We start from the raw sequence: 56,237 nt of genomic DNA on the forward strand, positions 1-56,237 counted from the left end.
GATCGGATGGGGGGCCAAGCCGCTTGTCCTCGAAGCGGCAGAGGTCGGCCAGCGGACAGCGGTCGCAGTGCGGCTTGCGGGCGGTGCAGAGGTAGCGTCCATGCAGGATCAGCCAGTGGTGGGCGTCGTGCAGAAACGGCTTGGGCACCCGCTTCATCAATCCCTGCTCGACCTGCTGGACACTCTTGCCCGGCGCCAGACCGGTGCGGTTGGCGACGCGAAACAGGTGGGTGTCGACCGCAATCACCGGCTCGCCGAAGGCGGTGTTGAGCACCACGTTCGCAGTCTTGCGGCCGACGCCGGGCAGTGCCTCCAGTGCCGCGCGCGAATCGGGCACCTCGCCGCCATGGCGCTCGACCAGCAGCCTGCAGGTGGCGCTGATGTGTTCGGCCTTGCTGTTGAAGAGGCCGAGGGTGCGGATATGGCCCTTGATCGCCTCGCTGCCAAGCCGGGCCATCTCCTGCGCGGTGGGCGCGGCGGCGAACAGCGCCGGGGTGACCCGGTTGACGCTGACATCGGTCGCCTGGGCCGAGAGCATCACCGCAATCAGCAGCTCGAACGGGTTGCGGTAGTGCAGCTCGGTGGTCGGCTTGGGGTTGGCCGCCTGCAGGCGGCGAAAGAGTTCGTGACACTCGGCGGCACTGAGCAGGGCGCTCCTTCGCTTCGCCACCGGTTGCGACCCGTCAGCTCTTTTCGCCACCGCCATGGCGGATCATGTCGAGCAGCACCTTGTGGCAGCGCGGCGCGGCCGCGACGATGTCGCCACCGTCGAGAAAGTTCTGTCCGCCGGCATGGTCGCTGACCAGTCCGCCCGCCTCCTGTACCAGCAGCGCACCGGCGGCCAGATCCCAGGCTTGCAGATCGAGCTCCCAGTAGCCGTCATAGCGGCCAGCGGCCACATAGGCCAGATCGAGCGCGGCCGAACCGGCGCGGCGGATGCCGGACGTGACGCCGGCCAACTGCTCCAGCGTGCGAAAATAGTGGCTCACCTTGCCCTGCGTCTGCGCGGTGACCGGCTTGAACGGAAAGCCGGTGGCCAGCAGGGAGCCCGGAAAACTCTTGCGGTCGCTGACCCGTATCCGCCGTCCATTGAGCTGGGCGCCGGCGCCGCGGCTGGCCGTGAACTCCTCCTGCCGGAAGGGGTCGAGCACGATCGCCTGGTCGAGCTGGCCGCGATGGCGCAATCCGATCGAGACTGCGCAGTGCGGCACGCCATGCAGAAAATTGGTGGTGCCATCGAGCGGGTCGATCACCCACAGGTAGTCGCGGCCGGCACCGCGCCCCTCGATCAGCCCGCTCTCCTCGCCCAGAATGCCATGCTCCGGATAGCTGCGTTGCAGCGTCTCGATGATCAGCGCCTCGGCGGCCTTGTCGATCTCGGAGACATAGTCATGACGCCCCTTCTCCTCGACCTTGATCTGGCTGAGGCGGTCAATGGAGTAGGCGATCTTTTCGCCGGCCCGGCGCGCGGCGCGCTGGGCAATGGTCAGCATCGGGTGCATGGCGGGGCTTCGGCAGAGGGTGGTGCGGCATGATAGCAAAGAAGGCGGCCGACCCCGAGGTTCACGTCGGAATCAGCCGCGACACTGCGCAGTGCAAGGCGCTACTCTTCGAGGTACTTGCGCTTGCCGGTGACCCCTTTCCAGTCGTCGGCGTCGGCCGGCGCATCCTTTTTGTGGGTGATGTTGGGCCAGCTCTCGGCCAGACGGGCATTGATCTCGACGAACTCCTCCTGCCCGGCCGGCAGCTCGTCTTCGTCAAAGATCGCCTCCACCGGACATTCGGGCTCGCACAGACCGCAATCGATGCACTCGTCAGGGTGGATCACCAGAAAGTTGGGGCCTTCGTAGAAGCAGTCCACCGGGCAAACCTCGACGCAATCGGTGTACTTGCATTTGATGCAGTTCTCAGTGACCACGAATGTCATGCATATCTCCCTGACGCTGGGATGAAAAGGTGGATGAACAGCCAATGCGGCCTCGATGGGGGCAAAATTCTAGCAGAAGTTGACCCTGCGGGCAGTTCTGTCGCGGTGATCAGCGCGATGTCTCGGTCAGCGCCTTGAGCTGATAGAGCCACTCCAGCGCCTGCCGTGGCGTCATCCGGTCGGGATCGACCGCCTGCAACCGCTTGAGCACGCTGTGGGCCAGATCGACCGGCGCGAAGAGGTCACCCTGCAGCGGTGGTTCGGCCGAGGCCACCTGCGCCCCGCGCGACAGCGCCTCGAGCTGCATCAGCCGGGCCTCGGCGTCGGTGATCACCGCACCCGGCAGGCCGGCCAGCCGGGCGACATGGATGCCGTAGCTCTGGCTGGCCGCCCCCTCGCGCACGCCATGCAGAAAGACGATCCGCTCGCCATATTCGGTGGCGGCCAGATGCACGTTGGCCACCGCCGGCAACTGCTCGGCCAGCGCCGTCAGCTCGAAGTAGTGGGTGGCGAACAGGGTCAGGGCGCCGGCCCGTTCGGCCAGATGGCGGGCGCTGGCCCAGGCGAGCGCCAGACCGTCGAAGGTGCTGGTGCCACGGCCGATCTCATCCATCAGCACCAGGCTGTTGGCGGTGGCATGGTGCAGGATGTTGGCGGTCTCACTCATCTCCACCATGAAGGTCGAGCGCCCGCCGGCCAGGTCGTCGGCCGAACCGATGCGGGTGAAGATGCGGTCGATCGGCCCCAGAATCGCGCTGCGCGCCGGCACGAAGCTGCCGCTGTAGGCCAGCAGCGCAATCAGCGCGTTCTGCCGCATGTAGGTCGACTTGCCGCCCATGTTGGGGCCGGTGATGATCAGCATCCGCCGCTGGTCGTCGAGTTCGAGGTCGTTGGCGATGAAGGGGTCACTGCTGACCTGCTCCACCACCGGGTGGCGCCCCTGACGGATCTCGATGCGCGGCTGCGCGCAGAATTGCGGCCGCTGATAGCCGAGCGTGTGGGCGCGCTCGGCCAGGTTGGCCAGCAGGTCGAGCTCCGCCAGCGCCTCGGCGCTGGCCCGAAGCGGACCCAAGGAAAGGTTGAGGCTGTCGAGCAGCCCTTCGTAAAGCATTTTCTCCAGCGCCAGCGCCCGGCTCTGGCTGCTGAGCGCCTGCTCCTCGAACTGCTTCAGCTCCGGAATCATGAAGCGCTCGGCATGCTTGACGCTCTGCCGGCGCTGATACTCCGGCGGCGCCAGATCGGCCTGACTGCGGCTGATCTCGATGTAGTAGCCATGCACCCGGTTGTAGCGCACCTTGAGGCTGGAGAGCCCGGTGCGCTCCCGCTCGCGCAGTTCGATCTGCATCAAAAAGGCGCCGGCATCCTGACCCATGGCGCGCAACTGATCGAGCTCGGCGCTGAAGCCGGGAGCAATGACGCCGCCATCGCGCAGCAGCACCGGCGGCTCCGGCAGCAGCGCCGCCTCCAGCAGTTCGACCAGTTCAGGGAACAGCCCGACCGCCGCATCGAGCGCCAGCAGCCGCGGCGCGTCGACGCCATGCAGCAGCCGATGCAGATCCGGCAGCAGCCGCAACGCCTGCCCCAACCGGGTCAGATCCCGTGGGCGCGCCGAACGCAATGCCACCCGGCCCAGAATCCGCTCCAGATCATCCACCCGGCGCAGCAGGGCATGGATCTCTTCATGCCGGCGCCCATCGATCAACTGCTCGATGGCGAGATGGCGATGGCCCAACTGCTGCTGATCCCGCAGTGGCCGATGCAGCCAGCGGCTCAGCAGCCGGCTGCCCATCGGGGTCGCCGTCCGGTCGAGCACCGACAGCAGCGTGTTGCTGCGTCCACCGGCGAGATTGCGGTCGATCTCCAGGTTGCGGCGGGTGGCGCTGTCGAGCAGCACGCTGTCGTCGCGGTGCTCCACCTCCAGCCGCTCCAGATGGGGCAGCTCGCTGCGCTGGGTGGCGCGGGCATAGTGCAGCAGCGCCCCGGCAGCGCCGATGGCCAGCCGCAACCCTTCGCAGCCGAAACCGGCCAGGCTCCGGGTGCGGAACTGGCGCGTCAATGCGGCCTGGGCACTGTCATGGTCGAACTCCCAGTTCGGACGCTGCCGCAGCAGCGGCTGGTACGGCTTGGGCAACGTGAGGCTCAACGACTCATCGATCAGCAGCTCGGCCGGCTGCAACCGCCCCAGCTCTTCGATCAGCGCCGTCGGCGACTCGGGCTCGCAGAGGCGAAAGCGGCCACTGCTCAGCTCCAGGCTGGCGATGCCGAAGCGCTGGCCATCGCCGCTGATCGCCACCAGCAGGTTCTCGCGGTCCGACTCCAGCAGTGCTTCATCACTGATGGTCCCGGGCGTCACCACCCGCACCACCTTGCGCTCCACCGGCCCCTTGCTGCTGGCGGGATCGCCGATCTGCTCGCAGATCGCCACCGACAGCCCCAGCCGGGTCAGCTTGGCCAGATAACCCTCGGCCGCATGGTGCGGCACACCCGCCATTGGAATCGGCTCCCCGGCCGACTGCCCGCGGCTGGTCAGCGTGATGCCGAGCAGTTGCGCGGCCTGCCGGGCGTCATCGTAGAACAGCTCGTAAAAGTCCCCCATGCGGTAAAACAGCAAGGCATCGGGGTGCTCCACCTTCAGCCGCAGATACTGTTGCATCATCGGCGTGTGCTTCTCCACGGCACCCGCAGCGGGCAAAGGGCTGTGCTGCTGCTTCAACTGACCTGCATCCTGAACCTGTTGCGGGGGTGAAATTGTAGCCGGTTCGGGGCGGCGGCAGGGCCTCTTCCACCGATCAGACAGATTGCCTGCCTCACTCAAAAGGGAAAACGGAAAAACGGGCTCAGTCTGAGCCATCCCGGGATTGATGGACGGTTGCAGGTTCAAGTCCTGCAAGGCCCACCAAATCACCACCGTAAAACTGTTTGCCGAAGTGAGAATTGGCGGCCACGGTTTTCTGCCAAAGCGGAGCAGAAACCAGAAAACCGTGGTCTGTCCCCAATTCCACCGGGACGAGGTGATGCGGTGTTTGAAGCGGTACCTTCCCGACTACGAAGGGGGCGAGCAGCGTGTTTGCGATGACCCGCGATCGTTTGGCAACCGCCACGCAGCGCGCACAAGCGCTGGCCGACAGGTTTTCAGCCCATGACGGGCGCGAGCCCTACACCGCCATCGGCGAGCTGGTGACGCTGCTCACCGGGCTGCAGAGTTGATCGGCACCACGCCCCATCATTGCCGTTCTGTCGCTCACGAGAGCAGGTTGAACAGCGACAGGCGGCTCAGGGTGGCATAGCTCTGCTGTGCGGCCTGCAGCGCGGCCGTCTGCTGGCTGAGGCGGCTGATCGCCTCGGTGAAGTCGAGGTCTTCGAGGTTGGTGAGCACCTCCTTGGTCTGCAGGGTGCTCTGCTGGTGGTTGGACTCCAGCGCGTCGAGGCTGTTGAGCCGGGCACCGACCTGGGCGCGGGCCTGACTGATGCGGTCGCGCGATGCATCCATCTGCTGAATCGCATCGGCGATGGCTTCGCTGCGCTGGGCCGTGTTGAGACTGGCGTCGGTGATGCTTCGGGCCAGGGCATCGACGCTGGTGAGCAGATCCTGCCGGCCGGCGGCGGCAACGGTCAGGGTGAGCCTGTCGCCGCTTTGCGGCGCGCCGCTCAATTTGATCTGGGTGCCGGCGAATTCGAGCTCCATGCCGGCGACGTAGTCGATCGGGGTGCCGGGCAGATAGCCGGCGGGCACTCCTTTCTGGATCGCCACTGGAATGTTGGCCGGCTGCTCGGTGATGACGAACTGGCTGGCCGAGGTGAAGTCGATCGACAGGCTCTTGCCGGCCCAGCCGTCGACCTGCGCCTGGTCGGTGACGATCGGCTGCGCGGTGGTGACGGTTCCGGTATTGCTGGCGGCCGCCGTCGCCGTGACGTTGCGCGGCGCCAGCAGGTCAACGAAGAGCCAGCGGCCATCATGCCCCAGCGGCATGGTGACACCCGGAGCGACCGTCAGTTCGGCAATGCCCTCGTCGCCCTGAAACGAGAAGGCACCGCTGGCGTCGCTGGCAAAGGGCGCGGTGTTGGCCTGATAGCCGGAGAAGAGGTAGTGACCATCGCCATCGCGGCTGTTGAGCTGACCCAGAAGCTGGTCGCGCAGTGCCCGCAGTTCGCTGGCGATGCCGGCGCGGTCGGCCGTGTTCAGCGCGCCGCTTTCGCTCTGGATCGCCAGTTCGCGCACCCGTTGCAGGCTGTTGGTGATCTGATCGAGCGTGGTGTCTTCTGAAGAGATGCGCTGGCGCGCGGCGGTGATGTTGTCGAGGTAGCGCTGGGTGGACTGCTCTTCGGCCCGCAGGCGCTGGATGGCGACGAAGGCGACGACGTCGTCGCCGGCCTGGGTGACGCGCTTGCCGGTCGCCAGCTGGTCATGAGTCTCCAGCAGCTTGCTCTGGTTATCGAGAATGGCGTTGCGCGCCTGGGCGTAGAACTGCATGGTCGAGATGCGCATGGCGGATCAACTCCTCGGTCAGCGGCCCACTGAGTTGAGCAGGGTGTCGAACAGTTCGCTGGCCACCTGAATCAGCCGGGCCGAGGCGTTGTAGCTGTTCTGGAATTCGATCATCTTGGCGGCCTCCTCATCGAGGTTGACGCCCGACATCGCGTCGCGCTGGGCCTGGCTCTGCCGCAGCGAGGCATCGGCGGAGTCGAACGCCACCTTGGCACGGGCTGCGAGGGTGCCGACGCGGCCAGTCATCACCCGGTCGCTCTCGATCAGTGCCAGGGTGCCCTGCTCCAGCAGCGGCCGGTTGCCCAGCGCACCCAGCGCCAGTGCATTGCGGTTGTCACCCACTGCCTGACTGTTGAACTGCACGGTGAAGCTGTCGCCAGCAACCGGGCTGCCGCTCATCGTCACCTTGAGTCCCAGTGCCGCGGGGATCATGCCGCTGGCGCCGCTGGGGGGATAGGGCAGTCCGGCCGCCACCGTGGCGCTGTTGCCGTCGGTCACCGTGTAGGCAGTACCGCTGGTGAAGGTGATACGCAACGGCAGCGCCAGGGTGCTGGCGTCGTAGGGACCACGGTCGGTCATCTCCACCGTGGTCAGCGCCCCGCTGCCCTGATTGGTCAGGGTTGCACTGCCGCGCACCGGTTGCGCCAGGGCCAGGCTTTGTGGTCTGGAGACCGCCATGGCCATGGAGTTGGGCACGGCGCGAAACGGCGTGATCAGGTAGTGGTCGCCGGCACGGAAGGTGCCCGAGGTCAGATCGATCTGCACTCCATCGACACTGATGCTGGCCGGCAGCGTGCCAAAGTTGCCGCTGGAGATCTGCACATTGTCGCTCAGCCGGGTCAGGGTGTACTGGTCGTTGGCCGGGCCGATCAGGTCGAGCTTGTAGTCGCTGCTCTTGAACTGTGCCGGGTCGAGCAGTTGCACCGCCATCACCTGATCCTTGGGTGGCGGGTTGTTCAGGTTCGGCTGCACCCGCTGGGCGGCCAGTGTGGCGCTGTTGGGGTCGGCAAAGAACAGCCCGCCCATCCGGCCTTCCAGGTCGACACCCAGTTGATGCTGCTGGTTGACCAGCAGCGCAATGCTGCCGCCGATGCGCCCCAGTTCGGTCAGTGTCGGTGCCAGCGCCTGGTCACGGTAGTCGAGCAGTCCGCCCAGTTGCCCGCCCAGACTGCCGCTGCTGAGTGACTGCCGCTGCGTGCCCAGCTGCAGGTAGAGCAGTGAACGGGCGTTGTCGTTGGGATCAGGCCCACTGCTGACGCTGCTGGCCTGTCCGCCCACCACCAGTGCGCTGCCCTTGTCGAGCATGACGTTGATCGAGCCATCGCTCTGGCTGATGGTGTTGATCTGCACCAGCTCCGACAGTTTGCGCAGCAGTTGGTCGCGCTGATCGAGCATGTCGTTCGGCTGTGTGCCACTGCCATTGCCCGAGAGCACGGCGATGTTGATGTTGAGCCGGGCAATGGCACTGCTCAACTCGTTGATCTGGCCGCTCAAGGTATCGAGTTGCTGATTGACATCCTTGATGCGCTGGCCAAGGTCGCCCCCCAGCGTCTGAAAGCGGTTCGCCAGCCCACGCGCATCACCCAGCAGCACCTCACGCGCGGTCACCGACGATGGCGACTGGGCCACCGCCTGGAATGACAGAAAGAATCGGTTCAGGTCGGTGGTCAGCCCGGAATTTTCGCTCGACAGCATCTTGTCGAGCGCATCGAGCCCGCTCTGCATCGCCTGCGTCTGCTGCTTCTGCGAGCTGTCGAGCATGATCTGTCGGGTCAGGAACTGGTCGGCAACACGACGGACCTGGTCGATCGTCACCCCGCTGCCAACGAAAAAGGAACCATCACGCTGCGCCGGGCGGGTCGAAAGATTGGCCTCCTGCCGGCTGTAACCCTCGACATTGGCATTGCTGATGTTCTGACCCGTGACCGACAGGTTGAGCCGGTTGGCCTGAATCCCCGAAAGACTGATGTTGAGCAGATCACCCGCCATGGTTCAGGGTTCTCACTGATAGGAAGTGGTGCCAGCGGCGGACTGGTTCATGGCCAGCGGCGCCTGCTGGATCGAGTCACCGCGGTAGATCGCCATCACCTTGCGCGCATAGTCCGGGTCGGTGGCATAACCGGCCTGTTGCAGCGCCTGGATGTAACCGCGCGCGGTGCCGGCCTGGCGCAGCGCCTCCTGATAGCGCGGCTGCTCGCGAATGAAGCGGGCGTAGTCGGCAAAACTCTCTTCATAGGAGCCATAGGCGCGAAAGGCGGCCCGCTCCCTGACTGCCACGCCGTCGCGGTACTCCAGCGTGTCGACCCACACCTTCGGACCCTGCCAGCTCGCATCGGCCTTGATGCCGAACAGGTTGAAGCTGTTCTCGCCCCGGCTGCCGCTGATCATCCGCTGCCCCCAGCCGGTTTCGAGCGCCGCCTGCGACAGCAGCAGCCGCGGATCGACGCCGAGAATGGAGGCCGCCTGCCGTGCCGCCGGATAGAGCTGCTGCGAAAAGGCTTCGGACGAGCTGAAACCGGTCGCATCCTGATCCCAGAGCAGGCTCTGCACCCCGAGTCGCGGCACTTTGAACGGCGGCGCCGATGGGGCTTCCAGTGGCACGGGGTCGCGGTGGCGCATGGCCAGTTGGGCTGCGCGCAGATCGAGATTCGGGTTGCGCGCCGGCGCCGCGTAGCCCATCGACGCCAGCGCCTCGGGCGTCCCGGTCTCGCCGCCTTGCAGTTGCCGCAACACGACCTCGGCCAGCCCGATGCCGCTGCCGTTCATCACGCTCAACTGGTTGTCGAGCATCTCCTGATAGATTTCGCTCTCGTGGCTGCTGAAGGGGCTGTCGCCGATCAATGCCCGGTTCGCATCGCGCATCGCCTTGGTCATCATCTGCACGAACATCGACTCGAACTGCCGCGCCGCCGCAGCCAGCCGCTGCGGATCCTGCGGATCACCGCCCCGGCCCAGTTGCTGCACCGAGGCCAGATCGTTGTAGAGGGGGCTCTGGTCGACTTTCATGCTGGTCGCCGCACCTCAGATCACCACCAGTTCAGCCCGCAGCGCACCGGCCTCTTTCAGCGCCTCCAGAATCGCCATCAGGTCGCTCGGCGCCGCGCCGACACCATTGACCGCCCGCACGATGGTGTCGAGCGACACGCCGGCATCGAACTTGAACATGTGGCCATTGCCTTCGGAGACCTCGATCTTGCTGTCAGGCACCACCACGGTCTGTCCCGGCGAAAAGGCACCCGGCTGGCTGACCCGCGGATTTTCCGAGATGGTGACCGTCAGGCTGCCATGGGTCACCGCCGCCGGCGCCACCTGGACATGCTGACCGATGATGATGGTGCCGGTGCGGGAGTTGATCACCACCCGCGCGGCCGCGTCGCCGGGCGTGACTTCGATGTTCTCCAGCATCGACAGGAATTCGACCCGCTGCGCCATGTCGATCGGCGCCATCACCCGGATCGACGAGGCGTCGATTGCGGTGGCGGCACGCGGACCCATGAAGCTGTTGATCGCCTCGGTGACCCGTCGTGCCGTGGTGAAGTCGGCACGGTTGAGGTTGAAGACCACGCTCTCGCCCTGTCCGAAGCTGCTCTGCACCATCCGCTCCACGGTGGCGCCACTGGGAATGCGGCCGGTGCTCGGCACGTTGACGGTGATGCGTGAACCGTCATTGCCGCTGGCATCGAAGCCAGCCACCACCAGATTGCCCTGCGCCACGGCGTAGATCTGTCCATCGGTGCCACGCAACGGCGCCAGCAGCAGGCTGCCGCCACGCAGACTCTTGGCATTGCCGATCGAGGAGACGGTCACATCGATGCTCTGGCCCGGCTTGGCGAATGCCGGCAGTTGCGCATGGATCGCCACCGCCGCGACGTTCTTCAGCTTTGGATCGATACCGGGTGGCAGCGCGATGCCGAACTTGGCCATCATGTTGCTGAAGGTCTGGTCGGTGAAGGGTGCCTTGTCGCCGGTGCCATTCAGGCCGACCACCAGCCCGTAGCCCACCAGCTGATTGGTGCGCACACCGGCCACACTGGCCAGATCCTTCAGCCGGTCGGCCAGCGTGACGCTGGACAGCGCCATCAGCAGCAGTCCGCACAGGAGTCCAGGACGAATCGATCGCATCGGTTCACTCTCGCTAGAAGGGCCAGATCGGGCTGTTGAAGAAGCGCGCCAGCCAACCCATCGCCGAGGCATCGGCCACTTCGCCGGTCCCGCCGTAGGAGATGCGCGCGTTGGCCAGCTTGGTCGAGGGGATGGTGTTGCTGGTGGAGATGTCCTCGGAACGCAGCAGGCCGCGGATGCGCACATACTCATCGCCCCGGTTGAGCGAGATCCACTTCTCGCCGCGCACCTCCAGCAAGCCATTGGGCAGCACATTGACCACGGTGACGGTGATGCTGCCGCTCAGGCTGTTGCTCTGGTCGGAGCTGCCCTCGCCATCGAACTTGCGCTTCGCATCGAGCGAGGCGCTCAGGTCGTTGCCCTGGATGCTGACATCGTGGCCAAACAGCGACGGATTGGCGATGGTGGCCGACTCATCCTTCTGGGTGCTGGTCTTGGCGCTCTTCTTCGAGGCGGTGTTCTCGGTCAGCAGGATGGTGACCACATCGCCGACCCGCTGCGCCCGCCGGTCGCCGAACAGCTGCACCATCTGGCCATCCTGATAGATGGCGCCGTTCACCTGTGAGGTCGGCATCAGGCGATCGGGCGAGACCGGCGCATAGGCCGGATCATCCGGCTTGACCGGCAGCACGTCACAGCCGACCAGACTCAGCAGCGACAGCAGCAGCAGGCTCATCCGGCGGCTGTTTCGCGCTCGCTTGCGGCCGGTCGCGACAGTGGTCATCAGCGGATACCTCTCACCATCGTGCTTCACCGGTTACAGGGTCTGACCCAGGTATTGCAGCATCTGGTCGGCGGTGGAGATCACCTTCGAATTCATCTCGTAGGCGCGCTGGGTGGTGATCATGTTGACCATCTCTTCGACCACACTGACGTTGGAATTCTCCAGCGAGCCCTGCTTCAGACTGCCCAGCCCATCCAGTCCGGCGGTGCCCACCTGCGGCGTGCCGCTGGCGGTGGTTTCACGAAACAGGTTGTCGCCGATCGCTTCGAGTCCGGCCGGATTGACGAAGTTGGCCAGCTGAATGGTGCCCACTTCGGTCGGCGAGGTGGCACCGGCGGTCAGCACGCTGACCACGCCATCCTGACCGATGGTGATGTTCTTGGTGTTCTCCGGAATGGTGATGGCCGGCTCCAGCGGCAGCCCGTTGGTGGTGACGATCTGACCTTCGGAGTTGAGGCTGAACTGCCCGTCGCGGCTGTAGCTGATGCTGCCGTCGGGCATGGTGATCTGAAAGAAGCCCTGACCGTTGATCGCCATGTCGAGCGGCTGCTCGGTCACCTGCAGCGTGCCCTGGCTGAAAACTTTCTGTGTGCCGGCCGTGCGCACCCCGGTGCCGAGTTGCAGGCCCGAGGGCAACTGGTACTCCTGGGTCGAGAGCCCGCCGGGCTGCTTGTCGATCTGATAGAGCATGTCCTCGAACATCGCCCGATCGCGCTTGAAGCCCATGGTCGAGACATTGGCGAGGTTGTTGGAGATGACCCGCAGTGCGGTGTCCTGCGCACTCAATCCGGTTTTGCTGACCCAAAGCGCACCATTCATGTCGTCTTTTCCTGCTTGCCGTGTTGATCGAATCGCGCCCCCGTGAGGCGGCAGTTTTCTGGCGCCGTGGCCACCCCGTTACATCTGCAGAATCCGCGTCGATTGCGCGGCGTTCTCTTCAAAGGTCTTCATCATCTTCACCTGCATCTCGAACTGCCGCGCCAGCGTAATGATTTCGCTCATCGACTCGACCGCGTTGACATTGCTGCGCTCGATGGCGCCCGACTCGACCCGCACCGTGGCATCGGCCTCGGCGACTGCGCCAGCGGCCAGCCGGAACAGACCATCCTGCTCCTTGCGCAACTGCCGGGCGTCCGGATTGACCAACTTGATCCGGTCCACCTCGGTCAGCGTCTGTCCATCCCCGCCCTGGGGCACGATCGAGAGGGTGCCATCCGCGCCGATCTGTATCTTCTGCGCCGGCGGCACCGCGATGGCGCCGCCGTTGCCGAGCACCGGCAGACCGCTGGCGGTGGTCAACTGCCCCAGTGCATCGATGCGCAGATCGCCGGCGCGGGTGTAGGCTTCGCGCCCATCCGGGCCACTCACCGCGATCCAGCCCTCACCCGCCACGGCGATGTCGAGCGGGTTGCCGGTCTGCGTCAGCGTGCCCGACGAGAGGTCCGATCCGGGCCGTTCGGTCATCGCGTAGACCCGGCTCGGATGGTGCTCGCCAAACACCGGCATGCTGCGCGCCTGCGCCAGATCGCTGCGAAAGCCAGTGGTGTTGATGTTGGCCAGGTTGTTGGCATGGATGGTCTGCGCCCGCATGGTCTGCGCGGCACCACTCATGGCGACATACACTCCGCGGTCCATTGTCTGCTCCGGTTGAATCGCTGTTGATCTGTCAATGCAGATCGCGGGCCAACTCAATCCGTCGGTTTATTGACAGAGCCCCTTCATAAAAAGCCAATCAAAAACAATCCGTTATGAAAAAAGATTGCAGACAGCGCCGCAGCGGCACGCCGACGTGCAGATTTTTCCGCCGGGGCGGCAGAGCATGGAGAGGAGGGCGGCAACGGCTTGCCGCCGGTGCATGAAGCGGGGATGGCGACAAAATCGGGGCCACTGCGCAACGACAACGGCCCCTTCACGACTCAGTCAAGCGCGTCGCTATCGCAAATTGAGCAGCGACTGGGTGACGGCGTCATAGGTCTGAATGGTCTTGGCATTGGCCTGATAGTTGCGTTGGGCCACGATCAGCCTGACCAGTTCGTTGGAGAGATCGGCATTCGACTCCTCCAGTGCACCCGACTGCAACACGCCAAGACTCGACGAACCCGGCGTGTTGACGACCGGCGCGCCGGAGTCATAGGTCTCGACCCAGCGGGTGCCGCCGGTCGGGCTCAACCCCTGCGGATTGGAGAAGTTGGCCAGCGCCACCTGCCCCAGAATTTTCGACTGGCCGTTGGTGAAGCGCGAGAAGATCTGCCCGCCGGTGGCGATCTCGATGCCGCTCAGCCGGCCCGATGCATAGCCATCCTGACTCAGCGCATTGACCGCGAAGGGACCGCCATACTGGGTGGAGGAATCCATCTCCACCACGAAGGCCGAACTGGTCGAGGGCACCGGCAGCGGCAGTGTGGTCCCGGGTGAGCCCTGCAGTGCGCCATTGTCGGCGCCATTGGCATCCTTCGGGCTCCAGTTGGAGATCAGTATCGAATCGGAGTTGGCGCTGTCGAGGCTGCCATCGGCATTGAACACCAGCCGATAACTCGCCTGGGTCGGCAGCGACGAGTTGGGCAGCGGATCACCGACATCGCGACCATCGATCTTGACGTAGAGCGTCCAGGCGTTGTCGAGGCCGCTCTTGTAGACCGACTCCTTGACGAAATATTGACTCAGGGTGTGGGCATTGCCCAGGCTGTCATAGATGGTGGCCGAGGTGGCGTGGCTGTAGCTGTCCTGCTGGGAGGGGTCGAAGGTGTTGCTGGCAATCACCGGACCGGTCGAGGGCGTACCAGGAAAGACCGCCCCGTCACCGCTGCCGGTCACATAGCTGTAGTTCTCGCTGGTGGTCAGCGCGACCGTGCCACCGACCGTGGCAAAGCCATTGCCTGCATTCAGGGTCGATGCAGCGCTGTCACCCGGGCCACGCAGCGCGACGGAGCCGGTGCCGGTGATCGAGAAATCGATGTCCTGACCACTGTTCTGGGTGATGGTCATCGAACCGCCACCATTGTCGACCGCCGAGAAGCCACTCATCGCATTGATCTGACTGACCCAGGCCGCGACCGTGTTGCCGGTCAGCGCGGTCCCGTTCAGTGAGAACTCCCCGGTGGCCACCCCGGTGATCGCCGACAGCGTGACGCTGGTCTGCGCTGAAGCCGAGACGCCGGAGTGGTTCAGCGCATTGATTCCGGCCGCGATGGCCGCTGCACTCTGCCCGCTGCTGCTGGCAAGACTCACTGCCTGACCGGTGTCGTTGTTCTTCAACTGCAAGGATCCCGTGCCATAGCCGTTGGTCACGGCAGAAGTCGTCCCGAGCTGCACCTTGCCGATGCTGCTGCCGCTCATGGCGGCGCTGTAGCTGCGCTGCTCCGGCGGCGTCTCCCGTGCATCGAGGTTGAGCCGGGCCTTGACCTGCGCGGTCAGCTTGGGTGCCAGCTCCTGGGTCTGGATGCGCAAATCGGAAATATTGGCCGCCAGCGCACCGCTGCCTGAAGCCAGGAATCCCTGGAAACGGTCGCCGGTGCTGTTCACCAGATAACCATCCTTGTCCAGACTGGTCACGCCGGCCCGGGTGTAGGAGCGCGACCCATCCTTGGACAGAATGAAGAAGCCATCACCGTTGATCGCCAGATCGAGGCTGTTGTTGGTGAAGTTGATGTTGCCCTGCGAGAACTGCTGCGACACCTTGTTCAGGTTGACACCGTTGCCGATTGCGGTACGGCCGGAGCCGACCAGCGCCGACGCATAGACGTCACCGAATTCGGCGCGCGATGCCTTGAATCCGGTGGTGCTGGCATTGGCGATGTTGTTGCCGGCAACGCCCAGTTCGGTGTTGGCGGCCCGCAGACCCGAGACGGCTGTGTCGAATGACATGTGCTAACCCCTTATCAATCTGTTGAGCTATTGGACTTTTCTGACTTCGTTGGCCGAGACCGCTCCGACGCCGGCCACATTCAGCATCAGGCTGCCATCACGTCCCAGCGTGACGCTGTTGACGTTGGCATTGAGCAGCACCGGCACCTCTTCGGCCTTGCCGGTCACACCCTGGATGGTGGCAACGACCTGGTAACGGCCCGCCGGCAACTGCTCGCCCAGCTCGGTCGTGCCGTCGAAACTGAACGGCAGACTCCCGGCCTTCTGCGCACCCAGCGCAAACTGCCTGACCAGGGCCCCCGACTCGGTGCTGATGTTGAGCAGCAGGCTGTCGGTGTTGTTCGGCAACTCGATCTCGCCACTCAACGGCTTGCCGCCGCCCAGCTCACCCACCTTGCTCGGCACCTGCACCGTGCGCCCCACCAGCGCCGTGGCCTGCAGCGCCTGCGACGAGCGCATGCTGCCGCCATAGCCTGCGACCGTCTCATTGAGCGTGTTGATGCCCTCGACGGTGCTGAACTGCGCCAGTTGCGCCAGAAACTCACCACCGTTCTGCGGGTCGAGCGGGCTCTGGTTCTTCAACTGGGCGACCATCAGCTCCAGAAACTGGTTCTTGTCATCGCCGGCCTTTTTGACATCGGGCCTTTTGCTGATTTCGGCATAGAGATCGGTGGCCGACTGCACACCCGTGACATTGCTCATCATCCTGCTCCAACTGGTTTGCCCTGTTCCCCGTCACGCACCATGGCGCTTTACCCGCCCAGCTTCAGGGTCTGCACGATCATCTCCTTGGCCGTGTTCATCATTTCGACATTGACCTGATAGGAGCGGGAGGCCGAAATCATGTCGGCCATCTCTTCGATCGGATTGACGTTGGGGTAGTAGACATAGCCATCCTGATCGGCCATCGGATGTTCCGGCTGATAGCGCGGCTGCAACGGCGCCTGACTCTCGACGATGCCCGCCACCTCGACACCGGCCTGCGCCGCCGCTGCTTCGCCGAACAGACCCTGCTCCATCACCTGCTGCTGCACCGCCGAAAAAACCGGATGGCGCGCACGGTAGGTGCGGTCGATGCTGCTGCTGGCCGAATCGGCGTTGGCCAGGTTGCTGGAGGTGGTATTGAGGCGCACCGTCTGTGCGCTCATCGCCGAACCGGCGATGTCGAAGATCTGACCCAGTGACATCTCACTCTCCTTTGATGGCGCGGCTGAGGCCATCGAAACGTCCGCGCAGCAGCGTCAGACTGGTTTGATAGTGCAGCAGATTCTTGGCGAATTCGGCCTGCTCGGTCTGCAGATCGACACTGTTGCCATCGATCGAGGGTTGCAGCGGCTGGCGATAGGCCACCTGCTGGTCGAAGCCTTCGGCGCCACCCACCGACAGGTGGGTGTCACGGGTACGCAGCAGCCCGCTGGTCGACCTCCTCCCATCATCCTGTTGCGCCAGCAGACGGCTGAAGTCGATGTCCTGCGCCTGGTAGCCCGGGGTGTCGCTGTTGGCGATGTTGTTGGCCAGCAACTCGGCACGGCGAGCGGCCAGTTGCAGGGCCTGCGGATGAAGCCCGAGCGCGCGGTCGAAGTTGATGGCCATGACTCTGCTCCTGATGACGTCAGGTATCAGATAGCAAAGTCAATGCCAAAATATTTTGTTATTGTTTTACAAAGAATTGTAAAGAGAATTCGTGGAATGCAGGCGTGAACGGCAAACTCTTGCCAGCCTGCCGGATGCCCGGCACGGCACCTTCTTGCCGGCCGACCCGGCAAGGAGAGTTCAGCAGGCGCGATGGATCACGCCAGGATTGCAGTACTCCATCTGGTAGCAGTGCCCCAGATCGAGGGTGGTTTCGGAGGCACCCAGCAGCAGCGAGCCGCCCGGCTTGAGCCGTCCGCGCAGCCGCCGCAGAATCTCCCGCTTCAACTCCATTCGGAAGTAGATCAACACATTGCGGCAGAAGATCAGATCAAAGTTGCCCAGGGCGGTGAAATCCTCCAGCAGGTTGATCTGCCGGAAACTGATCCGCCCGCGCACTGCCGGCTTGACCTGATACCCGCCCTCGACCGGATCGAAAAAGCGCTTTCTGCGCTCCAGCGACAGACCGCGCGCCAGGGCGCTCTCGGCATAGATGCCGGACTGTGCCTGCTGCAGCACCTGCGAGGAGAGATCGGTTGCGACGATTTCGATGCCACCGGCAAAGGCAGCGAGCTGCGATGACAGATACTCCTCGACCACCATCGCGATCGAGTAGGGCTCCTGACCCGAGGAGCAGGCCGCCGACCAGATTCTGACCCGCTGCTTCGACCTGGCCAGCTCCGGCAGCAGACGTTCACGCAAGATATCGAACGGATAGCCATCGCGAAACCACATGGTTTCGTTGGTCGTCATCGCATCCAGCACCGATTTGCGCAACTGCCGCTGCTGGGTCGACTCAAGACGCCTGGCCAGCTCGCCAAGCGTCCCGATGCCCTGCTCGCGCATCAGCGTGCCAACGCGACTCTTGACCAGGTACTCCTTGCCATCGCCCAGCACGATGCCGCAGCTGCGTTCGAGGAAATCGCGAAAAAGCCGGTAATCGCCGCTTTCAATCGTCAAGGCTCACCTCGTCATCTCTCGCCACTGGCCAACCTCCACGCCTTGCAACCCCCGCTCAGGCCGCGGTGGAGTGCACGGCAGGATGGACCGCCTTCAGGCGATCGATCACCGCCTGGGTCAGCTCATCGGGCTGGAACTTGGCAATGAAGTTGTCTGCGCCCACTTTTTCAACCATCGCCTTGTTGAAGACACCGCTCAGCGAGGTGTGCAGCAGCACATGCAGATCCTTCAATCGGGCATCCGCGCGAATCTCGGTGGCGAGGGTGTAGCCATCCATCTCCGGCATCTCGATGTCCGAGATCACCATCAGAAACTTCCGCGCCGGCTCCTGACCTTCATCCGCCAGCCGTTTCAGAAACTCGAGCGCCTCCTTGCCGTTCTGGCACGAGGTCGCCTCGATGCCGACACTGGCGAGGCAGTTGAGCACCTGCTTGCGCGCGATCCTCGAATCATCGACCACCAGCACATGGGCCTGACCACCCTGGGCGATCAGCGCATCATCGATGCCGGTCAGCGTGATCGCTTCCGAGCGTGGCGCGACCTCCGACAGAATCTTCTCCACGTCGATGATCTCGACCAGTTGCCGATCGACCTCGGTCACCGCGGTCAGATAGTTCTGGTTGCCCGCGCCGCTGGGAGGCGGATGCACCTCCTCCCACATCATGTTGACGATGCGCTCCACCGCACTGACCAGAAAGGCCTGCACCTTCAGGTTGTACTCGGTGATGATGATGAACTTCTGCTCCAGCTCTTCCGCCGGCCGCTGGCCAATCGCCCGACTCAGATCGATGATTGGAATGGTGCTGCCGCGAATGTGCGCCACGCCGCGCACCAAGGGGTTGCTCCTGGGCAGCGAGCTCAGCGGCGGGCAGTTCAGCACCTCCCTGACCTTGAACACATTGATGCCATAGAGCTGCCTGCCGTCCAATCTGAACAGCAGCAGCTCCAGACGATTCTGGCCCACCAGCTGCGTGCGCCTGTTGACGCTGTCCAACACTCCAGCCATGTTCCCCTCCGCTGCGGTTGTGGCCGCGTTCAACCTTTTCGATCAAACATCGGCACGAAGTCTGCATTTATCTATCGTCATTACCCGGTTCATGCAGGGGCATCGGCAAAAAATGACGGAATTCCGACACCCAACCCGCTGCTGGAGGGTGATTTTCGTCACTGCAAAGCGCTGCATCGCCATTGATTCAAAGCGTAGTTCATGACCATGAAAAGGGAAGGAAACCACCGGCTCCTCGGCCTGACACTGGCTCTTTTCTGCAGCCTGCTCAGCATCAAATGCTGGAGCATGGCGGTCGACGACCTGACGGCCCAGGCCGAGAAATTCCTGCGTCAACGAATCGGCAGCGCCGACAGCGCCGAAACACGCTTCGAGATCACGGTCGGGCCACTCGACCGCAGAATGCGCCTGTCGGCATGTGCCGTCCCGTTGCAATTTCAGGCGCCGACCGGCGAGCTGCTTGGCAGAGTCTCGATCAAGGCCAGTTGCAACAGCAGCACCCAGGGCTGGTCGCTCTACATCCCCGCCAACGTGCGTCAGTTCCGCCCGGTGGTGGTCGCTGCCCACCCGATTTCGCGTGGCAGCGCACTCGATGCCAGCGCCATCACCCTGCGGCAGAGCGACATCTCGACACTGCCACAGGGCTACTTCACCGACCCGCGGCAATTACTGGAACAGCTGGCACGTCGCGACATTGCCCCCGGAGAGCCGCTGCGCCAGAGCCTGCTGCAGCCACAACGGCTGATCAAACGGGGAGATGAGGTGGTGATCCTGGCTGAAGTGGACGGCCTGACCGTGCGCAGCAGCGGCATCGCGCTCGCCGATGGCGCAGCCGGCGCGCAGATCGACATCAGAAACCTGCGCAGCGAGCGAATCATCCGGGCGCGCGTGCATTCGGCCGGCACGGTCATGGTCAGACTGTGAAAACGCCATCCGAAAAAGTACATTGCCGCCTAAAGCGTGGCGCAAAGCCGCCGATACAGCCCATGCAGGCAAGCGCCGCTTGCCCACCCGATTCTGACAGGAGTGCACCATGGTGATTGACTTCAAAACTCAGCCGCCCACACCGCTGCCCGTCCCGGAGCGCCCGAGTGGCACCGCCCCCGCCGAGTCGCGCACTGACAACAGGCCCGCCGCAGAGGCATCCGGCACGGCCCAGAGCGAAGCGGTGCGGATCAGCGATCAGGGCCGCTCGCTGCAGCGTCTGGAACAGCAGCTCCCGGCAGGCGAAGTGCGCGAAGGCAAGGTCGCGGAGATTCGTCGAGCCATCGATGAAGGCCGTTACCAACCGAATCCTGAGCAGACCGCCAGAAAGATGCTCAGCTTCGAACGGATGCTCGATCAATAACCATGCTGAATAGGGAACAGACACAGCAGTTCGCCGCACGGCTGCAGCAGCAGTGCCAACTGCTCGACCAGTTGCTCGACGCCCTTGAACAGGAGCGTGCGCTGATCGAGCACCGTGACGCAGAGCAGCTCTCAGCCCTGCTGCCGACCAAGCATCAGCTGTTGCAACAGCTCGATGCCCTGCATCGCGACTTCCAGCACTGGCTCAGCGCGTCCGGTCTGCCGCGCGAACCAGCCCTGATCGAGCAGCTCATCAGATCGGCTCCGCTGCTGCAGGAGAGCCCGGCCCTGACCATCCAGTGGCGCACCTTCAAACATAAAAGCAGACGCTGCCAACATGCCAACAGCGTCAACGGTCAACTGATCAAACAGGGGCATGAACGCACCCGGCGGCTCATCAACCTGCTCCTTGGCCGGGAAGAGCAGACCGCTGTCTATGACCAGGCTGGAATGACCCTGCAGCAGGAAAACAGCAGACGCTCTCTCGGCAGCGTCTGAGAAACGCCGCATATCCATCCCCCTTCGGCAACTCGATCCACGCGATCACACCCATTCTGTACTCAGTCGGCAAGCCAAAGGCGCCATAGCCATACAAAATCTGGCATCGACGTTCACAATCGGGTATCGTTCCGGCTGTCGATTCTTGAAGTGCGGATACCCTGTGCGTGCCGCTAAAACAATAAGATGAAGCCCCCAACCCAGGAGAATGAAAAATGTCCCAACGTCGACGCTTCACCGCTCGCTCTTCGATGACCCTCTCCACGCTCTGCGCGTTGACCCTGCTCGGCGCTGCGTCGATGGCGAACGCAGAAGCCAAGCAACCACCGGCCGACTACACGCAACACTGCGCCGCCTGCCACGGCGAGAGCGGCAAGGGCGATGGCATCATGGCCGAGGGCATGAAGAAAACCCCCGCCGATCTGACGCAGATCGCCAAGAAGAATGGCGGCACCTTCCCGACCGAGCGGATCAAGCAGGTCGTGAGCGGCACCCTGGATGACCGCACCATCGCCCGGGTGCATGGCCCCAAGGAGATGCCGGTCTGGGGTCGCTACTTCTATGAGGACTCCTCGTCGAGCCATGCCATTGCCGAAGCCAGAGTCGGCACCTTGGTCGAATATCTGAAGACGATCCAGCAGAAGTAAGCTCTCCCTCGGGCCGTGGACGAAGCGTACCCCGCGCGCTTCGTCCACGATTGTCGGCTTGGCTGCCGACTGGAGCAGAGACTGGGTCGTGCCGTTTGACCTTCATCTTCTGTCTGCCATGCGCAAGAACCGCACACCACCTGCTCCGGGCGAAACGCTTGCCACCGAGGAGCGCGCACTGTTCCAGCAGGCCACGGCTGATGTGATTCGCACTCCCGCTGCGGGCTGCGCCCCCATCCCCAGCAAAACCGGCCAATTCAGGCCACGTCGCTCTCCATCTCCACCATCCGACGAGGACGCCAGACAGCCCGCTGAAGCGGCGCCCCGACCCTGCAGCGGCGAAGAACCGGTGCTGTTTCAGCGTCCCGGCATCCAGCCGCGGCAACTGCTGCAACTGAAACGGGGCAAATTCCGCACCGAGGCCGTGCTCGACCTGCACGGTCTGCGGCAACGGCAGGCCGAAATCGAGTTGCGCGCGTTCATCGACCAGAGCTGGCAAGAGGGCCTGCGGACACTGCTGATCATCCATGGCAAGGGCCATGGCTCCGCCAGCGGCACTGCGGTGCTGAAGTCGTGGTTGGTCGCAGAGCTGCCAAGGTTTCCGCAACTGCTGGCCTTCTGCTCGGCACTGCCGCGTGATGGCGGCACCGGCGCACTCTATCTGCGGCTGCGCCAGCAGCCGCCAACCTTGTGAGCCCAGGGTTTTTCAGCCGTGGTCGATCACGTAACATCCCGCTGCCCCACACAGCGAACTCCGGAGCAAAACAATGAAAGAGGCCTATCAGAAGCTGCTCGAGAGCATCGGCGAGGATCTCAACCGTGACGGACTGAGAGACACCCCCGAGCGCGCCGCCCGCGCCTTTGCCTTCCTCAACCGCGGCTACCACCAGGACATCGACCAGATCATCAACAACGCCATCTTTGAATCGGAAAGCAACGAGATGGTGCTGGTGCAGGACATCGAGCTCTACTCGCTCTGCGAACATCACCTGCTGCCGTTCATCGGCAAGTGCCATGTCGCCTACATCCCCAGCGGCAAGATTCTGGGCCTGTCGAAGTTTGCCCGCATCGTCGACATGTACGCCCGGCGGTTGCAGGTGCAGGAGAACCTGACCCGGCAGATCGCCGACACCATTCAGAAGGTCACCCAGGCCCAGGGGGTGGCCGTGATCATCGAGGCGCAACACATGTGCATGATGATGCGCGGCGTCGAGAAGCAGAATTCGCGGATGAAGACCTCGGTGATGCTCGGGCAGTTCCAGAGCAACCCCAGCACCCGCAGCGAACTGCTCTCCCTGATTTCGAGCTGATACGCAGCCTTCGCCAGACACTGACACTGAAAAACGATCAAGAGGCGCTCATGCAACCATTCAAACAGGGCAAGGTCACTGCGAACGGCCTGGAGTTCACCTTTCTGGAGCAGGGCGAAGGGCCACTGGTGCTGTGCATGCACGGCTTCCCCGACACCGCACGCTCGTTCCGCCACCAGTTGCCGGCACTGGCGCAGGCCGGTTACCGTGCCGTCGCCCCCTTCATGCGCGGCTATGCGCCCACCGCAGCGGCTGCCAACGGCAACTACCAGACCGCGGCACTCGGGCAGGATGTGCTGGCGCTGATCGAGGCGCTCGGTGCGCAGCAGGCAGTCGTCATCGGCCACGACTGGGGCTCCACCGCCGCCAGCGCGGCAGCGCTGTTCGCGCCCGAGAAGGTCAGCAAGCTGATCACCCTCGCCCTGCCCTACGGCGGCATGGGCACCGCGCTACTGAACAACTGGGCACAGCAGAAGCGCTCCTGGTATATCTTCTTCTTTCAGACCGCCTTGGCCGACCTGGCCGTGCCACTGGAAGATTTCGCCTTCATCGAACGGCTGTGGCGCGACTGGTCACCCGGCTGGGATTTTCCGGCCGAAGAGATGCGCGCACTGAAACAGACCCTGGCCCAGCCCGGCGTACTGGCAGCGGCGCTCGGCTACTACCGCTGCACCATGAATCCCGAACGGCACGACCCGCTGCTGGCACCGCTGCAGGCGCGCATTGGCCGTGAACCGATCCAGGTGCCGACGCTGAACATCCATGGCGCGCTGGATGGCTGCATCGGTGCCGAGTTCAGCCAGAACATCGACGCCCTGTTCCCCGCCGGCCTGACCAACCGTGTCATCGACGATGGCGGCCACTTCCTGCATCAGGAGCAGCCCGAACAGGTCAACCGGCTGATTCTCGATTTTCTGCAAGGCACCTGACCGACCCCGGCTGACGCCGGGAGACCCCCCCAACACTTCTCAAACAACGATCGAGGAACGATCAATGACCACACCCGAACCCAAAGCACATCAGGAGTTCCGCCGCGAGGTGGCCGGCTGGCTGGAGCGCAACCGCCCGGCCAAACCCGATTTCATCCTCCCTCAATCCTTCATGGAGGTCGACACTCAGCAGCAGTTCGACTACCTGCGCGACTGGCAGCGCAAGGTGTACGAGGCCGGCTACCTGGGCATGGCCTGGCCAAAGGAATACGGTGGCGGCGGTCAGCCACAGATCTTGCAGGACATCGCCACTCAGGAGATGACCCGCGCCAACGTCCCGTTCATGGTCAACGCCATCGGCCTGTCGTGGGCCGGCCCGACCATTCTGCACCTGGGCAGCGAGGCCCATAAAAAGCAGTTCATCAAAAACATTCTCAACGCCGAGGAGATCTGGTGTCAGGGTTTCTCGGAACCGGACCATGGTTCCGACCTCGGCAACGCCCAGTGCCGTGCCGAACGTGATGGCGACCACTTCGTCGTCAATGGCGCCAAGATCTGGACCAGCCTCGGGGTCTACGCCAAGCACATGATTCTGCTGGCGCGCTCGATTCCCAACACCAGCAGCAAGTATGCCGGCCTCAGCTTCTTTCTCTGCCCGATGCAGACGCCCGGCATCGAGGTGATCCCGATCAAAAAGATCACCGGCGAGTACGGCTTCAATCAGACCGTCTTCACCAATGCCCGCATCCATGAATCGACCTTGGTCGGCGAAGAAGGCAAGGGCTGGCTGGTGGCGATGGCGGTGCTGGCCTTCGAACGTGGCGCGGCCGGCGGTCAGGCCGGCGGCAACATGTCCACCGTCTTCTCCACCCAGGATGTGATCGAGATGAGCCGGCTGATCGAGCGTGACGGCCGCCCGGCACTGGAGGATCCGCTGGTCCAGGACAAGCTGCTCAACTTTCTGATCGATCAGCGCAGCATCGCGCTGACCAGCCAGCGCGCCAGGATCGAAAAGCTGCTGACGCCGGAGCGCCCGGCCGCGACCATGATGATGGGCAAGCTGTTCGGATCGGAGTTCATGCGCCGGCTCGCCTACTTCGCCGTCGAGCTGCAGGGCGGCCGTGCCAACCTCTACATGGGCGACCCCGAGGCGGTGCAGGGTGGCGAATGGCAGCGTGCCGCGATGAACGCCTACTCGGCCACCATCGGCGGCGGCACCAGCGAAGTGCAACACAACATTCTCGGCGAGCGGGTGCTCGACCTGCCGAAGTGACACGGAACAGCTTCAGGAGCAACAGACAATGATCAAGATGGAAGGCGCGATCGAGTTCACCGAAGAGCAGGGGATGATCTCCGACTCCGCAGTCAGCTTTTTCCGCGAACAGTACCCGATGGCCACCGTGCGCCAACTGCTCGACGACGAGCGCGGTTACACCACCGATGGCTGGCGCAGCATCGGCGAGCTGGGCTGGCTCGGCATGATGATTCCCGAAGAGTTCGGCGGCGCCGGTCTCAGTGCCAAAGAGCTGGTATCGGTGGTCGAACCGATGGGCCGACACCTGGTCGGCACCCCCTTCATCGCCACCACGCTGGCCGGGCAGCTGCTGCTCAAGGCCGGCAGCGAGGCGCAAAAGAGCCGTCTGCTGCCGAAACTCGCCAGCGGCGCGGCCATCGGTTCGGTGGCCCTGTTCGAGCCCCACGGCGCATGGGAGCCCGACCAGTTGCGCGCCACCGCCCAGCGCAGCGGCAATGGTTTCGTGCTCAGCGGCAGCAAAACCTTCGTGCTCGATGCAGCCGTGGCCGATCTGCTGATCGTCGCCTGCCAACTCGACGGCGCCCCGGCGCTGTTCTGTCTCTCGGGCCCACAACTGCAAGGCCGCCTGCGGCGTGAAACCGTGATCGACGAGACCCGCCGCAGCCACCGGTTGCAGCTCGACGGCCTCGAAGTGGGAAGCGATGCACAACTGACCGGCGGCGATGCGCTGGCCGCACTGAAGTGGTGTCATGCACTGGGTGCGCTGCTGCACACCGCCGAGAGTGCCGGTGGCGCCAACAGCGCACTGCTGCTGACGGTCGACTACCTGAAGACCCGCAAACAGTTCGGCCAGCTGATCGGCAGCTATCAGGCGCTCAAGCACCCGACCGTCGATGCGATGATCGCGGTCGAGCACAGCCGCTCCCACCTCTACTACGCCGCTTCGCTCTTCAACGGCTATGACGGCGGCGAGTCGGAGGTGGCGGTGCGGATGGCCAAGGTCCACTCCAACGAGTCGTTCTACTTCGCCTCCGACCGGGCCATCCAGTTCCATGGTGGCATGGGCTTCACCCACGAATGCAACGCCGGACTCCACTTCCGCCGTGCCCAGTGGAACAAGTTCAGCTTCGGCGACACGCTGCATCACCGCCGCCATCTGCGACGGCTGCTGATGCCCTGATCGCTCAGCCCGGCCATGTCCGAGATCTTCGGCTTCGACGCCTTCTCGCCGCGGGAGATTGCCCAGCGCATCGAGAGCGTCGGCGTCGCCAAGGCCCGGCTGCCGCTGCGGTCGATGTGGATGCTCGGCATGCTGGCCGGGGCCTTCATCGGCCTCGGCGCGCTCTACTACACGCTGGTGGCCGCCGATGCCTCGCTCGGCTTTGCCGCCCGGCAACTGCTGGGTGGCGTCACCTTCTCGCTGGGGCTGCTGCTGGTGACGGTGGCCGGAGCCGAGCTGTTCACCGGCAACAACCTGCTGGTGCTGGCCTGGGCCGATGGCCGCATCAGTGCCCATGAACTGCTGCGCAACTGGGTGGTGGTCTGTCTGGCCAACTTCGTCGGCGCCGCTGCCCTTGCGCTGCTGGTCTTTCTGTCACGCCACCCGGAGATGAACCAGGGCGCCATCGCCGAGCAGACGGTGAAGATCGCCGCCGCCAAAACGCTGCTGCCGCCGGCAACCGCCTTCTTCAGGGGGATGCTCTGCAACGTGCTGGTCTGCATGGCGGTGTGGATGGCGATGGCCGGCCGCACCATCGTCGACAAGGCGGTGGCGATCCTGTTTCCGATCTCGGCCTTCGTCGCCGCCGGTTTCGAGCACAGCATCGCCAACATGTACTTCATTCCGCTGGCGATGCTGATCCAGCACTTCGGCGGCGGCACGGCGACCCAGACCGTCATCACCTGGGGCGGCTTCTTCCACAACCTGCTGCCGGTGCTGGCCGGCAACATCATCGGCGGCAGCGTGCTGGTCGGCCTGGTCTACCACACCATCTATCCGCGCCCGTCTGACTCCGCCTGAGCCGCTGACAGCGACCGATCAGCCGCCCGTTGCCGTCCGCTGCATCGCGCCACGGCGGCGCAGCCACTTCTCGATCTCCACCGCCACCCAGAGCAGCGCCGCCAGCCCGACACAGAGCAGCAGCTCATCGAGCGCCAGCGGCGCAGTCCTGAAGATCGATTGCAGCGGCGGCAGGTAGAGCACCGCCAGTTGCAGGGCCAGCGTCAGCAGCACCGCACCCAGCAACGGCAGGTTGCTGGCAAGACCCTGGGTGAACAGCGACTCGCGCTCGGAGCGAATTGCCAGCACATGGGCCATCTGCGTCAGCGTCAGCAGCGTGAACACCATGCTCTGCCAGTGGGCGATGTCGTTGTGCAGCGCCCAGGATTGCAGCGCCAGGGTCAGCAGCGCCATCAGCAATCCGGCCCAGAGCATGTGTTGCCACAGGCCATGGGCAAAGAGGCTCTCGTTCGGCGGACGCGGCGGACGCCGCATGATGTCACGCTCCGCCGGCTCCCGGGTGAGGGCGATGCCGGGCAGTCCATCGGTCAGCAGGTTGATCCAGAGGATGTGGATCGGCAGCAGCGGCACCGGCAGTGCGAAACACTGCGCCAGAAACAGCACCCAGATCTCCGCCGAGTTGGTGGTCACCGCATACTTGACGAAGCGGCGGATGTTGTCGTGGATGCGCCGCCCCTCACGCACGGCCGCCACGATGGAAGCAAAGTTGTCATCGAGCAGCACCATGTCGGCCGCCTCGCAGGCCACCTCGGTGCCACCCTGCCCCATCGCCACCCCGATGTCGGCCCGCTTCAGCGCCGGCGCATCATTGACACCATCGCCGGTCATCGCGACGAAGGCGCCGCGCGCCTGCAGCGCCCGGACGATGTCGATCTTCTGCTCCGGCGCCACCCGCGCATAGACCCGCACCTCGGTGACCAGTTGCCCAAGCTGCTCCGGATCGAGTGTGGCCAGCATCGGTCCGGTCACTGCCCGGTCGGTCGCACCGGCGATGCCGAGCCGCCGCGCGATCGCCAGCGCGGTGGCCGGATGGTCGCCGGTGATCATCACCGGCGTGATGCCGGCGCGATGGCACCACTGCACCGCCTCACGGGCCTCGGGCCGCGGTGGATCGATCAGACCGACCAGCCCCAGCAGAAGCAGCGACTGCTCCACCGTTTCGCTGTCGAGCCGCTCCGGCAGCGCGTCCCAGTCACGACAGGCCACCGCCAGCACCCGCAGCCCCTGCGCCGCCATCGCTTCGGCCGCCGCCAGCACCGCCTGCTGATCGAGTGCGACCCTGCCCGCTTCGCTCTGCAGGCCAATGCAACAGGCCAGCACGCTTTCGGGCGCCCCCTTGGTGCAGGCCAGCAGCGCCGCTCCTTGCTGGTGCAGTGTGGTCATCCGCTTGCGCTCGGCATCGAAGGGAATCTCGCCGATACGCGGTGCGGAGACGGTCAGCGCCGCTGCGCCATGGCCGAAAGTCTCGGCCGCCTCATGGAGTGCCACCTCGGTGGGGTCGCCAACCCAGCCGCCGGCTGCATCGCGACGGGCATCGTTGTTGAGTGCCACGGCCCGCAGCAGGGCGTCGCGCAGCGGCGCCGGCGCGGTGGTCAGCGCATCGCGGCCATACCATGAACCTGCCAGCCAGAGAGATTCCAGCGTCATCCGGTTCTGGGTCAGGGTGCCGGTCTTGTCGGAACAGATGTAGCTGACCGAGCCCAGGGTTTCGACGGCGGGCAGCCGGCGGATCAGCACGCGCTGCCCGACCATGCTGCGCGCGCCGAGCGCCAGCGCGATGGTGATCACCGCCGGCAGCGCCTCGGGAATGGCCGCCACCGCCAGGCTGACCGCAGTCAGAAACATCAGCAGCGGCGGCTCACCGCGCCAAACCCCCATCGCAAAGATCAGTACACAGAGGAGGATGCAGGCCAGCGCCAGCCGCTGACCGAACCGGATCAGCCGCTGCTGCAAGGGGGTCTTGAGGGCAAGCTGCTGCTGCAACAGCGTGGCGATTCGGCCCAGCTCGGTGGCCATGCCGGTCGCCACCACCAGCCCCGCCGCCCGCCCATGCACCACCTGGGTGCCCCGGTAGGCCATGTTGTGGCGATCACCGAGCGGCAACTCGGCCTCGCTCAGCGCTGCCGCCTGCTTGTCGACCGGCTGCGACTCCCCGGTCAGCGCGGCCTCGTCGGTGCGCAACTGGTTCACCTCGGTGAGGCGCAGATCGGCCGGCACCACGTTGCCCGCTTCGAGCAGCACCCGATCACCCGGCACCAGTTCGCTGGCCGGCACGCTCAGCAGCCCTCCTGCGCGCTGCACCCGCGCCTGTGGCGCCGCCAGCCGCCGCAATGCGGCCATCGCCCGCTCGGCCCGGTACTCCTGAACGAACCCCAGCAGGGCATTCAGCAACACGATGACGACGATCACCAGGCTGTCATGCCAGTCGCCGATCAGGCCGGCCACCAGGGCCGCCGCCAGCAGCACCAGGATCATGAAGTCGGCGAATTGGTCGAGAAAGATTCGCAACGGCCCACGCCGCTTCGCCTCGCTGAGCTCGTTCGGACCATGCAGTTGCCGTCGCCGCAGCGCCTCGTCCGCCGTCAGCCCGGTCAGCCGATCGCTGTCGAGGCGCTGCGCCGCCTCATCGACACCCAGCAGATGCCAGAGCGGCTCATCCATGCCACCCGCTCCAGCACATCACCACTGCGCCTCGATCCGCTCCCAGCCTCTGTCAGTCACCATCACGAAGCGGCAGCGACCGTCGGAGAGACTCGCCCACAGGCCGCCGATCAGCCGGTCATCGTCGGCGGCGCTCCAGCGGTCGGCGCCCTTGTATTCCACGGCCAGGATCGTACCGGGCTGGTCTGCTGAACCGGGTAACTGACAAAGAAAGTCCGGATAGAAACGACCATCGGCCTTCTGCAGGAAGAACGAACTCCCCTCGCGTCGCACCAGATTGCGCACCCAGAACGCGATGCGCCCCCGCTGCGCCTGCATGTCCAGCCAGCAGGCGCAGTCGAACTCCTCTCTGCTGTCGAAGTCGCCGATGCGGCCGTAGTAGTGCCGGCGAAAGTCGAAGTGGCCGAAGCGGCCATCGTAGTCGCGGGCCGGCGCATAGGCGTGGGGCGCGAACTCGAAGGCGTAAACGTCGCTCACCGCCACCCGCTGCCCAACATCGTCACCGAACAGCGTCTGCTGGAAGGCCCGGCCCACTGCCTGCCGGCGCAACTGTCGAATGCGCGCCTCCAGCAGGTTGCGAATCAAAAATTTCTGCAAATTGGCCCGCGCCAGCGGGAAATCGTCGCGGCGCAGCAGTTCGGTCAGCCACCGGACAACGAAAGCCTGCTTGCTGGCATGGGTGAGCGACGGCTCCGGCAGGTTGCGGCAGAGCCAGGTGGCCAGCCGCAGTTCGTCCCACTGCTCGGGCGGGCAGACCAGCCCGAGATCGCGTTGCAACTCGGGCAGAAAGCGCGACACCAGCCGGCCGCCGTCGTCGACATCGATCTCGCCGCCTTCGGAGACCTTCATCGACGCGCCGAGCATGGCCAGCTCTGCGGTGGTCGGCGCGGCATCATAGGTCGACAGCGCCCAGGGGTAGTCGAGCAGCTCCGGGTCGTCGAACAGTTGCAGCGCGCCCTGCACACGCAACGCAAGCTGCGGCACCGCAAAGCGCTCGCCGAGTTCGGCCGGCGTCTGGAAGAACTCGATCGCCGTGGTGCGGCTGGTTTCGGCGGCTTCGGCAATCGCCGTGGCCGCGGCCTCTGAGGTCACCGCCGCCGTGAGCGTGCCGGTCTCGTCCTCGGTCAGCGGCGTGCTGATGGTCAAGGCATTGAGCTTCCCGTCCCAACTCAGCTTGTCGCGCACCGGCTGGGGCAGGCGCTTGAGGTCGGGCTTCTCGGGCAGCACTACCACCACCGGGCGCATCACCGCGCGGCCGGCGTGGCCGTCGAGATCGATCCGGGCCTGCTCGGCCCGAGCGGCGGTGACGAACTGCGCCACCTCGCGCCGCTCGAAACCGGCGCCGGCCACCAGCCGGTCGCGCAGCGCGCCCGCCGTTTCGGCGAAATTCCTCGACACCACGAAGGCGTAGGAGCGGTTCAGCAGCGGATCGGCGAAGTGGCGTGCGTTCGGCTGACGCAGCACCCGGCCCAGCAACTGCTCGACGGCCGTCGCCGACGACAATGAAGCCATGCTCACCAGGATGTACGCGAACGGACAGTCCCAGCCTTCGGCCAGCGCCTTCTGGGTGATGACGAACTTGACCGGACAGTCTGGATCGGCAATGCCCAGCTTGTAGTTGGTGTCGATCTGCTCCAGGCCGCGTTCCTCGCCGGTGGCGACGACGATCTCGCGGGCCGGAATGCCGTGATTGGTGATCAGCTCCTGGCGCACCCGCTCGAAATCCAGCGTTTCCACGCCGGCACGGCGCGGCTCGGATTGAATCAATACGATGGGCCGCAGGTAATCGGCGCCGGCGCGGCGCGCCTCATCGGCCAGCCTGTGCAGCGCCTCGCGGCGGCCGATCGCGTCGGCCAGACACTGCTGCCAGTTCGGCTCGGTCTCCAGCACCACCGGCAGCTTGATCATCTCCTCCGCCTTCAGCTCGGCGGCGCAGACGCTGTGCAGCACGTTGCTGGGCGTGCGTTCCAGATCGGGCGTGGCGGTGAGTTCCAGCACGCCGCTGGGGCAAAAGCGCGCCAGCATGTCGAAGGCGAGTTCGGTGCGGTTGTTGTGCGCCTCATCCACCACCACGAACGGCCGGCGCAGCCGCAGCACGTTGGCCAACGAACAGGGCGTCGTGCGCTCTGCACCTGCGCCCTCGCTCAACAAGCCGTCGCGCTGGGTGGGCGACAGGTTGTCGAAGTGGTGCATCAGCGCGCCGCTGCTCTGATACACCTTGCGGCACTCCTCGTCCTCCACCTGAAACGCCTGTCGGGTGGCGACGATGACGGTGGTGGAGGTGTCCAGCGTCGCGCGGGTCACACTCTTGGCCTCGTCGAGGTCCATCACCGTGATCGGGCCGGCTTCGCGAAGTGCCGCGTGATACGGATGCAGCCGGTCGCGCAGCGCGCGCAGGGTCTGTTCGCGGATCGGCTTGCTCGGCACCAGCCACAGGATCACGCTGTGTTCGGTGCGCAGCAGATGCGTGTTGGCAAGCTGAACGCTCTTGGCCGCCAGCCAGGTCTTGCCACCGCCGGTCGGCACGCGCAGGCAGAAGTACGGCATGTCAGGCGGGAACCCCGAGAGGGGGTTGTACGGACTGCCACGCCCCCAGAGACGTTCAGTGGTCGCGGTGAAGGCCACCGACGGCGACGGCAGCTCGTGGCAGGCGCGAAAGTAGCTCTCGATGCTGTCCAGCACCTGCTGCTGGTACTGTTTGGGGGTGAAGGGGGTCATGGTGTCTCCGACTGTGCGCATGAACGACGCATCACAGCTCGCCCACCACATCCACGGCGGGGATGCCCCGAACCTTGCCGGCGCGGTAGGCGGCCAGCCGGCGCTGAGCCTCCTCGATCCAGAGCAGATCGATCTCCTGATCGGGCCGGATGCGCTCGATCACGCCGTTGCGGCTCACCACCAACTCGGTGCCAGTCTGCATCGCCAACTCGCGGGCACGCTGCGCGGCGCGCAGCAAGGCCGGTTCGGACAGCCGCAGATCGGCGGCCTGGGTTCCATCTCGATCCGGGTCACTCATGGCTTGTCGCTCCTGTCCTGAAATGTCTCACGCACCATCCCGTGCATCGGGTTCTGGAAAGGCTTCGACTTGCTGGATGATCTCTGCCAGCAGGTTGCGACGAATATGGAGGGAGGTCCGTTGCGGAATCTCCTTCAGCGCTGCGAGCGTCTGCGCCTTATCCATTTGACCGCGCCGCATCGCGCGCACGACGATACCGATCGTGCCATGCGCAGAAATGGCCAGCGCCGCTGCCGCCAGCCGGGCCGCCGTATCGTCGGTCAGCAGCAGGGCACGGGGTGCAGCCAGGCACTGGCACAGTGCCGCATATTCGCCGCTGTGCCAGTGTGTAAAGCATTCCCAGCGTATCGACCCGCTCCGAATCGGGTGGCGTGCATCGCGACAGCACGACGTCAGAGTGCTGAAGAGCCAGCGGCCGATGACGCTCGACCTCGATCCATACCGCATCAGGCACCTGCACCCCCTGAAAATCAGCCAGCAAATGAATGCAACCCAGCTCATCGAGGTGGATCAACGGCCCGGCATCCGATACCACCATCACCGTGCCATCGCGATAGGCGGGCAAGGGTTCAATCACCGCCCTTCAGCCCCCACTCGACATCCTCGCGGATGAACTGCTCGCTCAGGCGCTCCTGGTGCGATTCCAGATAGCGGCGCAGCGATTCGGCAATGATCGAATCGACATCCGCCGCCCAACCGCGCTCGACCATGCGCCGGGCCTGCTGCACCAGTTGATCGGGCAATTCGGCTTGTATCAGCGTCGTCATCTCATGCCTCCACGGATCACGATGAAACGGGCCTCGCCTGAATTATCCATGGCTATATCTCCAGCGCATACGGCGTCTGCTTGAAGGTGATGCCCTCGCGCGCGGCGCGGCTGCCCATGCGGTTGGCGGCGGCGTAGATCACCTTCGGGCCGGCGAACGGCGGCAGCAGGTCGTACAGCGGGCCGGTGAGTACGTTGCCGCCGTCGATGGAGCGGTCCTTGAGGATGCCGTTGTAGAGCAGATAGATCGCCCGGCCTTCGTACACGCCGAGGAGAGGCGACGAATCGATTCCGTCATTCCCGCGCAAGCGGGAATCCAGGCTCGCGGGGCTGGACTGGATTCCGGGTTCGGCTCCGCCGCCCCGGAATGACGGCATCCACGACGTGCCGGTCTCGGCAAACCAGACGAACTCGGCGAGCTGCGCAAAGCTCACGTCGCGGCGAATCTGTCCGTCGGCGTCAAACAGGGGCTCGGCGGACAGCCGGCAGAACTGGAAGCCGCCGCCGAGTCCCGGCACCGGCTCACCCTTGGCGTTGGAGTAGCCCTGCGCCACGCGGCGCACGCGCTCGGCGGTGACGTTGCGGGCGATGGCGTCGTCCATCTCGACCAGGATGAAGCGGCGGTTGCCGCCGTCTTCGGCGTTCTGCTTCAGCACCGCGTGGCCGGTGGTGCCGGATCCGGCGAAGCTGTCGAGTACCAGCGAGTCTTTATCGGTGGCGATTTGCAGGATGCGCTGGATAAGGGAGGACGGCTTCGGAGTAACGAACAAGTCAGTGGAAGCTCCGAGGCCCATGATTTGACTAAGCTCCTGCTTCGAATGGCGCGTACTGCCGACTTCCTGCCAGCGCCATAAAGTCCGCGGCACTACACCGTCTTTCACATCAGATAGGAATCTCTTGATGCCGGGGCGATTGGCACCGGATTTTCCCCACCAGATTCTATTGTCGCGATCAAGCTCCCAAAATTTTTCTTCACTTACTCGCCAGTAACTGCCCGATGGCGGTCCTTCGATGACTTTCCCAGATGGCGTCGTGATCGAATATCTGCCTTGTGCGTAGAAATTTCGTGCGGCGAGATCGCTGAGCAGCCATACCCCACGAGGATCATTGTCCGGGTTCTTGTACCGAGCAATCATCTCCTCGCTACGAGCGAGCGGATTCGGCCGCCATGTATCTTTATTGAGGGCGTAAATAACCACGTACTCGTGATCCTCACTGAGATGACGAGCGCTATTTTTCGGGCTATCCATCATGTTCCAGATGGAACTCGCCACGAAGTTATTCGCCCCGAAAATCTCATCCATCAGCAGCCGCAGCGTCGCCACCTCGTTGTCGTCGATCGAGACGAAGATCGCGCCGTCCTCACGCAGAAACTGTTTCAGCAGCACGAGGCGCGGATACATCATGCACAGCCAGCGGTCGTGGCGGTCGAGCGTGTCGCCCTCGCGGCCGACCACCTCGCCGAGCCAGCGGCGAATCTCCGGGCTGTTGACGTTGTCGTTGTAGACCCAGCCCTCGTTGCCGGTGTTGTAGGGCGGGTCGATGTAGATGCACTTCACCTGGCCGGCGTAGCGCGGCAGCAGCGCCTTGAGCGCGTGCAGGTTGTCGCCCTGGACGATCAGGTTGTCGCCGTGGTCACCCTCACCCCCGGCCCCTCTCCCGGCGGGAGAGGGGAGGGACAGTTCCGGCAGCGGCTCCAGCAGGCGGAACGGCACCTCCTTGTGGTGTTTGACGACGGCTTGCTTGCCGATCCAGTTGAGTGTGGGCATCGATGGCTCTGCATCCTGTGCGCTCGGCATTGACCGCCGGCGGGCGGCGCAGAGCATACCGCTTTTCGAGGGTCGATGCGCCGCATCCGCCGGGCGGACCATTTTTATGCGATCCGGCCAGCGGGAGTCGCTATAATCAGCCGCCGCAATCCGGGTCGGAGCCCATTCTGGTGCAGTCAGCCGAACAGTCGATCGATGCCGCGCCACTGCTGCAAGCCGTGGGGCTTGGCTGTGAGCGCGATGACCGCACGCTGTTCCGGCGGCTCGACTTTGCCGTGCAGGGCGGCGAGCTGCTGGAGGTGCGAGGCCGCAATGGCAGCGGCAAGACGACGCTGCTGCGGATGGTGGCCGGCCTCGGCGAGCCGGACGAGGGCGAGCTGCGCTGGCGCGGCCGGCCGCTGCGGCGGATGCGCGCCGAGCTCGGCAGCGAGCTCTGCTACCTCGGCCATCTGCCGGCGATCAAGGAGACGCTGACCGCCCGCGAGAACCTGCGCTTCGCCATGCAGTTGAAGGGCTGCGCCGCCAGTGAACGGATCGACGCGGCACTGGCCGAGTCGGGGCTGCGCGGCTTCGAGGATCTGCCATGCCGTCAGCTCTCGGCCGGGCAGCGGCGGCGGGTGGCGCTGGCGCTGCTGCGGCTGCTGCCGGCGCGGCTGTGGATTCTCGACGAGCCCTTCACCGCGCTCGACCGTCAGGCGGTCGCGCAACTGGAGCAGTGGATCGAGGCACACCGGGCCCAGGGTGGCGCGGTGCTGCTGACCACCCATCAGCCGTTGGGCCTTGGCAGTGCGTGGCGGACGCTGACGCTCGGGGAGTCCGTTGCTTGAGCAGTGCAACCGGCGTGGCACTGCACCGGATCGCGGCCGGACTGCTGCGGCGCGAGCTGCTGCTGGCGTGGCGCCGGCCCGGCGAGAGTCTCAATCCGCTGCTGTTCTATCTGCTGGTCGGCAGCCTGTTCCCGCTCGGCATCGGTCCGGACGCGGCCTTTCTGGCCCGCATCGCCGCCGGCGTGATCTGGATCGCCGCGCTGCTGGCGTTGCTGCTGTCGTTCGACAACCTGTTTCGCGCCGACCATGACGATGGCACGCTGGAGCAGTTTCTGCTGAGCCCCTGCCCGCTCTATTTTCTGGTGCTGGTCAAGCTGGCGGCCCATGCCTGCATCGTCGGGCTGCCGCTGCTGCTGGCGACCCCGCTGCTGGGGCTGATGCTGGCATTGCCGGCCCCAGCGATCGGCACACTGCTCTGCACGCTGCTGCTGGGCGTGCCGACGCTGGTCATGCTGGGCGGCGTCGGCGCGGCGCTGACGCTGGGGCTGCGCCGCGGCGGACTGCTGCTGTCGCTGCTGGTGCTGCCGCTCTATGTGCCGGTGCTGATCTTTGGCGCCAGCGCGGTGCAGGCGACCCAGAGCGGTCTGCCGGTCACCGGCCATCTGGCCTTCATCGGAGCGCTGCTGGCGGTCACGCTGGTCACCACGCCCTTCGCCATTGCCGCCGCACTGCGCATCTCCGGAGGCTGATCGATGGATTTCACCGCCACCTTCACCCGCTGGTTTCACCGCATGGCCTCGCCGAGGTGGTTCTACCGGTTCGCCCGGCGCTGGCAGCCCTGGTTCGGCTGGAGCAGCCTGCTGCTGCTGCTGGTCGGGGCCGTCTGGGGACTCGCCTTCGCGCCGCCCGACTACCTGCAGGGCAACAGCTTTCGCATCATCTACATCCATGTGCCGGCGGCGATTCTGGCGCAGTCGGGCTATCTGCTGATGGCGCTGGCCGGCGGCATCGGGCTGATCTGGCGCATCAAGCTGGCCGAGATGGTGGCCAAGTCGTGCGCGCCGATCGGCGCCTCCTTCACCTTTCTGGCACTGGTGACCGGGGCGATCTGGGGCAAGCCGACCTGGGGCACCTGGTGGGTGTGGGACGCCCGCATCACCTCGATGCTGATCCTGCTGTTTCTCTACTGCGGGGTGATCGCGCTGCAATCGGCGATCGACAACGCGACCACCGCCGCCCGCGCCGCCGCGATTCTGGCGCTGGTGGGGGTGGTCAACATCCCGATCATCAAGTACTCGGTGGAGTGGTGGCACTCGCTGCACCAGCCGGCCACCTTCAGGCTGACCGAAAAGCCGGCGATGCCGATGGAGATGTGGCTGCCGCTGCTGGTGATGGTGGTGGGGTACTATCTGTTCTTTGCTGCCGCGCTGCTGCAACGCACCCGCTGCGAGCTGGTCGAACGGGAACGCAAGTCACGCTGGGTCAAGGAGCTGGTGGAGAACGATGAGTTTTGACAGTCTCGACGCGCTGCTGCGGATGGGCGGCCACGGCGGTTATGTCTGGAGCGCCTACGCCATCGCGCTGGCCACCTTTGCCTACAACTGGGTCGCGCCGCTGCATCGCCGCCGGCAGTTGCGACGCCGTCTGCAACAACTGGCACGCAGGGCCGAACCATGAATCCAATCCGCCGGCAACGGCTGTTTCTGGTGATCTTCATTCTGCTGGGGGTCGGCGTGGCGGTGGCACTGACGCTGACGGCGCTGCAGGAGAACATCAACCTGTTCTACAGCCCCAAACAGATTCTGGCCGGCGAGGCGCCGACCGACCGGCCGATCCGCGCCGGTGGCATGGTGGTGGCCGGCAGCGTCAAGCGTGACCCCGACAGCCTGAAGGTGGCCTTCGAGGTGACCGACTACAGCGGCACCATCGCGGTCGACTACGAGGGCATCCTGCCCGATCTGTTCAAGGAGGAGCAGGGCATCGTCGCCCTCGGTCGCTGGGCGCCTTCCGGCCGCTTCGTCGCCACCGAGGTGCTGGCCAAGCATGATGAGAACTACATGCCGCCCGAGGTGGCCGCAGCGCTGAAGGCCAATCCACCGAAACCGAAGTGAACAACGGACCGAGCAGATGATCGTCGAACTGGGCCACTTTGCGCTGATTCTCGCCTTCATGCTGGCGCTGGCGCTGGTGGTGATTCCGCTGGGCGGCGTGCTGAGCGGCCGCCGCGCCTGGATGGCACTGGCACGCCCACTGGCCAGCGGGCAGTTCGTGCTGCTGCTGTTGAGCGCGGCCGCGCTGGAACACGCACTGCTGACCGATGACTTTTCGGTCGCCTATGTGGCCAGCAACTCCAACAGCCAGTTGCCTGCCATTTACAAATTCAGCGCCTTCTGGGGCGCGCACGAAGGGTCGCTGCTGCTGTGGCTGCTGCTGCTGGCCGGCTGGAGTTTTGCCGTGGCCCGCTTCAGCCGCCGGCTGCCGCTCGACATGGTGGCGCGGGTGCTGGCGGTGATGGGGGCAGTCGCGACCGGCTTTCATCTGTTCCTGCTGACCACCTCCAACCCCTTTGCCCGGCTGCTGCCGATTCCACCAGCCGAAGGGCGCGACCTCAATCCGCTGCTGCAGGATCCGGGTCTGGTGATCCATCCGCCGATGCTCTACATGGGCTATGTCGGCTTCTCGGTCGCCTTCGCCTTTGCCATCGCCGCGCTGACCAGCGGCCGGCTCGATGCCGCCTGGGCGCGCTGGTCACGCCCCTGGACTGCGGTCGCCTGGCTGTTTCTGACCCTTGGCATCACCCTCGGCAGCTGGTGGGCCTACTACGAACTGGGCTGGGGCGGCTGGTGGTTCTGGGATCCGGTCGAGAACGCCTCGTTCATGCCCTGGCTGATCGGCACCGCACTGATCCACTCGCTGGCCGCCACCGAGAAGCGCGGCGTGTTCAAGAGCTGGACGGTGCTGCTGGCGATCTTCGCCTTCTCGCTGAGTCTGCTCGGCACCTTTCTGGTCCGCTCCGGCGTCCTCACTTCGGTCCATGCCTTCGCGGTCGACCCGCAGCGCGGGATGTTCATCCTGCTGTTCCTGCTGCTGGTGATCGGCGGATCACTGACGCTCTATGCCATGCGCGCGCCGACCGTCGCGTCACAGACGCGTTTCGAGCTCTGGTCGCGCGAGAGCTTTCTGCTGTTCAACAACCTGCTGCTGACCGTCGCCTGCGCCTCGGTGCTGATCGGCACCCTCTATCCGCTGGCTTATGAAGCGCTCAATGCCGGCCGCAAGATCTCGGTCGGGCCACCCTACTTCAACGCGGTGTTCATTCCGCTGATGGGGCTGCTGATCCTGTTCATGGGCGCCGGTCCGCTGCTGCGCTGGCGCGCCACCGACCGCAGCGAATTGCTGCGCCGGCTGCTGTGGATGGCGCTGATCGCGCTGCCGCTGGCACTGCTGCTGCCCTGGCTGCTGGTGCGGGCGCTGATCCCTTCCACCGCCATCGCGGCGCTGCTGGCCGGCTGGATCGGTGCCGGGCTGCTGCTCGATCTGATCATCAAGGGGCGGCAACTGCACGCGCAGGGCGGACTGCGGCGGCTGCCGATCAGCCACTGGGGCATGGTGGCCGCCCATCTGGGGGTGGCAGTGACCGCGCTCGGCATCGCGCTGGTCAGTCACCACAGCAGCGAGCGTGACCTGCGGCTGAAGCCAGGCGAGTCGGCCGAACTGGCCGGCCACCGCTTCCAGTTCAAGGGGGTCAGCGAGCTTGCCGGACCCAACTATCTGGCCAGCCATGGCGAAGTCGAGGTGAGCCGCGCCGGCCACCCCATCGCCACGCTGGCACCGCAGAAGCGGCTCTATCAGGCCCGCGGCAACAGCATGACCGAGGCGGCGATCGACCCCGGCTTCACCCGCGACCTCTACATCGCCCTCGGTGAACCACTCGAAAACGGCGCCTGGGCACTGCGCATCCAGTACAAGGCCTATGTGCGCTGGATCTGGCTCGGCGGTCTGCTGATGGTGGCCGGTGCGCTGCTGACGCTCTGCGACCGCCGCTACCGCACGACAGGAGCCACGCCATGACGCGCTGGAAGCTGTTCATCCCGCTGCTGCTGTTTCTGGCGCTCGGCGCCTTTTTGCTGCGCGGGCTGTTCATGGACCCGACGCTGCTGCCCTCGCCGCTGATCGGCAAGCCGCTGCCGGCCTTCACGCTCGGCACCCTCGCTGATCCGGCCGGCGTCAAACGGCAGAGCGACCTGACCGGTGAGGTGGCGCTGGTCAATGTCTGGGCCACCTGGTGCATCTCCTGCCGCGCCGAACACCCCTGGCTGATGAAGATCGCCGCGATGGGCGTGCCGATCTACGGCGTCAACTACAAGGATCAGCGCGAGGCCGCGCTGACCTGGCTCAAGCAGCTCGGCGACCCCTACCGCTTCAGCCTGTTCGACGAGAACGGACGGCTCGGGCTCGACCTCGGCGTCTATGGCGCACCCGAGAGCTACCTGATCGACCGCCATGGCGTCATCCGCTACAAGCGGGTCGGCGTGATCGACGAGCGCATCTGGCGCGACGAGCTGGAGCCAGCCATCAACAGACTGCGGGCCGAGCCATGAGCGCGGCACTGACCCGCTGGCTGCTGCTCGGCACGCTGCTGCTGACCCCCACTCTCGGCGCCGTGGAGCCTGACTACCAGTTCGACCAGCCGGAGCAGAGCCAGCGCTTTCACCGCCTGCTCGACCAGTTCCGCTGCCCCAAGTGCCAGAATACCAACCTGGTCGGCTCCGATGCCCCGATCGCCGCCGACCTGCGCCAGCACATCTACCAGTTGATGAACGAGGGGCGCAGTGACCGGGAGATCGAGGAGTACCTGGTCGAGCGCTATGGCGAGTTCGTGCTCTACAAACCACGCGCCCAGGGCAGCAACTGGCTGCTGTGGCTGGCGCCGGCCATGCTGCTGCTGGGCGGCCTCGGCTACGTCGCCCTGCTGATCGCGCGGCGTCGGCCGCAGGCAACACCCGCCACCGGACTGAGCAGCGAAGAACGCGCCCGGCTCGACCAACTGCTGAAGCGACAGGAGCCGCCCGGATGATGCCGCTGTTTGCCCTGGCCATCGCGCTGCTGATCTGCCTGGCGCTCGCCTTCATCCTGCTGCCACTGCGCCGCGCCACGGCGGCGCAGGTCAGCGAAGCGAGCCGCCAGCAGACCAATCTGGCCCTGCATCGCCGCCGGCTCGATGACCTGCAACAGGAGCATCGCCGCGGCGAGATCGACGACGCTGCGCTGGCGGCGCTGACGCTGGAGCTGGAGCGCGACCTGCTGGTCGACGTCGACAGCGCCGAACCCAGCTCGGCCGGGACGACCACGCCGGCCAGCCTCTGGTCGCGGCACTGGCTGGTGCTGCTGGTCGCCGGCCTGCTGCCGTTGGTTGCGCTGCTGCTCTATGGCCGTCTGGGCGGCATCGACCAGATCGAACTGACCCGGCTGAGCGAGCGGTTGACGCAGACAGCAGTCGAAAGCCCGGAGTTCCCGGCACTGCAGGAGCAGCTCGCCAGCCGGCTGCAACCGACCGCCAATCAGCTCTCCGGCTGGTACCTGCTCGCCAGCTCGGCACTGCAGAACGGCCGGCTCGACCTGGCCACCGACACACTGCAACAGATTGCCCGCCTCAATGGCGAATCGACCGACAACGCACCGGTCTATGCGCAACTGGCGCAGGTCGCCTTCCAGCAGGCCGGGCAGAAGATCACGCCGCAGATCGAGGGCTGGATCCAGCAGGCGCTGGCACTCGATCCCGACGAACCGACCGCACTGGGGCTGCTCGGCATCGCCGCCTTCGCCCGCAGCGACTATCAAGCTGCGATCGACGCCTGGCAGCACGCGCTGACCCGGACGCCAGCCGGCGCCAGCAGCGATGCGCTGCGCAGCGGCATCGGCGTCGCCCGCGAACGGCTGGGGCTGCCGCCCGAACCGGCCGTGGCCGGCCGCATCGAAGTGACCATCGAGATCGATCCGGCACTGCTGCCCGAGGTGTCGCCCGACAGCCACCTGCTGCTCTTCGCCCGTGCCGCCAATGGCCCGCCGATGCCGCTGGCGGCCGTCCGTCTGCCAGTCGGCGACTGGCCGCGCGAGGTGCAACTCGATGACTCGATGGCGATGCAGCCCGGTCTCAAGCTCTCGCTCCATCCGCAGGTCGAGGTGGTGGCACGCATCAGCCGCAGCGGTGGTGCCCAGGCCATGGCCGGCGATCTCGAAGGCCGCTCCGGCGTGATCGAACCGTCCCGGCAGCAGGGCAAGCTCAAGCTGCTGATCAACCAGCGTCGCTGAACAGGGCCCTCGCACCATGCAGCCACTCTCCTGCCTCAGCCTGCGGCTCGAAGCCGAGGGACTGTTCCTGCTCGACCAGACGCTGCTGCCGCAGCAGGAGTGCTGGCACCCCTGCCGCGACGTGGCCACGCTGGAGCAGATGATCAAGACATTGCAGGTGCGCGGAGCGCCGATGATCGCACTCTGCTGCGCGCTGCTGCTGGCCTGGCTGACCGAACAGGGCGTGCCGCGCGCGCAGATTGCCGACGCGCTGGAGCGGCTGCGCGCCACCCGACCAACCGCGGTCAATCTGATGCATGCGATGGAGCGGCTGCGCGCCACCCTCGCCACCGATGACTGGCCGCAGCGGCTGATCGGCGAGGCCGAACGGCTCTTCATCGAGGATCGGGCACTCTGCACAGCGATGGCGGGCCACGGCGCGACGCTGATCGCCAACGGTGACCGCATCCTCACCCACTGCAACACCGGCGGGCTGGCCACCGCCGGCATCGGCACCGCGATCGGTGTCATCCGTCACGCTCACGAGCTCGGCCGGAACATCTCGGTCTGGGTCGACGAGACCCGCCCGCTGCTGCAAGGGGGCCGGCTGACCGCCTGGGAACTGGGCCGATTCGGCATCCCCTATCGGCTGATCTGCGACAGCATGGCCGCGGTGCTGATGGGCAGCGGGCAGGTCGACAAGGTGCTGGTCGGCGCCGACCGCATCGCCGCCAATGGCGATTTCGCCAACAAGATCGGCACCTACGGGCTCGCCGTTCTGGCGCACCACCACCAGATTCCGTTCTATGTGGTCGCGCCCCACACCACCGTGGATGGACACTGCCCGAATGGCAAGGTGATTCCGATCGAACAGCGCGATGGCGCCGAGGTGCGCGGCGTGCGCACCGCTCACGGCCATCTGGAATGGAGCCCCGCCGACGCACCGGTGTTCAACCCGGCGTTCGATGTCACGCCGGCGGCACTGGTGACCGGCTGGGTGCTCGACAGCGGCCTTTACGGCCAGGCCGATGTCGAGCAGGGTCTGTTCGGATCAATGCAGGGCTGAGCGGCTACTTGCGCGGCTCGCGGATCAGCAGCGTACCCTGTGCCGCGCAGCAGAGCCGTCCTTCGTTGGTCACCAGCGCCCGCACCACGGCGGTGGTGCGGGTCAGCGAGACCACCTCGGAATCGGCCACCAGCGTCCCCTTGCTGACCGAGGCAAGGTAGTTCAGCTTGAACTCGGTGGTCGCAGCCCACTGCCCCGGCTGCATCAGCGGATAGAGCACCACGCCCAGCACATGGTCGATGAAACCGGCCATGACGCCGCCATGCATGGTGCCGAAAGCGGTCAGCAGTTCCTCGCGCACCTCGACCTTGGCCCGCAACGTGCCCGGTCCGAACTCGACCAGCTCCATGCCGATGAAGCCCGGCAGGCCACCCATGTTCCTGTTGTTGCTCTCGATCAGCGAGCGGGCAGTGGCTTCGTTGTAGTTCGAAAACTGGGGTAATTCCGCCATGTTATTGTTCTTCCTTAAAAAGTGATTGAATGGCACCTTGCGCCCTGACAGGACCCCGCTGAATCTACCAGCTTGGAGTCAAACATCAAGGCGGCAACCGGGACAGGCAGTGGCGCAGCCAGCGCCGGTGCAAACCGCCGCTGGACTTGAAAATTTGGAGAATCAACATGATGCGTGTCAGCGAACTCTATCTGCACCCGGTCAAGTCCTGCGGCGGCCACGCCGTGGAGCGCGTTGAGCTCGATCCGCAGGGGCCACGCGGCGACCGCCGCTGGATGGTGACCGACCCGACCGGGCAGTTTCTCACCCAGCGCGAGCTGGCGCGGATGGCGTTGATCCAGGTCGGAGTGACCGACAGCGGCATCACGCTCCGGGCCCCCGGCTTCGACACCCTCACCGTCATGACGCCACCCCAGGAACAGGCCAGCGAACGACTGGTCACCGTCTGGCGCGACCAGTGCCGGGCACTGCTGGCCGATGCGGCCGCCAATCAATGGCTCAGCGATTTTCTGCAACGGCCGGCACAGCTGGTCCACCTGCCCGACAGCAGCCGGCGGCCGGTCGATCCACGCTACGCCACCGCCAGCGATCAGGTCAGCTTCGCCGATGGTTTTCCGCTGCTGCTGATCGGCGCCGCCTCACTCGACGAACTCAACAGCCGTCTCGATCAGCCGGTGTCGATGCGCCGTTTTCGCCCCAACCTGGTGGTCAGCGGCGGTGCCGCCTTTGCCGAGGATGGCTGGCGGCGCCTCCGCATCGGCACCATCACCTTCAGGGTGGCCAAGCCCTGCGCGCGCTGCGCGATTCCGGGCATCGACCCCGACAGCGGCCAGACCACGGCCGAACCACTGCGCACACTGGCACGGTTTCGCCGCCGCGATGGGGTGATCTACTTCGGTCAGAACCTGCTGCATGACGGACCGGGCACCCTGACAGTGGGCGACCCGGTCGAACTGCTGGAGTAGCCTGCCGCGGCAGACACGCCGTTTCGGCTATTTGGTCGCCGAGCGCACCCGCACCGCCAGCACGTCGCACTTGGCGCCATGCAGCACGGCGGTGGCCGTGGAACCCAGCACCAGGCCGATGCCATGGCGACCATGGCTGCCGATGACGATCAGATCGGCCTGCTGTTCAGTGACCAGCCGATGGACTTCCGCCGCCGGCCGTCCATAGATCAGATACTGGCGCTCGGCCGGAATGTTCCACTGGCTGCCCAGCCCGCGCAGCCGCGCCTTGGCCTGGGTCTCGATCTCCTCCTGGATGGTGCTGACATCCATCGGAATGTCGCCACCATAGGCGAAGGTGAGAGGTTCGATGACATGGATCAGGCTGAGCTCAGCCTGATAGCGCGCTGCGATCGAACTGGCCTGTTCGACGACCTGATCGGCCTCGGCGGTGAGATCGATCGACACCAGAATTTTCTTATAGTCGGCCATGCGGCTGCTCCCAGAGTGATTGCCTTGCAAAACCAGGCGGATTCTCAGTGATTTTGTATCAATTTGCTAGGCTCACGGCCATGCCGCAACCCCGGGTGACGCTGTGCGCCTCGTGCTTGAATCCGGCACCGACACCGCCATATCGAGCCCATGCCCCAACGGTATGAATAAGGTAATATCGGGGCTCTACCCTGCAATGGGTCAATCGGAGAATCAGATGCCAGATCGATCGCATGGGGCAAGCCATCCAGGCAGCGTCGCCGGTGGGAAGCACGCCACATTTCCTCGCTCCACCCTCCTCCAGCAGCGGAATTTTCATCTAACCTTTAGTGGAAATGCAGGGGGAAGCAGCCCGGCCGGTGGCCAGCAGGGCGACACGGCCATCGAATCCGCCAAGCCCAAGCTCAAGCCGCCCTCCCGGTATCAGGTGGTGATGCTGAACGATGATTTCACGCCGATGGAGTTCGTGGTCGATGTGTTGCAGATGTTCTTTGGCATGCCGCTCGAGAAGGCTTCCCAGATCATGCTGATCGTGCACACCCGCGGTCGGGCGGTGTGCGGTGTCTACAGCCGCGACATCGCCGAAACCAAGGCGTTTCAGGTCACCCAGTATGCCCGTGAGCATCAACATCCCTTGCTGTGCGAAATTGAACGTGTCGATGAGTAATTCCGAATCCGAGGTAGCACATGTTAAGTAAAGATCTCGAAGTCTCGCTGAATCTGGCCTTTCAGGGTGCCAGAAACAAGCGACACGAGTTCATGACCGTCGAGCATCTGCTGCTGGCACTGCTCGACAACGACATTGCGATCGATGTGCTGAAGGCCTGCGGCATCGATCTGGAGCGGCTGCGCAGCGATCTCGAAGAGTTCGTCGAGAGCACCACGCCACTGCTGCCCGAAGGCGACAAGGAGCGCGACACCCAGCCCACGCTCAGCTTTCAGCGGGTGCTGCAGCGGGCGATCTTCCATGTGCAATCCTCCGGCAAGCGCGAAGTGACCGGCGCCAATGTGCTGGTGGCGATCTTCAGCGAACAGGAGAGCCACGCGATCTTTCTGCTGAAACAGCAGCAGGTGGCGCGGATCGACGTGGTCAACTACGTGGCCCATGGCATCGCCAAGGTGTCGCGCCATCAGGAGCAGCTCGACCCCGGTCCGGCTGCCGGTGACGAGGAGCGCAGCGGCAGTGAGGGCAGCGGCCAGCATCCGCTGGAGGCCTTTGCCACCAACCTCAACCAGCAGGCGATGCAGGGTCGCATCGATCCACTGGTCGGCCGTGAACATGAGCTGCAACGGGTGGTGCAGATTCTGGCCCGGCGGCGCAAGAACAACCCGCTGCTGGTCGGTGAGGCCGGTGTCGGCAAGACCGCGATTGCCGAGGGACTGGCCAAGCGCATCGTCGAGGGCGACGTGCCCGAGGTGATCGCCAACAGCGTGGTCTACTCGCTTGATCTGGGCTCGCTGCTGGCCGGCACCAAGTACCGCGGCGATTTCGAAAAGCGGTTCAAGGCGCTGCTGGCCGAACTGAAGAAGCAGGAGAACGCCATCCTGTTCGTCGATGAGATCCACACCATCATCGGCGCCGGCGCGGCCTCGGGCGGCGTGATGGACGCATCGAACCTGCTCAAGCCGATCCTGACCTCCGGCGAGCTGCGCTGCATCGGCTCCACCACCTTCCAGGAGTACCGTGGCATCTTCGACAAGGACCGCGCACTGTCACGGCGCTTCCAGAAGATCGACGTGCTCGAACCAAGCGTCGACGAGACGGTGCAGATCCTCAAGGGGCTGAAGTCCCGCTTCGAGGCCCACCACGGGCTGCGCTACACCGCTGGCGCCCTGCAGGCGGCTGCCGAGCTGTCGGCGCGCTACATCACCGACCGCCTGCTGCCCGACAAGGCGATCGACGTGATCGACGAGGCCGGCGCCGCGCAGCGGCTCAAGCCGCCCAGCCGTCGCAAGAAGGTGATCGGCACCACCGAGGTCGAGGAGGTGGTCGCCTCGATCGCCCGCATCCCGCCCAAGAGCGTCTCGGCCTCCGACAAGGAGGTGCTGCGCAACCTCGAGGGTAACCTCAAGAAGCTGGTGTTCGGCCAGGATCAGGCGATCGAGGCGCTGGCCACCGCGATCAAGCTCTCCCGTGCCGGCCTGAAGTCGGTCGACAAGCCGATCGGCGCCTTCCTGCTCTCGGGTCCGACCGGCGTCGGCAAGACCGAGGTGAGTCGGCAACTGGCCAACATCCTCGGCGTGCAGTTGCTGCGCTTCGACATGTCCGAATACATGGAGCGCCACACCGTCTCGCGGCTGATCGGTGCACCGCCGGGCTATGTCGGCTTCGATCAGGGTGGCCTGCTCACCGAAGCGATCACCAAGAACCCGCACTGCGTGCTGCTGCTCGACGAGATCGAAAAGGCCCATCCGGAGGTGTTCAACATCCTGTTGCAGGTGATGGACCATGGCACCCTGACCGACAACAACGGCCGGCGTGCCGACTTCCGCAACGTCATCCTGCTGATGACCACCAACGCCGGTGCCAGCGAGATGAGCCGCACCTCGATCGGTTTCACCAAACAGGACCACAGCAGCGATGGCATGGAGGCGATCCGCCGCATGTTCTCACCGGAGTTCCGCAACCGCCTCGACGCGATCATCCCGTTCGCCCCGTTGAGCCCGCAGGTGATCGTCTCGGTGGTCGACAAGTTCCTGGTCGAGTTGCAGGCGCAGCTCGACGACAAGAAGGTCTTCATCGAAGTCGACGAGGCGGCACGCGCCTGGCTCGCCGAACATGGCTATGACGAGAAGATGGGCGCACGGCCGATGCACCGGCTGATCCAGGAGCAGATCAAGAAGCCGCTGGCCGAAGAGGTGCTGTTCGGTACGCTGGCCGCCAATGGCGGCGAGGTGAAGGTCAGCGTCGACGCGGATGGTCAGCTCGCACTGACCTTCAACCCCAACTGAACGAACGGTGGTTGGCCAGGGCTGGCCAACCCGACCTCAACGGTCGCGGAAGATGATGCGACCCTTGGTCAGATCGTAGGGGGTGAGCTCGACGCGGACCTTGTCGCCGGTGAGAATGCGGATGTAATTCTTGCGGATCTTGCCGGAAATATGCGCCGTCACCACATGGCCATTTTCGAGCCTGACCCGGAACATGGTGTTCGGCAGGGTGTCGATGACCTCCCCTTCCATCTCGATCGATTCTTGTCTCGCCACTCGGATTGACCCTTCACTGTCTTAAAACAGCGCGAATTGTGCCCGAAACCGCGCGATTCTCCTAGCGCGATCATTGAAAAACCCTGCTTCGATCATGGCATGATGCTGTCATCGTTCTGCGGTTGCGCGCCTGTGCAATGCGTGTTATTCGCAACCTCCAGGATGATCGGTTCAGCCGTGCAAGCCTGAAGCGCCGGAGGTGCCTGCTGATGGAGCGGTCGAGCTGAATACGATGCCAGTGCGCTTCGAAGGGGCCATCAAGAGGGAATCCATGGCAATTCAATCCCGCCATCTGGCACACATCCGCGGCGCCGTCGGCCCGATTGTTCAAGCGCAGCTGCAACCCTATGATGACCACTGCAATTGGTCACTCTTCGAGGGCGCCTCCCATGGAAATCAACGCCGCCGAATTCAAGGCCAAGTGCCTGAAATTGCTGGATGAAGTCGCCGCCACGCACGAACCGCTGGTTATTACCAAGCGTGGTAAGCCGGTGGCCCGGCTGGTGCCGATCGAGGATGACACCGAGGAATCGATGTTCGGCTACCTGCGCGGCACCGTCACCATTCTGGGCGACATCGTCGAGGTGCCCCACGAGCCGCTCGCAGCCGAGACCGGCGAGGAAGACGAGTTGTATCGACCGCTGATAACTCCGGGGAAATCAGCACGGTGAGCGACCTGCTACTCGATACCCACGTCTGGCTCTGGTATGCCGAAGGCCTGGCGGACACGCTGTCGACCGACGCCGTGACGCAGATAAATCAGGCGCGCAAGGAGCGGAGACTCCATGTCAGCGTGATCAGCGCCTGGGAAATCGGTCTGCTGCTGGCCAGGAACCGCACCGTGCTTTCTGCGCCGCTGCAAGACTGGATCGAACAAGGTGCTGCTTTGCCGGGGCTGCGGGTGCGGGCATTGACGACTGAAGTCGCCATCGAAAGCACCCTGCTTCCCGGCGATCTGCACGCCGACCCCGCCGACCGTTTTCTGATTGCCGAGGCGCGTGTGGAGGGGCTCACGTTGGTGACCGCCGATCGCAAGATCATCGACTATGGGCGGGCGGGGCATGTTCGCGTGCTTGGGGCTTGGTGAAATTTCAAGGGAACGCTCATGAACGAGTATCAGCCTGAAAACCAAGGCTGCGAAATCGAGCGGGAGCGGCTCTTCTGCGCCCACAGTGGCAACACGTCGGGGCATTGGCACCTACTCCGGGATCATCTGAGCGCGGTAGCGAAATTAGCTTCCGCCTACGCCGGGAATTCCCCTTGGGCAGAAGAAGCCGCCCTCGCTGGCCGGCTGCACGATCTGGGCAAGTACGCAGATCGCTTTCAGGCACGACTGGAAGGCAAGGATTCCGGGCTCGATCACTGGTCTCAAGGCGCCTGGGTCACCCTCGCGCAATGCCGGGCCATTGCCGCCGCGCTGGCGATACAGGGCCACCATGTCGGCTTGCAAAGGGGCAATCTCGATGCCTTCCGGGCCATGGCACTGGACAAACTGTCAGATCAGCATCCCTTCAATCTGCAACTGAGTGACGCGGACGCCGATCGGCTGCTACAGCGAGCACATGCCGACGGGCTGCAACTCCCCACCCCGACGTCCACAGCCATTTCCCTGCAAGGTGGGTTTGCGAAAGCCGTCGCGGCGATGCTGGATGTGCGCATGCTGTTCTCGTGTCTGGTCGATGCCGATTTTCTGGACACCGAAGCCCATTTCGACGGTGACGCCCAGGGCAAGCGCCTTCGTCCAGCCGGGCCAGCGCTGGATCCCGAGGTGGGAATCGACGCCCTGAATCGCTACATGAGTGAACGCATCCGCGCCGGCACCCGGGCGGACGCTCAGGTGCTTGCGGCGCGCGAAGCACTTTGGCGAGCCACGGGAGAGGCAGTGGCGGAGCCTCCAGGGGTGTTCACGCTCACGGCGCCCACCGGTTCCGGCAAGACGCTCGCCATGCTGCGCTTCGCCTTGGAGCATGCGGCCACCCACAAGCTCAAGCGCATTGTGCTGGCGGTACCTTTCCTGACCGTGATCGAGCAGACCGCGCGCGAATATCGGCGGGTGTTTGCCGGATTCCCCGAGAACTTCATCCTGGAACACCACAGCCTTGCGGGTTTGGGCGAGGAATCCAATACGCGCGATGCCGAAGGGGCGCAGGAGCGTCAACGCCGCCTGCTGGCGGAAAACTGGGATGCACCCATCGTGCTCACCACCAATGTGCAGTTGCTGGAATCGCTGTTCTCCAACCGGCCATCAAGCTGCCGCAAGCTGCACAATCTGATGGAGGCGGTGATTCTGTTCGACGAGGCGCAGAGCCTGCCCCAGCACCTGGCCGTACCCACGCTGGCCGCCTTGTCGCATCTGTCGGCGGCTTACCGTTCCAGCATCGTTTTCGCCACCGCAACCCAGCCAGCCTTCGATATCCTGCACGAGCCGGTCACCAAACACGCGGCGAGCGGTTGGCAACCCGGCGAAATCGTGCCCGAGCATCCCGAACTGTTCGGGAAGCTCAAGCGCGTCACGGCGACTTGGCCAACATCGGGTGACAAGCGAAGCTGGCCCGATCTTGCTGCCGAAATTAGAGGCGTTGACCAGGCGCTCGTGGTGGTCAATCTCAAGCGCCATGCCCTGGCCCTGCTGGATGCCCTCGGCGATACGCCGGATGTGTTTCACCTGTCCACCAATCTGTGCGCCGAGCATCGGCGCGCCGTGTTGGAACATGTCAGGGCAAGATTGAAGAATGATCTTTCCTGCCGCCTCATCTCCACTCAGTGTGTGGAAGCCGGCGTCGATGTGGATTTCCCACGTGTCTACCGAGCACTGGCGCCACTGGAATCGATCGCCCAAGCCGCCGGACGCTGCAACCGGGAGGGGCGGATGAACGCCCAAGGGCGCCTTGGCGAAGTGATCGTGTTCGAGCCGGAAGAAGAAGGCGACTGGCGCCGCCGCTACCCCACCCATGCCTATTACCAGGCCACTGAGGTCACGCGCACATTGCTGGCATCGCTGGGTGACCTCGACATCAGCGACCCTGCGGTTTTTCAAACCTATTACCGCCGCCTCTACGACCTCAACAACCCGGCCAGCCAGAATGCCGACCTGGATCAGGCCATTACGGCGGCCGATTTTGTCGAAGTGACCCGTCAATACCGCCTGATAGACACCGATGCCATCCAGGTTCTGGTTCCCTGGGCCGATCGTTGGGAGGAGTTTCGAGCATTGCGCGCCGAAGCCGAGGACGTCGGTATCACGGCGGACTGGATGCGCCGCGCCCAAGGCTTGGCGGTCGGCGTCTACCGTCGCAACGACGGCCCGCCTGCCTGGGCCATCCCCGCCAAACTGCGGCGTCGCGGAAAGGTGGACGCCGGTGTTTCCGACGAATGGTTCATTCTCGAAGGCGACTACTACCACGACACCCTCGGGCTGAAACCGCCCGAAGGCCCGCAGCTATTCATCGCATAGGGAGGCGACATGACGACACACACGCTGGAAGTCTGGGGCGACCTGGCCTGTTTCACCCGGCCGGAACTGAAGGTCGAGCGTTTCTCCTACCCGGTCATTACCCCGTCGGCGGCGCGCGGCATCTTCGACGCCATCTACTGGGACGGCAAGCGCGAGCAACAGGGGCGGGCCAGCGTCATGCGTCCCTATTTCTACTGGCAGATCACCCGCATCGAAGTGTTGGAAATGCCGCGATACATCGCTCTGCGGCGGAATGAAGTAAAGGACAAAGCCCCCGCCGACCGCACGATCAAGGCATGGATGGAGGGACGCGAGCCGGCGGAGCCCATTTGGGCCGACGGCGGCAAAGACGAACTCGGCACCGATCAGAAGGGCAGAACCCAGCGCCAGACCATGGCGCTGAAAAATGTGCGCTACCGACTGACTGCAAAGATCGTCCCGAAGAGCGCGTTCGCTGCCGACTGGGGCAGAATGAACAGCCAGTTCCAGCGCCGCGCCCGTGCCGGCAAGTGTTTTCAGCAACCCTATTTCGGCTGCCGGGAATTTCCGGCCTTCTTCGAATATCTCGAAGACCCAGACAGCAACGCCGCGACGCGAGCGCAATTCGACCAGCACCTGGGTTTCATACTCTACGACGTGTTCGACTTGAGCAAGGAAGTCGTGAACGAGAAAGACAAGCCGTTTATCAGCCTGTTCGATGCCCGTGTCCGGGACGGCGTATTGGATGTGCCTGCATTCTCCAGCGACGTGGTGCGAAAACCGGGAGGCGCGGGTTATGTTGCATGAATTGATTGCTTATACCGATGAACACCTCGCTGATTCGGAACCGGGCTTCAAAACCCGCGAGGTGCGCTGGAGCATTGAGCTGGCCGCCGACGGCCGCTTTCTCGGTATCCTGCCGCTGGGCGACGGCAAGCGCGGCGCGGACCTGCCTCGCTGTCCCGACATGCGTGGCATGAATGCCGGCGGTAAATCTCACTTTCTGGTGGAGTCCGCACAGACCGTTGCATTGCTGTTCAAGGCCAACGAAGAAGACAAAAAAATGGCCGGCGCACAAATCAGGCATCGCTTCTATACCCAACTTGTGCGAGATGCTGCGCAATCATGCCCGCAGCTGGGTGTGCTGATCGACATCCTGGACGTCGGCCATCGACGAGACGAAATACGCGCGGCCTTGGCGACGCACAAAGCCAAGCCATCCGACTGGGTGACTTGGCGGATTGATGGCCGCGATCCGCGCTTGGAAACCGAGGTGCAAGCTTGGTGGCGGAACAAGTTGGATGTCGCTCAAACGAAGAAGCCGGCGGCAACGAAATCTGCCAAGAAAGACGTGCCCGAGAATGCGATGACGTGCTTTGTAACGGGCCTACCTGTCAAGGCTGTCCCGACACATCCGAAAATTGTTGGATTACCTGATGCTAAAGGCAAAGTTAATTCGTTTGGAGATGTCTTGGTAGGTTTCGACAAAGCCGCCTTCTGTTCCTATGGGCTCGACCAATCAGCCAATGCCGCCATGAGTGCGGAGGCCACTCAAAAATACGTCGACGCACTCAACTATCTGATCCGACATCACAGTCGCAAGCTGGCAAATACGTTAGTGGCTCACTGGTACCGTCACAGCCTGCCACCGGAGGACGACCCACTCGCCTTTTTGGTGGACTTCGAAGCCGACGAACAAAGCGAAGCCGCTTCCCTTGCCGCTGCCCGCAGGCTACTCGATGCCATTCGCGCGGGAGAGCGGCCCGACTTGGCCAACAACCACTATTACGCGCTGACCCTTTCCGGAGCGGCCGGCCGGGTGATGGTGCGTGACTGGATGGAAGGCTCATTCGAGAATCTGGTCAGCCATATCACGGCTTGGTTCGCCGACCTTCAGATTGTTGCCCGTGACGGCAACGGCAACGCACGCGATCCCAAATTCATGGCGGTGTGCGGCGCTCTGGTGCGCGACCTGAAAGACCTGCCAGCGCCCACCGCCGCGACTTTATGGAAAGCGGCGATTCAGGGATTGCCCATCCCACAACCATTTTTGGCGCAGGCGCTGGGCCGTTTCCGCACCGATCTGGTGGACAAGGACCAACCCGCGTTCAACCACGCCCGAATGGGCCTCATCAAAGCCTATTTCATTCGATCAAAACCCGGAGGTGACACCACCATGACCGTGACCTACAACCCTAATCACCCGGCACCGGCCTACCACTGCGGGGGGCTGCTGGCAATGTTCGCCAATCTTCAGCGCGCCGCGCTGGGCGATGTCGGCGCCGGTGTCGTGCAGCGTTTCTATGCCGCTGCAAGCCAGACCCCCGGCCTCGTGCTGGGCCGGCTGGCGGCCAATGCCCGCAATCACCTCGCCAAACTCGAACCCGGCCTGGCGTGGTGGTACGAGGAGCGCATCGCCGAAATCATGAGCGGGCTGGGCGATGCCGCCCCGCGCATCCTCGACCTTGAAGGACAGGGGCTGTTCGCCCTTGGCTACTATCAGAAACTGGCCCAACTTCGCGCCGGCAACAAATCAACCACCGAAACCACCAGCCAACAGGAAGTCTGAACATGAGTGCCATCCAGAACCGCTACGAATTCCTCTATCTCTTCGACTGCGAGAACGGCAACCCCAACGGCGACCCCGATGCCGGCAACAGCCCGCGTATAGACCCGGAGGATATGCACGGCTTGGTATCCGACGTGGCTATCAAGCGGCGGGTGCGCAACTACATTCAGACGGCCTTTGGCAATACGGCACCCAATGCCATTTTTGTGGAACACGCCACTAACCTGAACAAGCCCATCACCGCTGCGCACATCGCGACTAACGGTGCGCCGGGCGGCGGCGCCAATCGCACTCAGGTCAACAATGCCCGTAGCTGGATGTGTCAACAGTTCTTCGACGTGCGCGCCTTTGGGGCAGTCATGTCTACCGGCGCCAATGCCGGCCAAGTACGCGGCCCGATTCAGGTGTCTTTTTCCCGCTCTGTCGATCCTATCCTACCGATGGATGCATCGATTACCCGTATGGCCGTCGCAGAAAAAGTCGCCGGCGCAACGACCGTGAAGGATTACGAAGACTGGGAAAACAAGCAGGAGGAAGACAAGCTTCGCACCATGGGCCGCAAGGCCCTGATCCCCTACGGTCTCTACGTCGCCAAGGGCTTCGTGTCGGCCAACCTCGCGGCTGGCACCGGCTTTTCCGACGAAGATCTGGCGCACCTCTGGCAGGCACTTTGCAGCATGTGGGACCACGACCGTTCCGCATCCAAGGGCGTGATGTCCTGCCGCGGGCTCTATGTCTTCAAACACGTCGGCACCGACACCGATGCCGCTCAGCGCGTGCGCCAGGCAATGCTGGGCTGCGCGCCAGCGCATCGGCTGCTCGATTTCTCCACGCCAGCGCGCCCATTGGATAACGCCATCATCGACATCAGCCACCGCGATGACCTATCGGGCTCACCGCGCAGCTTTGCAGATTACCGCGTTGTCGTGCATCGCGACCGTCTGCCCAATGGCGTCGAGCTGATCGAGCCATGCCATTGATGGAGTGCGCACTACCTCCGGTCGGCCCAATACCCTGGCCGGCGGCTCTGATGCGCCAAGGCCAAAATATGCAGCCGGCCGGCATGGACGCGGTAGACGATAAAATAGGGATACCGATGAACCACCATCCGTCGGGTGTTGCCGCCGGCTGGCGTCCCCATCGCCGGATGATCGCTCAGCAGGGACAAGGCGTGGTGGACTTCGTTTCTGAAGTCCGCGGCGTGAAGCGGTCCGGCCTCCGCTGCATACCAGCGCGCGGCGTCCGCAAACTCCTTGCGAGCCGCCGGCTCGAATATCTGCCTCACTTATCGTGTGCGGCAATCAGCGCGTCGATTTCCGCAAAAACCTCCTCGGCGGGAATCCATTTGGTTCGTCCGGCTTCCATGTCCGCCACCCGCCGGGCGATTTCCTCGTCCCACGCCTTGGCGATTTCCTCGGGTGTTCCTTCGGGCTCGCCATCCAGGCTGACGATCAGCCGATGGGCCAATTCACCGCGCTCCTTGATGGGCAAAGCCAAGGCCAGGGCCTCGATCTGTTCAAAATGGGTCGCCATCGGGCACCTCCGACATTGCGTGGGTTTCGGCCGCATCTTAGCAGCGTGAACATGGTTGACACAGACCCCATCCCCCTCTCAGCCCTCAACCACTACGCCTATTGTCCCCGGCGCTGTGGGTTGATTCACATGGAAGGCGAGTTCGCGGACAACATCCATACGGCGCGTGGCAACGCCGAGCATGGCCGGGTGGATCGGATCGCCTACCAAACCAAGCAATCGGGCGCCCGAGTGGAATATGCGCTACCGGTCTGGTCCGACCAGAGGGGGTTGATCGGAAAGTGCGATGTGGTCGAGTTCTGGCCGGATGGCACCGTCTATCCGGTGGAATACAAGCACGGCGCCCGCAAGAAGTGGCTGAACGACGATCTGCAACTCGCCGCCCAGGCGATGTGCCTCGAAGAGATGCTCGGCCGGCCGGTGACACACGGCGCCATCTACCACGCATCCAGCCGCCGCCGGCGCGAGGTGGAGATCACCCCGGCGCTGCGCGCGCTGGTGGTCGAGACGGCCGAGGCGATCCGCGCCATGCTGGCGAGCGGCCG

At 64.5% G+C, this 56,237-nt stretch carries 57 protein-coding genes and 1 pseudogene (2 of these 58 cut by a window edge); 30 read left to right on the forward strand and 28 right to left on the reverse strand.

Annotated elements, in window-relative coordinates; genetic code table 11:
• From nth to H7A13_04650, 17 genes are all read right to left on the reverse strand, one after another.
• Positions 1-706, reverse strand: the 5' portion of a protein-coding gene (gene nth / locus H7A13_04570) for an endonuclease III (GenBank protein MCP5332614.1). It extends 41 nt beyond the left edge of the window; 706 of the gene's 747 nt are visible here — the first part of the coding sequence; it begins with the start codon at positions 704-706; its stop codon lies off the left edge, out of view.
• Positions 684-1,502, reverse strand: coding sequence for an inositol monophosphatase (locus H7A13_04575; protein MCP5332615.1), 819 nt, complete (start codon positions 1,500-1,502; stop codon positions 684-686). The genes nth and H7A13_04575 overlap by 23 nt, the downstream gene beginning before the upstream one ends.
• A gap of 101 nt (positions 1,503-1,603) precedes the next feature.
• Positions 1,604-1,927: a ferredoxin family protein gene (locus H7A13_04580; GenBank protein ID MCP5332616.1), complete on the reverse strand. Its 324-nt coding sequence runs from the start codon at positions 1,925-1,927 to the stop codon at positions 1,604-1,606.
• 109 nt (positions 1,928-2,036) lie between these two features.
• Positions 2,037-4,778 (reverse strand): DNA mismatch repair protein MutS, encoded by a 2,742-nt coding sequence (gene mutS / locus H7A13_04585; protein ID MCP5332617.1) that lies wholly within the window; start codon positions 4,776-4,778, stop codon positions 2,037-2,039.
• Between the two features lie 390 nt (positions 4,779-5,168).
• A complete protein-coding gene (gene flgL / locus H7A13_04590) occupies positions 5,169-6,413 on the reverse strand; it encodes a flagellar hook-associated protein FlgL (GenBank protein ID MCP5332618.1) in 1,245 nt (414 codons plus the stop codon).
• A gap of 18 nt (positions 6,414-6,431) precedes the next feature.
• The gene (flgK, locus tag H7A13_04595) at positions 6,432-8,402 is read right to left on the reverse strand and encodes a flagellar hook-associated protein FlgK (protein MCP5332619.1); all 1,971 of its coding nucleotides are present in this window, start codon (positions 8,400-8,402) and stop codon (positions 6,432-6,434) included.
• A gap of 12 nt (positions 8,403-8,414) precedes the next feature.
• The gene (gene flgJ, locus H7A13_04600; protein MCP5332620.1) at positions 8,415-9,419 is read right to left on the reverse strand and encodes a flagellar assembly peptidoglycan hydrolase FlgJ; all 1,005 of its coding nucleotides are present in this window, start codon (positions 9,417-9,419) and stop codon (positions 8,415-8,417) included.
• Between the two features lie 15 nt (positions 9,420-9,434).
• Entirely contained in the window at positions 9,435-10,535 is a 1,101-nt protein-coding gene (locus H7A13_04605) for a flagellar basal body P-ring protein FlgI (protein ID MCP5332621.1), read from the reverse strand.
• 13 nt (positions 10,536-10,548) lie between these two features.
• A complete protein-coding gene (flgH, locus tag H7A13_04610; GenBank protein ID MCP5332622.1) occupies positions 10,549-11,211 on the reverse strand; it encodes a flagellar basal body L-ring protein FlgH in 663 nt (220 codons plus the stop codon).
• A gap of 81 nt (positions 11,212-11,292) precedes the next feature.
• Positions 11,293-12,078, reverse strand: a complete 786-nt coding sequence (flgG, locus tag H7A13_04615) for a flagellar basal-body rod protein FlgG (protein MCP5332623.1) — start codon at positions 12,076-12,078, stop codon at positions 11,293-11,295.
• Positions 12,079-12,156: 78 nt separating this feature from the next.
• Positions 12,157-12,894, reverse strand: coding sequence for a flagellar basal-body rod protein FlgF (gene flgF, locus H7A13_04620; GenBank protein MCP5332624.1), 738 nt, complete (start codon positions 12,892-12,894; stop codon positions 12,157-12,159).
• 297 nt (positions 12,895-13,191) lie between these two features.
• A complete protein-coding gene (locus tag H7A13_04625) occupies positions 13,192-15,123 on the reverse strand; it encodes a flagellar hook protein FlgE (protein ID MCP5332625.1) in 1,932 nt (643 codons plus the stop codon).
• A gap of 27 nt (positions 15,124-15,150) precedes the next feature.
• On the reverse strand, positions 15,151-15,825 hold the full coding sequence (locus H7A13_04630) for a flagellar hook assembly protein FlgD (protein ID MCP5332626.1): 675 nt from the start codon (positions 15,823-15,825) through the stop codon (positions 15,151-15,153).
• Between the two features lie 50 nt (positions 15,826-15,875).
• On the reverse strand, positions 15,876-16,310 hold the full coding sequence (gene flgC / locus H7A13_04635; protein ID MCP5332627.1) for a flagellar basal body rod protein FlgC: 435 nt from the start codon (positions 16,308-16,310) through the stop codon (positions 15,876-15,878).
• A 1-nt stretch (position 16,311) separates the two neighbouring features.
• A complete protein-coding gene (gene flgB, locus H7A13_04640) occupies positions 16,312-16,716 on the reverse strand; it encodes a flagellar basal body rod protein FlgB (protein ID MCP5332628.1) in 405 nt (134 codons plus the stop codon).
• Between the two features lie 180 nt (positions 16,717-16,896).
• Positions 16,897-17,715, reverse strand: coding sequence for a protein-glutamate O-methyltransferase CheR (locus tag H7A13_04645; protein MCP5332629.1), 819 nt, complete (start codon positions 17,713-17,715; stop codon positions 16,897-16,899).
• 55 nt (positions 17,716-17,770) lie between these two features.
• Positions 17,771-18,721 (reverse strand): chemotaxis protein CheV, encoded by a 951-nt coding sequence (locus H7A13_04650; GenBank protein MCP5332630.1) that lies wholly within the window; start codon positions 18,719-18,721, stop codon positions 17,771-17,773.
• Positions 18,722-19,009: 288 nt separating this feature from the next.
• Here H7A13_04650 and flgA point away from each other — a divergent pair, with 288 nt between their 5' ends.
• The 10 genes from flgA (at position 19,010) to H7A13_04700 (ending at position 26,727) form a co-directional block, all read left to right on the forward strand.
• Positions 19,010-19,645, forward strand: coding sequence for a flagellar basal body P-ring formation protein FlgA (flgA, locus tag H7A13_04655; protein ID MCP5332631.1), 636 nt, complete (start codon positions 19,010-19,012; stop codon positions 19,643-19,645).
• Positions 19,646-19,754: 109 nt separating this feature from the next.
• Positions 19,755-20,069, forward strand: coding sequence for a flagellar biosynthesis anti-sigma factor FlgM (gene flgM, locus H7A13_04660; GenBank protein ID MCP5332632.1), 315 nt, complete (start codon positions 19,755-19,757; stop codon positions 20,067-20,069).
• A 2-nt stretch (positions 20,070-20,071) separates the two neighbouring features.
• Complete coding sequence (locus tag H7A13_04665) at positions 20,072-20,566, forward strand: flagellar protein FlgN (GenBank protein ID MCP5332633.1); 495 nt, start codon at positions 20,072-20,074, stop codon at positions 20,564-20,566.
• A 215-nt stretch (positions 20,567-20,781) separates the two neighbouring features.
• The gene (locus H7A13_04670; GenBank protein ID MCP5332634.1) at positions 20,782-21,213 is read left to right on the forward strand and encodes a c-type cytochrome; all 432 of its coding nucleotides are present in this window, start codon (positions 20,782-20,784) and stop codon (positions 21,211-21,213) included.
• A gap of 118 nt (positions 21,214-21,331) precedes the next feature.
• Positions 21,332-21,907 (forward strand): Smr/MutS family protein, encoded by a 576-nt coding sequence (locus H7A13_04675; GenBank protein MCP5332635.1) that lies wholly within the window; start codon positions 21,332-21,334, stop codon positions 21,905-21,907.
• Between the two features lie 73 nt (positions 21,908-21,980).
• Positions 21,981-22,523, forward strand: a complete 543-nt coding sequence (gene folE / locus H7A13_04680; GenBank protein ID MCP5332636.1) for a GTP cyclohydrolase I FolE — start codon at positions 21,981-21,983, stop codon at positions 22,521-22,523.
• Between the two features lie 50 nt (positions 22,524-22,573).
• Entirely contained in the window at positions 22,574-23,452 is an 879-nt protein-coding gene (locus H7A13_04685) for an alpha/beta hydrolase (protein MCP5332637.1), read from the forward strand.
• A gap of 64 nt (positions 23,453-23,516) precedes the next feature.
• Positions 23,517-24,725: an acyl-CoA dehydrogenase family protein gene (locus H7A13_04690; protein ID MCP5332638.1), complete on the forward strand. Its 1,209-nt coding sequence runs from the start codon at positions 23,517-23,519 to the stop codon at positions 24,723-24,725.
• A 28-nt stretch (positions 24,726-24,753) separates the two neighbouring features.
• Positions 24,754-25,887 (forward strand): acyl-CoA/acyl-ACP dehydrogenase, encoded by a 1,134-nt coding sequence (locus H7A13_04695; protein MCP5332639.1) that lies wholly within the window; start codon positions 24,754-24,756, stop codon positions 25,885-25,887.
• Between the two features lie 15 nt (positions 25,888-25,902).
• Positions 25,903-26,727, forward strand: a complete 825-nt coding sequence (locus H7A13_04700; protein MCP5332640.1) for a formate/nitrite transporter family protein — start codon at positions 25,903-25,905, stop codon at positions 26,725-26,727.
• A gap of 18 nt (positions 26,728-26,745) precedes the next feature.
• On the opposite strand, the gene H7A13_04705 is transcribed toward H7A13_04700, so the two are convergent.
• From H7A13_04705 to H7A13_04730, 6 genes and pseudogenes are all read right to left on the reverse strand, one after another.
• Positions 26,746-29,388, reverse strand: a complete 2,643-nt coding sequence (locus H7A13_04705; protein ID MCP5332641.1) for a cation-translocating P-type ATPase — start codon at positions 29,386-29,388, stop codon at positions 26,746-26,748.
• Between the two features lie 18 nt (positions 29,389-29,406).
• Positions 29,407-32,106: a DEAD/DEAH box helicase family protein gene (locus H7A13_04710; protein ID MCP5332642.1), complete on the reverse strand. Its 2,700-nt coding sequence runs from the start codon at positions 32,104-32,106 to the stop codon at positions 29,407-29,409.
• A 31-nt stretch (positions 32,107-32,137) separates the two neighbouring features.
• Entirely contained in the window at positions 32,138-32,308 is a 171-nt protein-coding gene (locus H7A13_04715; GenBank protein MCP5332643.1) for an addiction module protein, read from the reverse strand.
• Between the two features lie 123 nt (positions 32,309-32,431).
• Positions 32,432-32,942: pseudogene (locus H7A13_04720) on the reverse strand (DNA-binding protein).
• Positions 32,943-32,973: 31 nt separating this feature from the next.
• On the reverse strand, positions 32,974-33,171 hold the full coding sequence (locus H7A13_04725; protein MCP5332644.1) for a CopG family transcriptional regulator: 198 nt from the start codon (positions 33,169-33,171) through the stop codon (positions 32,974-32,976).
• Between the two features lie 52 nt (positions 33,172-33,223).
• Positions 33,224-34,939, reverse strand: coding sequence for a site-specific DNA-methyltransferase (locus H7A13_04730; protein ID MCP5332645.1), 1,716 nt, complete (start codon positions 34,937-34,939; stop codon positions 33,224-33,226).
• 206 nt (positions 34,940-35,145) lie between these two features.
• On the opposite strand from H7A13_04730, the gene ccmA reads away from it, so the two are divergent.
• From ccmA to mtnA, 10 genes are read left to right on the forward strand one after another with little or no spacing between them, the layout of a single operon-like run.
• On the forward strand, positions 35,146-35,766 hold the full coding sequence (gene ccmA, locus H7A13_04735; GenBank protein MCP5332646.1) for a cytochrome c biogenesis heme-transporting ATPase CcmA: 621 nt from the start codon (positions 35,146-35,148) through the stop codon (positions 35,764-35,766).
• 44 nt (positions 35,767-35,810) lie between these two features.
• Positions 35,811-36,455 carry a heme exporter protein CcmB gene (gene ccmB, locus H7A13_04740; GenBank protein ID MCP5332647.1) on the forward strand — a complete coding sequence of 215 codons (645 nt, stop codon included), beginning with the start codon at positions 35,811-35,813 and terminating at the stop codon, positions 36,453-36,455.
• A gap of 3 nt (positions 36,456-36,458) precedes the next feature.
• Positions 36,459-37,220 (forward strand): heme ABC transporter permease, encoded by a 762-nt coding sequence (locus tag H7A13_04745; protein MCP5332648.1) that lies wholly within the window; start codon positions 36,459-36,461, stop codon positions 37,218-37,220.
• The gene (ccmD, locus tag H7A13_04750; GenBank protein ID MCP5332649.1) at positions 37,210-37,383 is read left to right on the forward strand and encodes a heme exporter protein CcmD; all 174 of its coding nucleotides are present in this window, start codon (positions 37,210-37,212) and stop codon (positions 37,381-37,383) included. Before H7A13_04745 ends, ccmD begins: the two co-directional genes overlap by 11 nt.
• Positions 37,380-37,817 carry a cytochrome c maturation protein CcmE gene (ccmE, locus tag H7A13_04755; GenBank protein MCP5332650.1) on the forward strand — a complete coding sequence of 146 codons (438 nt, stop codon included), beginning with the start codon at positions 37,380-37,382 and terminating at the stop codon, positions 37,815-37,817. The genes ccmD and ccmE overlap by 4 nt, the downstream gene beginning before the upstream one ends.
• Before the next feature lie 16 nt (positions 37,818-37,833).
• The gene (locus H7A13_04760) at positions 37,834-39,777 is read left to right on the forward strand and encodes a heme lyase CcmF/NrfE family subunit (GenBank protein MCP5332651.1); all 1,944 of its coding nucleotides are present in this window, start codon (positions 37,834-37,836) and stop codon (positions 39,775-39,777) included.
• The gene (locus tag H7A13_04765; GenBank protein MCP5332652.1) at positions 39,774-40,307 is read left to right on the forward strand and encodes a DsbE family thiol:disulfide interchange protein; all 534 of its coding nucleotides are present in this window, start codon (positions 39,774-39,776) and stop codon (positions 40,305-40,307) included. Before H7A13_04760 ends, H7A13_04765 begins: the two co-directional genes overlap by 4 nt.
• Positions 40,304-40,783, forward strand: a complete 480-nt coding sequence (locus H7A13_04770; protein MCP5332653.1) for a cytochrome c-type biogenesis protein CcmH — start codon at positions 40,304-40,306, stop codon at positions 40,781-40,783. The genes H7A13_04765 and H7A13_04770 overlap by 4 nt, the downstream gene beginning before the upstream one ends.
• A complete protein-coding gene (ccmI, locus tag H7A13_04775) occupies positions 40,780-42,018 on the forward strand; it encodes a c-type cytochrome biogenesis protein CcmI (protein ID MCP5332654.1) in 1,239 nt (412 codons plus the stop codon). The genes H7A13_04770 and ccmI overlap by 4 nt, the downstream gene beginning before the upstream one ends.
• 16 nt (positions 42,019-42,034) lie before the next feature.
• Entirely contained in the window at positions 42,035-43,063 is a 1,029-nt protein-coding gene (gene mtnA / locus H7A13_04780; protein ID MCP5332655.1) for an S-methyl-5-thioribose-1-phosphate isomerase, read from the forward strand.
• Positions 43,064-43,067: 4 nt separating this feature from the next.
• Here the strand turns inward: mtnA and H7A13_04785 are convergent, their stop codons facing one another.
• Positions 43,068-43,514, reverse strand: a complete 447-nt coding sequence (locus tag H7A13_04785; GenBank protein MCP5332656.1) for a PaaI family thioesterase — start codon at positions 43,512-43,514, stop codon at positions 43,068-43,070.
• Between the two features lie 167 nt (positions 43,515-43,681).
• Between H7A13_04785 and H7A13_04790 the strand changes: the two genes are divergently transcribed.
• Positions 43,682-44,479: an MOSC domain-containing protein gene (locus H7A13_04790; GenBank protein ID MCP5332657.1), complete on the forward strand. Its 798-nt coding sequence runs from the start codon at positions 43,682-43,684 to the stop codon at positions 44,477-44,479.
• Positions 44,480-44,506: 27 nt separating this feature from the next.
• On the opposite strand, the gene H7A13_04795 is transcribed toward H7A13_04790, so the two are convergent.
• Complete coding sequence (locus H7A13_04795) at positions 44,507-44,950, reverse strand: universal stress protein (protein ID MCP5332658.1); 444 nt, start codon at positions 44,948-44,950, stop codon at positions 44,507-44,509.
• A 217-nt stretch (positions 44,951-45,167) separates the two neighbouring features.
• On the opposite strand from H7A13_04795, the gene clpS reads away from it, so the two are divergent.
• Positions 45,168-45,617 carry an ATP-dependent Clp protease adapter ClpS gene (gene clpS, locus H7A13_04800; GenBank protein ID MCP5332659.1) on the forward strand — a complete coding sequence of 150 codons (450 nt, stop codon included), beginning with the start codon at positions 45,168-45,170 and terminating at the stop codon, positions 45,615-45,617.
• A 20-nt stretch (positions 45,618-45,637) separates the two neighbouring features.
• Positions 45,638-47,902 (forward strand): ATP-dependent Clp protease ATP-binding subunit ClpA, encoded by a 2,265-nt coding sequence (clpA, locus tag H7A13_04805; GenBank protein MCP5332660.1) that lies wholly within the window; start codon positions 45,638-45,640, stop codon positions 47,900-47,902.
• A gap of 36 nt (positions 47,903-47,938) precedes the next feature.
• Here the strand turns inward: clpA and infA are convergent, their stop codons facing one another.
• Positions 47,939-48,157: a translation initiation factor IF-1 gene (gene infA, locus H7A13_04810; GenBank protein ID MCP5332661.1), complete on the reverse strand. Its 219-nt coding sequence runs from the start codon at positions 48,155-48,157 to the stop codon at positions 47,939-47,941.
• A 389-nt stretch (positions 48,158-48,546) separates the two neighbouring features.
• Here infA and H7A13_04815 point away from each other — a divergent pair, with 389 nt between their 5' ends.
• From H7A13_04815 to cas7c, 6 genes are read left to right on the forward strand one after another with little or no spacing between them, the layout of a single operon-like run.
• Positions 48,547-48,828, forward strand: coding sequence for a type II toxin-antitoxin system Phd/YefM family antitoxin (locus H7A13_04815; GenBank protein MCP5332662.1), 282 nt, complete (start codon positions 48,547-48,549; stop codon positions 48,826-48,828).
• Positions 48,825-49,244: a type II toxin-antitoxin system VapC family toxin gene (locus H7A13_04820; GenBank protein MCP5332663.1), complete on the forward strand. Its 420-nt coding sequence runs from the start codon at positions 48,825-48,827 to the stop codon at positions 49,242-49,244. Before H7A13_04815 ends, H7A13_04820 begins: the two co-directional genes overlap by 4 nt.
• An 18-nt stretch (positions 49,245-49,262) precedes the next feature.
• The gene (gene cas3, locus H7A13_04825) at positions 49,263-51,611 is read left to right on the forward strand and encodes a CRISPR-associated helicase Cas3' (GenBank protein ID MCP5332664.1); all 2,349 of its coding nucleotides are present in this window, start codon (positions 49,263-49,265) and stop codon (positions 51,609-51,611) included.
• A gap of 9 nt (positions 51,612-51,620) precedes the next feature.
• Positions 51,621-52,397, forward strand: coding sequence for a type I-C CRISPR-associated protein Cas5 (gene cas5c / locus H7A13_04830; GenBank protein MCP5332665.1), 777 nt, complete (start codon positions 51,621-51,623; stop codon positions 52,395-52,397).
• Positions 52,387-54,159 (forward strand): type I-C CRISPR-associated protein Cas8c/Csd1, encoded by a 1,773-nt coding sequence (gene cas8c, locus H7A13_04835; GenBank protein ID MCP5332666.1) that lies wholly within the window; start codon positions 52,387-52,389, stop codon positions 54,157-54,159. Before cas5c ends, cas8c begins: the two co-directional genes overlap by 11 nt.
• Before the next feature lie 2 nt (positions 54,160-54,161).
• Complete coding sequence (gene cas7c, locus H7A13_04840; GenBank protein ID MCP5332667.1) at positions 54,162-55,139, forward strand: type I-C CRISPR-associated protein Cas7/Csd2; 978 nt, start codon at positions 54,162-54,164, stop codon at positions 55,137-55,139.
• An 11-nt stretch (positions 55,140-55,150) separates the two neighbouring features.
• Here cas7c and H7A13_04845 read toward each other — a convergent pair whose 3' ends face one another.
• Complete coding sequence (locus tag H7A13_04845) at positions 55,151-55,444, reverse strand: type II toxin-antitoxin system RelE/ParE family toxin (protein ID MCP5332668.1); 294 nt, start codon at positions 55,442-55,444, stop codon at positions 55,151-55,153.
• Positions 55,441-55,692 (reverse strand): addiction module protein, encoded by a 252-nt coding sequence (locus H7A13_04850; protein MCP5332669.1) that lies wholly within the window; start codon positions 55,690-55,692, stop codon positions 55,441-55,443. The genes H7A13_04845 and H7A13_04850 overlap by 4 nt, the downstream gene beginning before the upstream one ends.
• Before the next feature lie 51 nt (positions 55,693-55,743).
• On the opposite strand from H7A13_04850, the gene cas4 reads away from it, so the two are divergent.
• Positions 55,744-56,237: the 5' portion of a CRISPR-associated protein Cas4 gene (gene cas4 / locus H7A13_04855; GenBank protein MCP5332670.1), read on the forward strand. 133 nt of this gene lie beyond the right edge of the window; the window shows 494 of its 627 coding nt (coding positions 1-494); the start codon lies at positions 55,744-55,746; the stop codon falls past the right edge of the window.

This window comes from Pseudomonadales bacterium, from assembly GCA_024234215.1.
In the GTDB taxonomy this organism is placed as follows: domain Bacteria; phylum Pseudomonadota; class Gammaproteobacteria; order Pseudomonadales; family UBA5862; genus JACKOQ01.

Coding starts and splice junctions, on each gene's coding strand:
- flgF (MCP5332624.1), bottom strand. CDS start 12,894: ATGGACCGCGGAGTGTATGTCGCCATGAGTGGTGCCGCGCAGACCATG.
- H7A13_04790 (MCP5332657.1), top strand. CDS start 43,682: ATGATGCGTGTCAGCGAACTCTATCTGCACCCGGTCAAGTCCTGCGGC.
- H7A13_04605 (MCP5332621.1), bottom strand. CDS start 10,535: ATGCGATCGATTCGTCCTGGACTCCTGTGCGGACTGCTGCTGATGGCG.
- H7A13_04700 (MCP5332640.1), top strand. CDS start 25,903: ATGTCCGAGATCTTCGGCTTCGACGCCTTCTCGCCGCGGGAGATTGCC.
- cas5c (MCP5332665.1), top strand. CDS start 51,621: ATGACGACACACACGCTGGAAGTCTGGGGCGACCTGGCCTGTTTCACC.
- clpA (MCP5332660.1), top strand. CDS start 45,638: ATGTTAAGTAAAGATCTCGAAGTCTCGCTGAATCTGGCCTTTCAGGGT.
- H7A13_04765 (MCP5332652.1), top strand. CDS start 39,774: ATGACGCGCTGGAAGCTGTTCATCCCGCTGCTGCTGTTTCTGGCGCTC.
- flgL (MCP5332618.1), bottom strand. CDS start 6,413: ATGCGCATCTCGACCATGCAGTTCTACGCCCAGGCGCGCAACGCCATT.
- H7A13_04715 (MCP5332643.1), bottom strand. CDS start 32,308: ATGCAGACTGGCACCGAGTTGGTGGTGAGCCGCAACGGCGTGATCGAG.
- H7A13_04745 (MCP5332648.1), top strand. CDS start 36,459: ATGGATTTCACCGCCACCTTCACCCGCTGGTTTCACCGCATGGCCTCG.
- flgH (MCP5332622.1), bottom strand. CDS start 11,211: ATGAGCCTGCTGCTGCTGTCGCTGCTGAGTCTGGTCGGCTGTGACGTG.
- H7A13_04695 (MCP5332639.1), top strand. CDS start 24,754: ATGATCAAGATGGAAGGCGCGATCGAGTTCACCGAAGAGCAGGGGATG.
- H7A13_04690 (MCP5332638.1), top strand. CDS start 23,517: ATGACCACACCCGAACCCAAAGCACATCAGGAGTTCCGCCGCGAGGTG.
- H7A13_04730 (MCP5332645.1), bottom strand. CDS start 34,939: ATGCCCACACTCAACTGGATCGGCAAGCAAGCCGTCGTCAAACACCAC.
- H7A13_04630 (MCP5332626.1), bottom strand. CDS start 15,825: ATGAGCAATGTCACGGGTGTGCAGTCGGCCACCGATCTCTATGCCGAA.
- mtnA (MCP5332655.1), top strand. CDS start 42,035: ATGCAGCCACTCTCCTGCCTCAGCCTGCGGCTCGAAGCCGAGGGACTG.
- H7A13_04625 (MCP5332625.1), bottom strand. CDS start 15,123: ATGTCATTCGACACAGCCGTCTCGGGTCTGCGGGCCGCCAACACCGAA.
- clpS (MCP5332659.1), top strand. CDS start 45,168: ATGCCAGATCGATCGCATGGGGCAAGCCATCCAGGCAGCGTCGCCGGT.
- H7A13_04850 (MCP5332669.1), bottom strand. CDS start 55,692: ATGGCGACCCATTTTGAACAGATCGAGGCCCTGGCCTTGGCTTTGCCC.
- H7A13_04705 (MCP5332641.1), bottom strand. CDS start 29,388: ATGGATGAGCCGCTCTGGCATCTGCTGGGTGTCGATGAGGCGGCGCAG.
- ccmD (MCP5332649.1), top strand. CDS start 37,210: ATGAGTTTTGACAGTCTCGACGCGCTGCTGCGGATGGGCGGCCACGGC.
- flgB (MCP5332628.1), bottom strand. CDS start 16,716: ATGGCCATCAACTTCGACCGCGCGCTCGGGCTTCATCCGCAGGCCCTG.
- H7A13_04725 (MCP5332644.1), bottom strand. CDS start 33,171: ATGACGACGCTGATACAAGCCGAATTGCCCGATCAACTGGTGCAGCAG.
- H7A13_04785 (MCP5332656.1), bottom strand. CDS start 43,514: ATGGCGGAATTACCCCAGTTTTCGAACTACAACGAAGCCACTGCCCGC.
- H7A13_04675 (MCP5332635.1), top strand. CDS start 21,332: ATGCGCAAGAACCGCACACCACCTGCTCCGGGCGAAACGCTTGCCACC.
- H7A13_04580 (MCP5332616.1), bottom strand. CDS start 1,927: ATGACATTCGTGGTCACTGAGAACTGCATCAAATGCAAGTACACCGAT.
- flgG (MCP5332623.1), bottom strand. CDS start 12,078: ATGAATGGTGCGCTTTGGGTCAGCAAAACCGGATTGAGTGCGCAGGAC.
- ccmE (MCP5332650.1), top strand. CDS start 37,380: ATGAATCCAATCCGCCGGCAACGGCTGTTTCTGGTGATCTTCATTCTG.
- flgJ (MCP5332620.1), bottom strand. CDS start 9,419: ATGAAAGTCGACCAGAGCCCCCTCTACAACGATCTGGCCTCGGTGCAG.
- H7A13_04815 (MCP5332662.1), top strand. CDS start 48,547: ATGGAAATCAACGCCGCCGAATTCAAGGCCAAGTGCCTGAAATTGCTG.
- H7A13_04670 (MCP5332634.1), top strand. CDS start 20,782: ATGTCCCAACGTCGACGCTTCACCGCTCGCTCTTCGATGACCCTCTCC.
- ccmI (MCP5332654.1), top strand. CDS start 40,780: ATGATGCCGCTGTTTGCCCTGGCCATCGCGCTGCTGATCTGCCTGGCG.
- H7A13_04795 (MCP5332658.1), bottom strand. CDS start 44,950: ATGGCCGACTATAAGAAAATTCTGGTGTCGATCGATCTCACCGCCGAG.
- cas8c (MCP5332666.1), top strand. CDS start 52,387: ATGTTGCATGAATTGATTGCTTATACCGATGAACACCTCGCTGATTCG.
- H7A13_04770 (MCP5332653.1), top strand. CDS start 40,304: ATGAGCGCGGCACTGACCCGCTGGCTGCTGCTCGGCACGCTGCTGCTG.
- H7A13_04575 (MCP5332615.1), bottom strand. CDS start 1,502: ATGCACCCGATGCTGACCATTGCCCAGCGCGCCGCGCGCCGGGCCGGC.
- flgC (MCP5332627.1), bottom strand. CDS start 16,310: ATGTCACTGGGTCAGATCTTCGACATCGCCGGTTCGGCGATGAGCGCA.
- folE (MCP5332636.1), top strand. CDS start 21,981: ATGAAAGAGGCCTATCAGAAGCTGCTCGAGAGCATCGGCGAGGATCTC.
- flgK (MCP5332619.1), bottom strand. CDS start 8,402: ATGGCGGGTGATCTGCTCAACATCAGTCTTTCGGGGATTCAGGCCAAC.
- cas7c (MCP5332667.1), top strand. CDS start 54,162: ATGAGTGCCATCCAGAACCGCTACGAATTCCTCTATCTCTTCGACTGC.
- H7A13_04710 (MCP5332642.1), bottom strand. CDS start 32,106: ATGACCCCCTTCACCCCCAAACAGTACCAGCAGCAGGTGCTGGACAGC.
- H7A13_04760 (MCP5332651.1), top strand. CDS start 37,834: ATGATCGTCGAACTGGGCCACTTTGCGCTGATTCTCGCCTTCATGCTG.
- H7A13_04650 (MCP5332630.1), bottom strand. CDS start 18,721: ATGGCTGGAGTGTTGGACAGCGTCAACAGGCGCACGCAGCTGGTGGGC.
- flgA (MCP5332631.1), top strand. CDS start 19,010: ATGGCGGTCGACGACCTGACGGCCCAGGCCGAGAAATTCCTGCGTCAA.
- cas3 (MCP5332664.1), top strand. CDS start 49,263: ATGAACGAGTATCAGCCTGAAAACCAAGGCTGCGAAATCGAGCGGGAG.
- mutS (MCP5332617.1), bottom strand. CDS start 4,778: ATGGCTCAGACTGAGCCCGTTTTTCCGTTTTCCCTTTTGAGTGAGGCA.
- H7A13_04685 (MCP5332637.1), top strand. CDS start 22,574: ATGCAACCATTCAAACAGGGCAAGGTCACTGCGAACGGCCTGGAGTTC.
- H7A13_04665 (MCP5332633.1), top strand. CDS start 20,072: ATGCTGAATAGGGAACAGACACAGCAGTTCGCCGCACGGCTGCAGCAG.
- flgM (MCP5332632.1), top strand. CDS start 19,755: ATGGTGATTGACTTCAAAACTCAGCCGCCCACACCGCTGCCCGTCCCG.